We start from the raw sequence: 55,408 nt of genomic DNA on the forward strand, positions 1-55,408 counted from the left end.
GGGGACCGGCGACCTCGAGCTCGCGCACCTGCGAGCCCGACACGAGGGCGTTGCCGTCGAGCCGCAGCGTCAGCGTGCCGTCGGGCTCGGTCGTGCCGACCGCCCCGGAGAGCCTTGACACCGTCTGCGCGAGGAGGTTGCGCCGGTCGACCAGCTCGTTGGCCGACGCCCCGGTCGCCGTCACCTCGCGGATGCTGGCGTTGAGGTCGGCGATCTGCGCCGCGGCGGCGTTGATCTGCTCGACCGTGCGGTCGGCGGTGTCACGTGCGGCGGACCACTGCTCGACCACCGAGCGGTACCCGTCGGAGATCCGCGCGGCGAGCGTCTCGCCCCGCGTGATGACAGCGGCCGCGGCGGCCGTCGAATCGGGAGCGTTGGAGAGGTCCTGCCACGCCGTCCACAGCTGCGAGAGCTGATCGGACAACCCGTTCTTCGTCGGTTCGGCGAGCGCGGCCTCGGCGGCCGTCGCCGCCGAGGCGCGTGTCGACCAGTATCCGGATGCCGCGAGCGTGTCGCGCACCCGCGCGTCGAGCACGGCGTCGCCGAGCCGACCGATCGCGTCGACCGACACCCCCTGTCCGGCGACCGGACCGAAACGCGTGGCGCCCGCGGGCGCCGCGAGGGCGGTCGTCTCGAGCCGCTGGCGGGTGTAGCCGGGTGTCAGCTGGTTGGCGATGTTCTGGCCCGCGAGGTCCATGCCCCGGCGCGCGGCGGCGAGAGCGCTCGCCGCCGTGCCCAACCCGCTGAATGTCGACATGTGCTTCCTCACATCTCCCGGTCGACGATGCGTGCGGTGTCCTCGCGGACCCGCTCACCGCCGGTGGTGTACTCGCCCGTGCCGGCTTCGAGGCCCGCGAGCGTCTCGTCGACCGCGCGGCTCGCGGCACGCAGGTGCGTCTCGTTGGCGTCTTTGAGCTGCGCGACCTCGGCCATGCGCTCGGTGAGCGCCGCGCGATGCTCGGCGAAGACGTCGCGCCAGGTGCCGGTGGGTGCCGAATCGAGCAGCTCAGCGAGGGTGGCGGCATCGGGCACGCCCCACTCCCGCGCGACGGCGGCGACCTCGACGTCGCGTCCGAGACCCGACTCGCGCAGCTGCTCGAGCACACGCTCGATCTCGCGCGACGCGAGGTGGATCCACCTCGTGTTGCCGGCCTCGAGCAGCAGGCGCTGCTCCTCGAGCTTGAAGATCAGCATCTCCAGCAGCTCGCGTTCTCGCCACAGCTGCATCGACAGCTCGTTTGCTCCCACGGTGTCCCCCTAACCTGAGCGACCCCCCATGGACCGCACCGAACGACTCGCTCTTCTGACGAACCGTTCTGAAGCGATCATCCTCGTCTATCGGCCGCAGCGTCGACCGCGTTACGTTTGCTCAGGATTTCGTATGAGATCTTTCTCATTTTGCTTATGATGGGCCACAGCCGGCATGACGGCTCCCGCGAATTCGGGCCGCGGGAGTGGGTGCATGCCACGAAAGAGGTCCCCTTGCACATCCTCGGTCACGCGGAACGCAATCGACTCATCGAAGAGAACCTGCCCCTCGTGGGGTACCTGGCGCGCGACCTGCACTCGCGCGCCACCCACGTGCCGCTGGAGGAGCTCGCATCGGTGGGTGCTCTCGCGCTCGTCACCGCGGCCGACGCGTTCGACCCCGACCTCGGCGTGCCGTTCGGCGCGTATGCACGTCGGCGCATCCTCGGCGCGTTCGCCGACGAGATGCGCTCGATGGACTGGGCCTCGCGCGGCATCCGCAAGCGCATCAAGGAGACCACCGCAGTCCGAGACACCTTGACGGCCCGACTCGGCCGCGTCGCCGGGGTCGAGGAGATCGCCGTCACCATGGGCCTGCCCCGCGCCGCGGTCGTCGAAGCCCTCGACGATGCGGCACGCACGGTGACGAGCATCGACGACGCCTCGGCCCTCGAGGTGCCGAGCGCCATGACCCTGCCCGACGAGGCGGCGGTGCTGCGCGAGCGCCGCGACGTTCTCGAACGCGCCGTCGCGGCCCTTCCGGAACGGATGCGCGCGATCGTGCAGGCCGTCTACGTCGACGAGCGACCGGTGAAGGAGATCGCCGCCGAGCTGGGGGTGTCCCACTCCGCCGTGTCGCAGCAGCGCGCCGAGGCCATCCGCCTGCTGCGCGATGCGCTCGAGCGCTTCGCCGCCGAGGAGCAGGCAGCCGAGCCGGTCTCGCGCGTGTCGGTCGAGACCCGCGAGGCGTACTTCGCCCGCATCACCGCGCTGCTGCCGCGCGGCGGCCGCGGGATAGCGCCGGCGGCATCCGTCTCACTGTGACTTCGGTCCGGCGCTAACGATCCCGGTCGACCGGTCGATAGGACGTACGGACGGCACACGCGCCGTCGCCGCGACGACGACAGGACGGGCACATGGCGATCTCGATCGACGGCCTCGCCTCGAACCTCGACACCAAGGCGATCATCGACGCCCTGATGAACGTCGAACGCCTGCCGCGCACGATCCTCAGCGCCAAGTCCGACGACCGCAAGACCGTCATCGCGCAGCTGCAGGCGCTCAACTCGTCGCTGCAGTCGCTCGCGACCAAGGCGAAGGACGCGACCGGACCGACGGCGCTGCTGCAGCGCACCGCGACCAGCACGGACGACGGGGTGTCGGTGACGGCGTCCGACGGCGCCCCGGTTCTGCGCGCCGACATCGTCGTCGACCGCATCGCGACGGCCCACAGCGTCGTCACGGGCGCGTTCACGACGGCCACGGACGATCCGCTCGTCTTCACCGTGCTCGGCGCGGACGGCAAGCCGATCGAGGTGCGCCCGTCGTCCGGCTCGCCCGCCGACATCGCCAACGCGCTCGGCGCAGCCGGCACGGGCATCACGGCCGCGGCCGTCGCGGCCGGAACGGATGCGGACGGGCGCGCGCTGTGGAGACTGCAGATCACCGCGAGCGAGACGGGCGCCGAGAACGCCTTCCAGGTGTTCCGCGGCGACGCCGCTTCGGTCGCGGCCGGAACGGCGAGCGACCTCGCGACCGAGCCCGGCGCCGCCGTCGTCACCGTCGGCGCGGACGCGCAGGTGCGCCTCTGGGCGGGGACCGCCGCCGAACAGGCCGTCACGTCGGCGAGCAACACCTTCACCTCGCTCTTCGCCGGCGTCGACGTCGCGGTGACGCGGGCCTCGACCGCACCGGTCTCGGTCACCGTCGCGGCCGACACCGCCGGCAGCACGGCCGCGGCGAAGACGTTCGTCACGCAGATCGCGGCGCTCCTCGCGGGCATCGCGCGCGGCTCCACCGCGACGACGGCGACGGCACCGGGCGAGCAGACCACGCTCGGAGTCTTCACGGGAGACAGCACCGTGCGCGCCCTGCACCAGGCGCTCACCGGCGCCGTGCAGCTGCCGCTGAACGGCGTCGCCCCGTCGACGACGGGCCTGAGCGTCGACCGGCTCGGGGTGCTCACCTTCGACGAGGAGGCGTTCACGAAGGCCCTCGCCGACGATCCCGCCGGCGTTCAGCAGGTGTTCGCGGGCGTCGCGGCCCGCGTGCAGGACGTCGCCGAGCGCTACTCCGACAAGTACGACGGCCTGCTGACCACCCGCATCACCGGCCAGGAGTCCGAGGTGAAGATGCTCGGCGAGCAGCTCAGCCGCTGGGACGTGCGGCTCGAGCAGCGTCGTGCGACGCTCGAGCGCACCTACGCCTCGATGGAGACGATGCTCTCGCGCCTGCAGTCGCAGTCGTCGTACCTCGAGTCGCAGCTGTCGGCCCTGTCCGGATCGGCCGCGAAGTGAACGCCGCCCTGCGGGCGCAGCAGCGCTACCGCGAGGAGACGATCCTCTCGGCGAGCCCCGCGCGCCTGGTCACCCTCCTGTTCGACCGGCTGCTGCTCGACGTCGAACGCGGCGAGGCGGCGCAGCGGTCGGGCGACTGGCAGGCGGCCAACGAGCACCTGCAGCACGCCCAGCGGATCCTCGTCGAGCTGACGGGATCGCTGACCGACGACTGGAGCGGATCGGCGTCGCTGCGAGCGGTCTACGACTACATCACCCGCACCCTCGTGGGGGCGAACATCGGACGCGACCCCGAGCGCACCCACGAGTGCCGCGACCTCATCGCGCCGCTGCGCGACGCCTGGCATGCAGCGGCCGAGACGGCGCCCGCATGACGCACGCACGCTGGTCGGCCCTGCTCGACGGGCTCGAGGCCGACGTCGCGCGCGACCCCGCGTCGACCGACGTCGACGCGGGGGCCGGCGCATGGCATCCGCCCGTCGACCTCGGCCCGCTACCGGCCGATCTCGCCGACCGGGCCCGCGCCCTCGTCGGCGCCCAAGCCGCGCGGGCACGGAGACTGAGCGCCGAGCTCGACGCCCACCGGGCGCACCTCGCCGCGCTCGCGCGCATCCCGCAGACACGTCCGGATGCGGCGGTCTACCTCGACCTCGACGGCTGACCTCGCGCCCCCCGGCTAACGCGGCCGCGCGACCGGCCGATAGGGGATGCTGAGCACGGATCGCTCATCCACCCGGCCAGGGATCGGCCACATCGTTCGACGGAAGACGCCTTCGTGCTCGAATCTGTGACCACCACCGCGCTCACGAGCGCCCTCGCCGGCCTCTCGGAGCGCCAGCGCGCCATCGCGGACAACATCGCGAACGTCAACACCTCGGGCTACCGCGCCAAGGTCGTCAGCTTCGAGAACGCCCTCGCTCGCTCGGTCGAGCGCGGCGACGGTGCCGTGGTCCCGACCGTGCGCGAGTCGACCGCACCCACCCGCCTGAACGGCAACAACGTGAATCTCGACACTGAGACGCTCGCGAACATCGAGGCCGTGCTGCGCTACCAGTTCGCGGCGCAGGCCGTCGGCGGCACCTTCAGCTCGCTCCAGACCGCGATGAGGACGTCATGACCTTCGACGCCATCGGCATCGCCGGCTCGGGCCTCACGGCGCACCGCACGTGGCTCGACGCGCTCAGCGACAACATCGCCAACATCAACACCGCCGTCGCGCCCGGTGACGACGCGTTCCGCCAGCGCTACATCTCCGTGCAGTCCGACACCGACGCCGGCGGCGTGCGGGTCGCGGGCGCGGTCTGGGGCGGTACGGAGGGACGACTCGTGCACGAGCCGAACAACCCGCTGGCCGACGCCGACGGCTACGTCCGCTACCCCGACATCGACCTGGGCGAGCAGATGAGCCACCTGATCCTCGCGCAGCGCGGATACCAGGCGAACGCGGCCGTCGTCGACCGGGCGAAGACGACCTACGAGGCCGCGCTGCAGATCGGACGCCGCTGATGCCGCCGATCTCGGGGATCGACGCCCTCGGCGCCGCCGCCTCCACCCTCACGTCGTCGGTCCGCGCTCCGCAGGAAGGCGACGGAGCCGGGTTCGGCGCGAGCCTGACCGGCGCGGTCGACGAGCTGCGCGCGATGCAGTCGACCTCCAACGAACTGGCCGTCTCGGCCGTCACCGGCGACCTCGACGACATCCACGCCGCCATGATCGCCTCCTCCCGCGCCTCGGTGACCCTCGAGCTCGTCGCCGCGGTGCGCAACAAGGGCATCGAGGCGTTCAACGACATCATGCGGATGCAGGCCTGATGCCCGCCGCCGTCACCTCGCTGTGGACGCGCCTGCGGGGCACGATCGCGGGCTTCTCCGTCGCGCAGCGGACCATCGCCATCATCGGCATCGCGGTGCTCGCGATGGGCGTCTTCGCGCTCACCAGCTGGATGTCGCGTCCGACGCTCACCCCGCTCTTCTCCGGACTGTCGGCCTCCGACGCGAGCGCCGTCGTCGAGCAGCTCCGATCGGGCGCCGTGCCGTACGAGCTGACCGACGGCGGCTCGACGGTGCTCGTGCCCGAGAGCGCGGTCTACGAGCAGCGCCTCGCCGCGGCCGCCGCAGGCCTGCCGACCGCGGACTCCGCGGGGTACTCGCTCTTCGACAAGATGGGCGTCACGAGCTCCGAGTTCCAGCAGTCGGTCACGTACAAGCGCGCGATCGAAGGCGAGCTCGCCCGCACGATCGGCGCGCTCGAGAACGTCACGACCGCCTCGGTGCAGCTGGCGATCCCCGAGGAGAGCGTCTTCGTCTCGCAGCAGATCGAGCCGACCGCATCCGTCTTCATCGAGACCGCGCGCGGCGTCGCACTGCCCGCCGAGCAGGTCGAGGCCATCGTGCACCTCACGTCGGCCGCCGTCAGCGGCATGAAGCCCGAGAACGTCGCCGTCGTGGATGCGGCGGGCCGGACCCTCTCGGCCATCGGGGGCGAGGCCACCCGCAACGCCGACCAGCAGGCCGGCGCCTACGAGACCCGCATGACCGCCAGCGTGCAGCAGATGCTCGACACGGTGCTCGGCGCCGGCAACGCCACCGTCTCGGTCGCCGCCGAGATGCAGCAGGCGGCGACCGAACGCGTCGACGAGACGTACACGCCCGTCGACGGAGCGCTGCCCGCGTCGGAGGAGACGAGCTCCGAGCGCTACACCGGCACAGGCGGACAGACCGGTGTGCTGGGAACCGAGCTGCCGGCCGGCGTCGGCGGCGCGGGCACCTACGAGTCGACGCAGACGAATCGCTCGAACGTCGTCAACAAGACCGTCGAGAGCACGTCGACCCCCGCCGGGGCCGTCGCCCGGCAGACGGTGGCCGTCGCCGTCAACGCCGACGGGACGGATGCCGTCGACGTGGCCCAGCTCGAGGCCCTCGTGACCTCGGCGGCGGGCATCGACCGGGCCCGCGGCGACCAGGTGACCGTCGAGCTCGTGGCCTTCAGCGACCAGGGCGCCCTCGCCGCGCAGGCCGCGCTCGACGCCGCACGCGAGGCGGAGGAGGCCGAGCGCGCCGCTGAGACGCTGCGCACCTCGATCGTCGCCGCCGTCGTCGTGCTGGGGCTCATCGCCGCGACGATCGCCGGCGTCGTGATCGTGCGCCGCCGTCGCGCGGCCGCGGAGGACGACGCGGTGCTCACGCTGACGCCCGTCGACGAGCCGCTCGACCGGTTCGACGCCCTCACCCGCGGGCTCGCCACCCCGCTGCTCGACCAGGCGCCGACCGTGCCGCTGCCGGCGATGACGGTCGAGCCCGAACCCGATCCCGAGCCGGTGCAGGTCGCGCTCGACCGGCGCCGGGCCGAGATCGGCGACTTCGCCCGCCGCGACCCCGCCCGTACCGCCGACCTGCTGCGCCGCCTCGTGCGCGACTCGAGCGACGCATGAGCGAGCTGACCGGCACGCAGACGGCCGCGGTCGTCATCATGAACCTCGATCACGCGCAGGCCGTCGAGGTGCTCAAGCACCTCTCGGACGACGAGGCCGAGGCGATCGCGGCCGAGATCATCCGGCTGCGCGACCTCGATCTCGAGACCACGCGCGACGCCCTGACCGACTTCCAGCGGGTCGTGCGCGGTCATCTCCCGCCGGTGCGCGGCGGGCGCGACCTGGCCACGGGGCTCCTCGAGGCCTCCCTCGGGCCGGAGCGCGCCGCGGGCGTGCTGACGAAGGTCTCGTCGTCGATGACCAGCTCGTCGTTCGAGTTCCTCACCGCCGTCGAGCCCGCGCAGGTCGCGAGCATCCTCGACGGCGAGCTGCCGCAGACCGTCGCGCTCGTCATCGCGCACCTCCCGGTCGAGCGGGCGGCAGCCGTCCTGGCCGAGATCACCGACCCGGCGCGCACCGACGTCGCTCAGGCCATCGCCACGATGGGCACCGCATCGCAGGATGCCGTCGCCGTCGTCGCTTCCGCGCTGCGGGCTCGTTCGGGCGCGCTCACCACGCGCGACGCCCGCGAGACCCTCGGCGGAGTGCAGCCCCTCGTCGACATCATCAACCGGTCGGACGCGACCGTCGAGAAGGCGCTGCTGGCGAGCATCGAGGCCCGCGACAGCGCCCTGGCCGAAGACATCCGCTCGCGGATGTTCACCTTCGCCGACATCGTCGTGCTCGACGACCGCGACGCGCAGCGCGTGCTGCGCGGCATCGACGTGCGCGCGCTCGCCCTTGCACTCAAGGGCTCGTCCGGCCCCGTCGCCGACGTCATCCTCCGGAACATGACCGAGCGCAACCGCGACGCCCTGCAGGAGGAGTCGCGCCTGCTCGGCACCGTGCGCGTGTCGCAGGTCGAGGAGGCGCGCGCCGCGATCGTCCGCACGATCCGCGAGCTCGAGGCAGCGGGCGACATCCGGGTGCAGCGGGTCGAGGAGGAGTATGTCGTCTGACGCCTTCACCCGCCTCGAGATCCCGCGCCTGTCGGGTCCGGCGCTCGACCACGAGCGCGATCGCGCCCGCGCCCGCGGTCACGCCGCGGGCTACGCCGAGGGGATGCGACTGGCCGCCGCCCGCGCCGAGCGCGACGCGGCCGAGCGCGCCGAGCAGCGACGGCGTGCCGACGATCACGACCGCGCACGCGTGGCCGGGACCGTGGCGGCGCTCGAGGCCGCCGTGGCGCGGTTCGACGCCCACGCGGCCGCGCTGACCGCGCCGTCCGTCGCCGAGATGCACACGCGCGCCGTCGAGCTCGCCGAGACGATCGTCGAGCACGAGCTGTCCGACCCCGTCCGTTCGGCGATCACGGTCGCGACCCGGGTCGAGAACGCGCTCGCGGGGGCCTCCGACGAGGTCGCCGATCTCGTCGCGGCGGGAGCGTCGCCCGTCGTCCGCCTCTCGCCGCGGGACGCCGAGGCGGTCGCCGACTCCGCCGCATCCGGCGTCGCAACCATCGCCGGCGTCGTCGTGATCGAGAGCGACCCGTCGCTCGCGCCGGGCGAGGCGATCGTCCGCCTCGCCGACGGCGCCGTCGACCTGCGCGTCGCCGCCGCCTTCGCACGGGCGCGTCGCGCACTCGAGGAGGGCGCGTGAGCGGGGCGTGGCCGGCCGTGCTCGCGGCGGCACGACCGCTGCGGACCGGAACGGTATCGCGGATCGTCGGGCTCGGAGTCGACGTCCGCGGAGTCTCCGGCGCCGTCGGCGACCTCGTCGAGCTGGGCACCGGGGGATCCGCGCCCGGCCCGCGGATCGCCGCGGAGGTCGTGGCCGCGGAGCGCGGCGTCCTCCGCTGCATGCCGCTCGCCGTCGCCGACGGACTGCGGGTCGGCGATCCCGTCCGCACCCTGTCGGGACCGGCGCGGGTGCCTGTCGGCGTCGGCGTGCTCGGCCGGGTGCTCGACGGGCTCGGCCGCCCCATCGACGGCCGGGGTCCCGTCGTCGCACCGCGCGTCGACCTCGATCATGCGCCGCCGTCGGCGATGGGCCGCGAGCGCATCATCGACCCGCTCGTGACGGGGGTGCGCGCGATCGACACGCTGACCCCGCTCGGCCGCGGCCAGCGGGTGGGCCTGTTCGCCGGATCGGGCGTCGGCAAGTCGTCGCTGCTGTCGATGATCGCGCGGGGTTCGTCCGCGACGGCGAACGTCATCGCCCTCGTCGGCGAGCGCGGGCGCGAGGTGCGCGAGTTCCTCGAGGACGACCTGGGTCCGGAAGGCCTCGCGCGTTCTGTGGTCGTGGTCTCCACGTCGGATCAGCCCGCCATGGCGCGCCTGCGAGCCGCGTCGACGGCGACCCGCATCGCCGAGGCGTTCCGCGACGACGGGCAGCACGTCGTGCTGATGATGGACTCGCTGACCCGCGTCGCGATGGCGCAGCGCGAGATCGGCCTCGCGGCCGGCGAGCCGCCGGCGACGCGCGGATACCCGCCCTCGACGTTCCCCGTGCTGGCACGCCTGCTCGAGCGAGCGGGCACCGACCGGCGCGGCTCCATCACCGGCATCTACACGGTGCTCGTCGAGGGCGACGACCACAACGAGCCCGTCGCCGACACCGTGCGCTCCATCCTCGACGGCCACCTCGTGCTCGATCGCACCCTCGCCGTCACCGGACACCACCCCGCCATCGACGTGCTCGGCTCGGTCTCACGCCTCGCCGGCAAGGTCGCGACCCCCGACCAGCGCCGGCTCGCCACCACCCTGCGCGCCGTGCTGGCGGCGCGCCAGGAGGCGCACGATCTCATCGGCGTGGGCGCCTACCAGTCGGGCGCGAACGCGCGGGTCGACGCGGCGGTCGCGTCCGAGCGCGCAATCGACGCCTTCCTGCGCCAGGACCTCGACGACCGCTCCCCCGCCGCGGAGTCGTGGCGGCGCCTGGGCGAACTCGTCGCATCGTTCGGAGACGTCTCGTGAAGCGCGGGTTCCCCCTTGCCGGGCTCCTGCGCATCCGCGGCATCCAGCACCGCGCGGCGGCGGCCCATCTCTCGCGCGCCGCGATGGAGGAGCAGCGTACCGAGGCGCGCGACCGGCAGCTGCGCGCCGCGCTGACCGCGTCGGCCGACACCCCCGGCGACATCCGCACGCTCGCCGCGCTCGCGGCCAGTCGCGTCGCCGCGCGGAGCCTGCTCACCGACCTCGACACCCTCCGACGCGCACAGCGCCACGAGGTCGACGCCGCGCGCTCGCGACTCACCGAAGCGCGGCGGGCGGAGCAGGGCGTCGACCGTCTCGCCGAGGCGTACGACGAGCGCGAGCGCGCGCGGCGGGATGCCGCGGAGCAGGCCGCCCTCGACGAGATCGCGCTGCGTGGCCTGTCGACGCCGCCGTCGAGGTCGCCGGAGTCGCCGGCCGCGGGCCGGGGAGGACTCTCGTGAGCCTCGGAAGCGCTCTCGTCGGGGCGCGTGGCGCGCTGCCGGGCGCACGGCTCGAGGCCGCGAGCGACACCCGCGACGGTGCGGCGGACCCCGCCGAGGCGTTCGCCCGGGTGCTCGCGGGTCTCACGGGAACGGCGCTCGGCGCGCAGCGGGGAGTCGTCGCCGGGGGGCCCGGGGTCGCCGCCGTGGGCGGAGAGCTCGCCGGCGAGCCGGCGGTCGCGGCCGAGCAGGCGACCGTGGCCGAGCGGGCGCCTTCGGAGACGGAGCCGGACCCCGCGGGCCTCTCGGACCGCGGGCGCGTGGTGAGGGCGGATGCGGTGTCGCCGGATGCGGTGTCGCCGGATGCGGTGTCGCCGGATGCGGTGCCGCCGGATGCGGTGCCGGGATCCGGGGCCGTGCCCGCGCCCGCCGGAGCAGTGCTCGTCGCTTCGTCGCCGGCGGAGGCGGTCCCGACGCCTGTGCCCACGGCGCCAGCGCCCGTCGAGCCGGAGCCGGCGGGTGCGGCGCCCGTAGCGGTGCCGGTGAGCGCGCCGCGGACCGCGCCCGGGACGGCGACGACCGCGGCGGAGACGGATGCGGCACTGGGGGCAGCCTCCCCGACGACCGCGCCGCGAGGGCCCCGTCCGGAGGGGATGGCCTCGGAGCGCGTCGGTCCGAGGCCCGGGCCCCCGGACGTCGTCAGGGGTGCCGCCGCGGCGGGCCCCGCGTCGACGGCGGCGTCGTCATCGAGCGCGGCACCGGTCACGCGCGAGGACGAGGACCCGGCACGCATCGCCCCGGCGGCTCCCTCCCCCGCACCCGAGTCGATGATCGACGGCGGTTCGGCGACCGTCACAGTGCCGACTGCGGCAGCCGTCATGGGATCGACCGCGACGCCCGGCGCGGCGACGATCGCGGCCCCCGTCACGACATCGACCGCGGTGCCCGCCTCGACTCCCGACAGCGCATCCGACACCGCTCCCGCGGCCGCCGCATCCGATACCGCTCCCGCACCCGCTGCGGCTGCGGCTGCGGCTGCCACGACACTCACCGCGGCCGCGGCCGCCGCGTCCGACACCGCGTCGGCACCCGAGGCGCTCGCGGTCCCCGCGACGCCCGACACGACCTCCGACAGCGCTCCCCCGCCCGCGGCGCCGACGGCCGCATCCGATCGGGCGGTACCCGGCCCGACGCCGCCCGCCGCGCCGATGCCGACACCTGCGACGACCGCGCCCGCAGCTCCGCCAACGGCGGCGCCCGCATCCGGTCACCCGCCCGCGGTTCCGCCGCTTGCGCCGCAGCTGCGCGCCCCGATCCTCGAGCTCTCGCGCGCCCAGGCCGGGCGTCAGACGATGGTGCTGCGGGTCTCCCCCGAGAGCCTCGGCCCGATCACGGTCACGGCGCACATCTCCGGCTCCGCGATCACCGTCGAACTGGCCTCTGGCACTGCCGCCGGACACGACGCCGTACGAGCCGTGCTGGCCGACCTGCGACGCGACCTCGCCGTGCTGGCCCCGTTCTCGTCGGTCACGCTCGCCCCGGCGGGCGGCGAGGCGGCTGCCGGGCCCGCAGCGGCGCAGCACCCGATGGCCCCGACGAGCACGTCGCACACCGCTGCAGGGGCGAGCGGCCCGGCCGCGAGCGGCATGTCGCAGACCCCCGACGATCCGCGCGGCGACGGTCATCCTCGCGCGCTCGATCCGCCCGCCGAGGCCTCCGCACGCACCTCCGACGCGCCGGATGCCGCCGGCCACGCCCTTCCCGTCCCCCCGCCCCCGCTCGGCGCGGGACGCATCGACCTCTACGCCTGAACCGGAGCACCCCATGACCAGCATCGAACCCGTCGGCCTCGTCACCGCGACCGCGACCGCCGCGACCCCGCCCGCCGCGCCGAAGCAGACGCTCGACTCGGAGGTATTCCTGCAGCTGCTCGTCGCTCAGATGAAGAACCAGGACCCGAGCTCGCCGCTCGACACGAACGAGATGATGGCGCAGACCACGCAGCTGGCCATGATGGAGCAGCTCGTCGCTCTCACCACCACCTCGTCCGAGAACTTCGCCCTCACCATGCGCCAGACGGCCGCGGCCCTCGTCGGTCAGCAGGCCTCGTACCTCGACGCCGACGGCACGACCCGCACGGGCCGCGTGACGCAGGTGTCGTTCGAGAAGGGCGTGCCGCTGGTCACCATCGGCGGAACGGCCGTCCCGCTCGACGTCGTCTCGGGCATCTCCGCCGCCGACGTCCCGCCGCCCGCGGCATCCGCCACCTGATCCGGGCCACCCCGACCCTCCCCCGCATCGCCCATCTCCTCACCCACCGAAGGACACCCCATGCTCCGTTCGCTCTACGCCGGGATCTCCGGCCTCCGCTCGCACCAGACCATGCTCGATGTCACGGGCAACAACATCGCCAACGTCAACACCGTCGGCTTCAAGGCCGGGTCGGTGCAGTTCCAGGACACGCTGTCGCAGATCGTCCAGAACTCCCGCGCCGCGCAGGCCGACGCCGGCGGCACGAACGCCGCCCAGGTCGGTCTCGGCACCCAGGTCGCCGCGGTGCGCACGAACTTCACCCAGGGCTCGCAGCAGGCCACGGGCGTGCCGACCGACCTCATGATCTCCGGCGACGGCTTCTTCGTCGTGCGCAACGGCGCCGAGACGCTCTACACGCGCAACGGCTCCTTCGGCTTCGACGCGGCCGGCCGGCTCACCACGAAGGATGGCTCGCTCGTGCAGGGGTGGACCGCCGCCGACGGCGTCGTCCCCACCGGCGGACCGGTCGGGAACATCTCGCTGCCGGTCGGCGCGACCTCGCCCGGCCGCGCGACGGCGACCGCGAGCGCGAGCGGCAACCTCCCCTCCGGCACAGCCGTGGGCGGCGAGCTCGTCCGCGACATCACCGTCTACGACGCCCAGGGCGAGGCGCGCCAGCTCGCGCTGACCTTCACCCGCACCGCGGGCGGCTGGAACGTCACCGACGGCACCGCGACCACCGCGCTGACGTTCACCGACGGCCGCCTGACCGGGCCGGCGTCCCTCACCTCCGGCGGCGTCGACGTCGACCTCTCGGCGATCACCGGCTACGCCGATCTCAACACCGTCAAGATCGGGGGTCAGGACGGCCGCGCTCCGGGCAGCCTCGTCTCCTACACGCTGTCGGCCGACGGCAGCCTCGTCGGCGCGTTCAGCAACGGCGCGACCTCGGTGCTCGCGCAGATCGCCCTCGCCTCGTTCGACAACCCCGAGGGGCTCGAGAAGACCGGCTCGTCGCAGTACCGCGCCGGCGCGAACTCCGGGGCCGCGGCCGTCGGCGTCGCCGGGACCGACGCGCGCGGCGGGCTCGTCAGCGGCGCGCTCGAGATGTCGAACGTCGACCTGTCGCAGGAGTTCACGAACCTCATCGTCGCTCAGCGCGGCTTCCAGGCGAACGCCCGCATCATCACCACGAGCGACGAGGTGCTGCAGGAGCTGACGAACCTCAAGCGCTGATCGCGCAGCGCCACAACTCCTCAGATCTGCCGCACATTTGGCCGTATGACCCGCGCACGGCGCCGGTCGCGACGGGATCTGAGGAGTTGTGCGCGCGGCGGGTCAGGGCCACACCGGCTGCGCCCGCCCGGATGCCGCGTCGAGCGCAGCCGCATCGACCGCGGTCACCGTCTCGGTGATGCCGCGCGCCGGCCACTCGACCCCGACCTCGAACGTCGGCGCCGGGGGCGTCGGCCACACCCAGAACTCGCGCGCCCAGCCGTCGGCGTAGACCTGCGGCCGGCCGAGCCCCTCGAGGACGGGGCCGGCGACCTGCGCGTCGGTCACGTCTCCCCGCGCCCACGGCGACTCGTCCTGCGTCGTGACCGTCCGCCCGTCGGCGAAGCGGACACCCCAGCGCAGGCCGGTCGGGTCGAACCGCTCGTCGAGCTGCCCGCGGCCGTGCGCGCGATCGAGGTACCCCCAGAGCCGCTGCCGCGCGAGTCGCCCCGTCTCAGCGACCCGCACCGACAGCCGCAGGGCGAGACCGGCCGTGTACACCCGCGCGAGCTCGAGAACGACGACCGTGTCGGGCGAGCGGCCCACCTCCTGATCGAGCGCCACGATCGCCGGCGCGACGTGCCACGGCGGCCCCATCCACGCGGGCATGTCGAGCGGCGCGTGGTCGTCGTCGGGGATCTCCCGGGGCTCGACGGGTCGGAAGAACGCGGGCTGCGGTGACGACGCTGACACGAGCGCAACGCTAACCGACCGCTCCCGGTTGCCGACAGTCCCCTCGGAGCCGTCGCACTCGCGACGACCCGTCCCGCGACGATAAGACCGACGAGAAGGGCGACATGATCGTTCTGACACGACTGAACCGTCACCGGTTCGCCGTGAACCCCGACCTCGTCGAGCGCATCCAGGCGAGCCCCGACACGACCCTGACGCTCGTCGACGGGGCGACCTTCGTCGTCGCCGAGACCATGGACACCGTCATCCAGAGCATCGTCGACTTTCGTGCGCGCGTCCTCGCGACAGCGCTCGGACACGGCGCGGCCGCACCGTCCGTCGCCGCCACCGCACCGGAGGGCGACGCCTGATGGACCCGTCGCTCCTCATCGGCATCCTGCTCGCCTTCGGCGGCCTCTGGGCGATGATCCAGCTCGAGGGCGCGAGCCTGAATGCCCTGCTGCTGCCCGCCCCGATGGTGCTGGTCTTCGGCGCGACGATCGCGATCGGCATCGCCGGCGGCACCCTGCGCGACGCCGCGGGCGCCGTCCGCAGCCTGCCGCGCGCCTTCATCGGCATCAAGGGATCCACCGAGGCTCTCATCGACACGGTCGTCGGCTACGCCGAGAAGGCCCGCGCCGAGGGGCTGCTCGCCCTCGAGAGCGCGGTCGCCGACGAGAGGGACCCCCTGCTGCGTCACGCCCTGCAGAGCATCGCCGACGGCACGGATGCCGAGGACCTGCGGGTCGTGCTCGAGGATCGCGTCGCCACCGTCGCGGCCGAGCGTCGCACGGCATCGCGCTTCTACTCCGCCCTCGGCGGGTACGCGCCGACCGTCGGCATCGTCGGGACGGTCGTCTCGCTCACGCACGTGCTCGAGTATCTCGACAAGCCCGACCAGCTCGGACCCCTCATCGCCGCCGCGTTCGTCGCGACGCTGTGGGGCCTGCTGTCGGCGAACTTCATCTGGCTGCCGATCGGCACGCGCCTGCAGCGCCTCGCCGAGATCGAGGTCGACCGCATGACGCTCGTGACCGAGGGCATGCTCGCCGTGCAGGCGGGCAACCCGCCGATGCTGGTCGCCGAGCGCCTGCGCGCCCTCGCGCCCGAGGCCAAGCCCGGACGAGGTCGCGCGAAGGCGGCGGCCGACGAGCCCGCGGACGCCGGGGTATGAGCGCGCCGCGCCGCCGCCGCGTCATGGAGTCCTCGCACGAGGGCCCCGACGAACGCTGGATGGCGTCGTACCTCGACATGATCACCGTGATGATGTGCATGTTCATCGTCATGTTCGCGATGTCCAACGTCGATCAGGAGAAGTTCGAGCAGCTGCGCGCGTCGCTCGCGACCGGATTCGGGTCGGAGATCTCCGAGACCCGTGACGTGTCGGAGGGGGTCGTCGTGCCGCCGGAGCTCGTCGAGGAGGAGGGCGAGGGGTTCGTCGCGACCCCCACCGGCCCGACTCCGGCCGAGCAGGAGTACAGCTCGCTCGACGACCTGCGCTCGCGCCTCGAGGGCGCCCTCGCCGAGCGGGGGCTGGGCGAGGCCGCGACCTTCACGATCGACGACCGCGGCCTCACGATCGGCTTGGTCAGCGCCGAGACCTTCTTCGACACCAACAGCACCGACCTGAGCGCGCGTGCCCGCGCCGTGCTCGACGCCGCCGGATCGGTGCTCGCCGCCGACGCGCACCTGATCTCGATCGAGGGTCACGCCGACGCCCGCCCGGCGGTCGCCCCCTTCGCCGACAACTGGGAGCTCTCGACCGCACGGGCGAACGGCGTGCTCGGCTACCTCGTCGACGCGCGCGGCGTCGCCCGTGAGCGCATCAGCTCGGTCGGATACGGCTCGTCGCGGCCCCTCGCGGAGGGATCGAGCGCCGAGGCCCTCGCCCAGAACCGCCGCGTCGACATCGTCGTGCTCTCGGATGCCGACGCCCAGGTGCGCGGCGAGCTGGCCGGCCTCGCCGCCGCCGACGGCTGACCCCGCGCCCGCGACCTCTTCGTGGCACGCCCATCCCGGAGGGGGCAGGAACCGTCCAGTCGACACCCGCGACGGGCTGGGCTAACCGTGGGCGGCTCGCGGCCGATAGTCCCCGCCGTGCAGACCGTGCCGATCGCCCCGAGCGCGCGAACCGAGGATGCCGCCGCGGCGGCCCCGGAACGCTACGACTTCGGTCGACCCGCTGCACTGTCGCGCGAGCACACCCGCGCTCTCGCGGGGGCCTTCGACGCCTTCGCCCGGCAATGGGCGATGCAGCTCGCGGCCAAGGCGCGCACCCGGGCGCACATCGCGCTCGAGCGCGTCAGCCTCGAGACGTACGACGAGTACGTCGCCACGGTTCCCCCCACCACGACGCTCGTCCTGTGCTCGGATGCCACCTCCGACGAGCGGGCGGTCATCGAGTTCCCCCTGCCGTCGGCACTGTCGTGGATCGTGAAGATGCTCGGCGGCGACGGGTCGCAGCGTCCCGAGCCCCGCGCACTCACCGCGATCGAGCAGGCGCTGATCCGCTCGCTCATGGACGAGACGCTCGGGCACCTGCGCACGGCGCTCGGCGCCCTCCTTCCCCGTGAGCTCTCGGTCGGGGCGGTCCAGTACAACGCCGCGTTCGCGCAGGTCGTCGGCGGTCAGGACCTCGTGGTCGTCGCGCGCTTCTCGCTGCGCCTGGCCGACCGCACCGAGACGGCGACGATCGCCCTCCCCGCGACGGCCCTGCTCGAGCGCCTGTCCGACACCGCGTCGGCACCGCGCGCGACCAGCGACCCCCGGCTCGTCCGGCATCACGTCGAGCAGACCCCCGTCGAGGTCACGCTGCGCCTCGCACCCCGCGCCGTTCGTCCCGCCGAGGTGCTCGACCTCGCCGTCGGCGACGTCATCACGCTCGCGCACGGCGCCGACCGCCCGCTCGACCTCACCGTCGACGAGCACGTCGTCGCCTCCGCCGCCGTCGGCTCGCACGGGGCCCGGCTCGCGTGCGTCGTGACGGCATCCGATCTCTCCCCCGCACTGTCCGAGGAGTCGCCATGACCAGCACCACCACGCACGAGGCGGCCGCTGCGGCGGCCTTCGCCGATCGCCTGCCGACCGCGTCGCGCATCACCGCGCGTCCCGCGGCGAGCGCGGGAGAGACCGGGGACGCCGTCGTCGTGTCGTCGGTCGGCGACACGAGCGCCGCCCTCGCGGTCGTGGTCTTCGACGAGTCGTCGCTCGTGGGAGCCGACGCGGGCCTGCCCCTCACCGAGCGCCTGCGCGACGCGCTCGACGCCGCCGCGACGGCGTTCGGACCGAGCGTGCTGGGCGAGGCGTCGATCGGCGACGCCTCCGCGCTCTTCGCCCACCCGGCCGCGCAGGTGTTCGACCTCGTCGACGAGGGCTCCCGCGTGATCGGCCGTCTGGCCGTGCGCGTGTCGCACCCCGCGGCCGCCTCGCCGCGTCGCCTGCAACGCATCGCCGGCGTCGAGATGGAGCTCACGGTCGAGGTCGGACGCACCCGGATGACGGTCCGCGACGTCCTCGACCTCGAGCCCGGCCGCATCATCGAGCTCGACCGCTCGGCGGGCGCCCCGGCCGACGTCAAGCTCAACGGCCGCCTCATCGCGCACGGCGAGATCGTCGTCGTCGACCAGGACTACGCGGTGCGCATCACGCGGATCATCGAGAACGCGGAGGCCTGACATCGACGATCTGCTGCTCGCGCTGCGCGTCGTCGTCTCGCTCGGCGTCGTGCTCGCCATCGTCTGGCTGCTGCAGCGCCGGCTCGCCCGCGGCAACGGCGCGGCGGGCCGTCCCGGCCGCTTCGGTCGTCCGCGATCGCGGGGCACCCGGACGGTCGCCACGGCTGACATCACCCTCGTCGCCAAACGCGGCATCGGGCCGAAGGCGCAGGTCGCCGTGGTCGAGATCGACGGCGCGCGCTACGTCCTCGGCATCACCGAGGGCGGCGTGTCGATGCTCGACCGCATCGACCCCGTGACCGGCACGAACGAGAGCACCGGCACGAGCACCCCCGCCCCCGTGCCCGCCCCGGCGATGCACCCTGCTCTGCGGGATGCCGCGGGCGACGCCCCGCTCGCGCCCCCGCTGCCGCTGCGCCGGTCGCAGGCCCGCGCCGAGCGCTCCGGACGGTCCGGCGCCCCCGCGGCGATGACCGCGCGCGATGCGGCGCAGGTGCTGCGCCGGGCCCTGGGCGCGTGATCGCCGGCGGCGCACTCGGCGCGCTCGCGCTCGTCGCCGCGTCGACGACACCGCCCGACGGGGGCATTTCGGTCGACATCAACGGCATCGACGGAACGCCCTCGTCGTCGGTCCTGACGCTGATCGGCATCACGCTGCTGTCGGTCGCACCGGCCCTGCTGCTCATGATGTCGTCGTTCACCAAGATCTTCGTCGTGCTGGCGATGACGCGGAACGCGCTGTCGCTGCCCACGATCCCGCCCAACCAGGTGCTCGCGGGCCTCGCGCTGTTCCTCACCCTGTTCGTGATGTGGCCGGTGCTGACCGAGATCAACACGGTCGCCGTGCAGCCATACGTCGACGGGTCGATGACGTTCACCGATGCGGTCGGCGTCGGCGCCGATCCCCTGCGCACCTGGATGCTGTCGTTCACCCGCGAGGAGGACCTCGCGCTGATGACCCGCTTCGCGGGAGCCGAGAACCCCGACGACCCGGCGAGCGTCCCGATGATCACCCTCATCCCGGCGTTCATGATCTCGGAGCTCCGCGCCGCGTTCATCATCGGGTTCGTCATCTTCGTGCCTTTCCTCGTCATCGACCTCGTCGTGGCCGCGGCGCTGATGTCGATGGGCATGATGATGCTCCCGCCGGTGATGATCTCGCTGCCCTTCAAGATCCTGCTGTTCGTGCTCGTCGACGGGTGGGGCCTCATCCTGCGCACCCTCATGGAGAGTTACGGGGCGGGCGGATGACCGGGGGCAGGCGTGAACCCTGAGGCAGTCCTCGACATCGGACTCGAGGGCGTCGTGCTGGCCGCGAAGCTCGCCGCGCCCCTGCTCATCACGGCGCTCGTGGTGGGCTTCGCAATCTCGCTCCTGCAGTCGATCACGCAGATCCAGGAGGTCACCCTCTCGTTCGTGCCGAAGGCCGTCGCCGTCGCGATCGCACTCGTGGTGTGCGGTCATTGGATGATCGCCGAGGCGATCTCGTTCACGCAGACCATGTTCGACCGCATCCCGCACCTGCTGTCGGGCGGCTGAGATGCAGGTGCTGCTCGATTTCGCCTGGCTCGAGGCCACGGGCCTCGCCGCCGTCCGCACGACCGCGTTCGTGTTCACGGCCCCGCCCTTCTCGTACGGCGCCTTCCCGGCGCGGATCAAGGCCATGGTCGCGATCGGCGTCGCCCTCGCGCTGAGCGGCACCGTGGCTCCGGGCCACGAGAGCCTGGACACCGGCGGGTTCCTCCTCGCCCTCACCGCGCAGGTCGTCACCGGCGCGCTGCTCGGATTCCTCGTGATGGCGTGCTTCGCGGCCGTGCAGTCGGCGGGCGGGCTCATCGACGTGTTCGGCGGGTTCCAGCTGGCCCAGGCCTTCGACCCCCAGATGAACGTCAACGGCGCTCAGTTCACGCGGCTGTTCCAGATGATCGCCCTCGCGCTGCTCTTCGCGAGCAACGGCTACCAGCTCATCCTGGCCGGCCTCGCTCGCAGCTTCACGGCGATCCCGGTCGACGGCGTGCTCGACCCGGCCCGTCCGGTCGAGCTGATCGTCGACACGGCGTCACAGCTGCTGGTGGCGGCGCTGCAGATCGCGGGACCACTCCTGCTCGTGCTCTTCCTCGCCGACATCGCCCTGGGGCTCGTGAGTCGCGTCGCCCCGGCGCTGAACGCATTCGCGCTCGGCTTCCCGCTGAAGATCATCCTGACGTTCCTGCTCGCGGGAAGCGTCATCCTCGCCCTGCCCGCGGTCGTCGGCGCTCTCACCGACGACGCGACCGGGCTGCTGATCGGAGGCACGCGATGAGCGGGGGCATCCGGTGAGCAGCGACAGCGGAGAACGCACCGAGCAGGCCAGCCGACGGCAGCTGCGCGAGGCGTATCGCAAGGGCAAGCTCTCGCGCAGCCAGGACCTGTCGGCGTGGCTCGCGATCGGCACGGTCGCCGCCGTCCTGCCCGCCATGATCGGCGCGGGGGCGGATGCCGGTGCCGCGCAGTTCGTCGAGGTCGCCGCGGTCATCCGCCATCCCGATCCCGAGCACGCCGTCGCGGTGCTGGGGTCGGCGCTCGGCAGCGTCCCGGCGATCCTCGGTACGGCCCTCGCGGCGGTCGCGGCGGTCGCGCTCATCGGGTCGGTGGCTCAGGGCGGCGTGCACCTGCGCGGCGTGCCCGCGCGTTACGAGCAGTTCAACGTCCTCGCGGGGGTCAAGCGCCTGTTCGGCATGCAGGCGCTCTGGGAGGGCGCGAAGGCGCTGCTGAAGACCGCCGCGATCGGCCTGGCCCTCTGGTTCGTCATCGCCGGGCTCATGCCGGTGCTCACGATGAGCGGCGCGCATCCCATCACCCGCCTGCTCGAGATCGCGTCGACGGTCGTCACGTCGCTGCTGATCACGGCGGTCGCCGTCGGCGTGCTGCTCGCGATCATCGACGTGCTGGTCGTGATGCGCCGCAACCGCAAGCACACGCGCGTGACGAAGAAGGAGGCGCGCGACGAGCACAAGAGCTCGGAGGGCGATCCCCTCATCCGCAGCCAGCGCCGCGCCCGGCAGATGGCGATGAGCCGCAACCGCATGATCTCGGCCGTCGGCGACGCGGACGTCGTGGTCGTCAACCCGACGCACATCGCCGTCGCGCTGCGCTACGAGCCCGGCAAGTCCGCGCCGCGGGTCGTCGCGAAGGGCCAGGGCCTCATCGCCGAGCGCATCCGCGACCGGGCGCACGAGGCGGGCGTGCCGCTCGTCCGCGACATCCCGCTCGCCCGCGCGCTGCACGGTGCGTGCGAGCTGGGCCATGAGATCCCCGGCGACCTGTACACCGCCGTCGCCCGCGTGCTCGTCTTCGTCGACGGGCTCAAGCGCCGCGGCGCGGCACGCGGCGTCCACACCGTCCCGCAGAGGAAGGCACCCTGATGAACATCCTGCGAAGGTCCCTGGTACCGGTGGGGGTGGTCGGCATCATCATGCTGCTGATCGTCCCGGTGCCGCCGCCGATCCTCGACGTCCTCATCATCACCAACATCCTGTTCGCGCTGCTCATCCTGCTGACGGCGATGTTCGTGAAGAAGCCGCTCGACTTCGCCGTCTTCCCCTCGCTGCTGCTGGTGGCCACCCTGTTCCGGCTCGGCCTGAACGTGGCCTCGACCAAGCTCGTGCTCGGCGAGGCGCACGCGGGGCAGGTCATCGACGCCTTCGCGGCGATCGCCGTCGGCGGCTCGCTCGTCATCGGCATCGTCGTCTTCCTGATCCTCATCGTCATCCAGTTCGTCGTGGTGACGAAGGGCGCCGAGCGCGTCGCCGAGGTGGGTGCGCGGTTCACGCTCGACGCGATGCCCGGCAAGCAGATGGCGATCGACGCCGACCTGAACGCCGGCCTGATCAGCGACGCCGAGGCCCGCCGCCGGCGCGCGGAGATCGCCGCGGAGGCCGACTTCTACGGCGCGATGGACGGCGCCTCGAAGTTCGTCAAGGGCGACGCGATCGCCGGCCTCGTCATCATCGTCATCAACATGGTCGGCGGTGTCGCCATCGGCATGCTCTCGCGCGGGATGGAGGCGGGCGAAGCCCTCAACACGTACGCGCTGCTGACGATCGGCGACGGCCTGGTCACTCAGATCCCCGCCCTGCTCATGGCGGTCGCGACCGGCATGATCGTCACGCGGTCGGGCGCGGAGTCCGACATGGGCTCGGCCGCGGCGGCGCAGCTGACGCAGTCGCGCAACGCGCTCTCGATCGCGGGTGGCGCCGCGATCGTCATGTCGTTCATCCCTGGGATGCCGATGCTGCCGTTCCTCGTCATCGGCGCGGTCCTGCTGCTCATCGCGCAGCGGGTGGGCCGTCGCGACCAGGCCGAGGCCGCCGACGACGCGCCGGCGGTCGATCCGCGCGGAGCCGTCGACACGCCGGAGGAGCTCGCCGACCGGATGCGGGTGCACGCGCTCGAGATCCTCCTGGCGCCCGACATCGTCGACCTCGTCACCGGGGGTCCCGACGACCTGCTCGGTCGCGTGCGGTCGCTCCGACGCAAGACGGCGCTCGAGCTCGGTCTCATCGTGCCCCCGGTGCGCACGCGCGACAGCATCGAGCTGCCGCCGTCGACCTACGTCATCCGGGTTGCGGGAATCGAGGCGGGGCGGGGCGTCGCGCCGCGCGGGTCGCTGCTCGCGCTCGGCTCGGGCCTCGAGACCCTGCCGGGCCAGGCGTCGCCCGATCCCGTCTTCGGCATCGACGGCAAGTGGGTGCCGCTCGAGATGCGCCACAGCGCCGAGATGGCAGGAGCGACCGTGGTCGACCGCGCGAGCGTCATCATCACGCACCTCTCCAGCGTCATCCAGATCCACGCCGCACGGTTGCTCAGCCGCGAGGACGTCCGCCAGCTGACGGAGGCCCTGCGGCAGGCGAGCCCCGCCGCGGTCGAGGAGCTGACGCCGGCTCTGCTGTCGCTCGCCGAGGTGCAGCGCGTCCTGCAGGGCCTGCTGTCCGAGCGCATCCCCATCAACGACCTCGCCCGCATCTACGAGGCGCTGGCGCTGCGCGCGAAGACGACCACCGACCCCGACGCGCTCGTCGAGGCCGCCCGCCTCGCGCTCGGGCCGGCGGTCGCGACGCGCTTCGCAGAGCAGGGGCGACTGCGCATCGTCATGATCGACCCGCTCCTCGAGCAGTCGATGCTCGAGGCGATGCGGCCGAGCGAGGACGGGCCGCACATCGCCCTCGACCCGCACCGCCTCGAAGCCATCGTGGCCTCGACCCGGTCGGCGCTCGCGGCGGCGGGGGCCGGACCGGAGCCCGTGCTCGTGTGCGCGCCGTCACTGCGCTCGGCCGTGCGCCGTCTCATCTCGTCGCAGACCGACGGCCTGCCGGTGCTCTCGTACACCGAGGCCACGGCCGGCGGCCTCGCGATCGACACCGTCGGCGTCGTGCGCGACGGCGTCACGGGCGCACCGGCCATCGCGCCGGGTGCGTCTGGGGGCGCGCCGGCGGCGTACGGAAAGTAGGGTGATCGAGTGCTGGTGTTGACGAGACGGGTCGGTGAGAAGGTGCTCATCGGCGACGACATCGAGCTCACGGTGCTCGAGGTCAAGGGGGACAGCATCCGCCTCGGCATCGAGGCGCCCCGCTCCACCCGCATCCAGCGCGCCGAGATCGTGGCGGCTGTCGAGACCGAGAACGTCTCGGCCGCTCGTTCGTCCGCCGACGAGCAGCAGGCACTCCTGAACGCACTCGTCCGCCGCCAGGGCGAGGCCCCGACGGCGGACTGAGAGGGTTCGGCGGAGGTCAGCCGGCGAGCGCGCCGGCGATCTCGTCGATGTTCTGCTGCATCCACTCGACGTAGTCGACGCCGTCCGGCATCAGCTCGGTGAACTCGAGAACGGGGATGTCGAGCTCGGCGGCCAGGTTCGTGACCTCGGTCGTCTCGGCGCCACCGGTCTGGGCGTTGACGATGACGATGCGCACGTCGCCCGAGCGCAGGATCTGCTGCGCCTCGAGCAGCGTCGCGGGCGGGACGTCCTGGCCCTCCTCGACGGCCTCGCTGAAGGCCGACGGCGTCGCGTCCTCGAGGCCGGCGGCGGCCGCGAGGTAGACAGGCACCGGCTCGGTCACGAAGATCTTCTCGCCCGCGTGGTCGGCCGAGATCGCGTCGAGCGAGGTCTCGAGGCCGTCGATGCGCTCGATGAGGGCTGCGGCGTTCGCCTCGAACGTGTCCGCCTGGGCCGCGTCGAGCTCGCCGAGCTCGTGCGCGATCTCTTCCACGAGGTGGGCGATCGTGTGCGGGTCGTACCAGACGTGCTCGTTGAAGCCCTCGATGTGGTCGTGGCCCTCGTGGGAGTGCTCGTCGTCGGCGTGCTCGTCGTCGGCGTGCTCATCGCCGGGGTGCTCGTCGTGGCCCTCGGCGCCCGGGTAGTCGTGCGAGAACTCGACGGCGGTCAGGACCGGGGCCTCGGTGCCGCTGGCCTCGACCAGCCCGTCGAGGAACGAGTCGTACCCGCCGCCGTTCTCGATGATGAGGTCGGCCTGCGAGACGGTCAGCTGATCGCGCGCGGATGCCTCGTACGAGTGCGGGTCCTGTGCGAGCGACGTGATGATCGAGGTCACCTCGACCGCGTCGCCGCCGACCTCGGCCGCGAGCGAGCCGTAGACGTTCATCGAGGCGACGACGGTGAGCTTGCCGTCATCGCCCGCGCCGCCGGCGGCGGGCGATGCGTTACCGGCGCAGCCGGCGAGAGTGAGGGATGCCGCTGCCAGGAGTACGGCCGCGGGGAGGAGTCGACGGGTCATGCCCTCGATCATACGTTACTGATAATCGTTCTCTTAACCGTGTGACCGCTCACCGGATCCCGACGTAGAAGCGGGACTCGTCGCTGCGATGGAGGGCGAGATAGCGCTCGAAAGGCTGCCCATCGGCATCCCAGGCGATCGATTCGATCGAGAGGACGGGCTGCCCCGGCGCGAGCTCGAGGAGCTCGGCATCCGACGGCTCGGGGACGACCGCACTGAGCCAGCGGTCCGCGCCGCTCGGCTGCACGCCGAAGTTGCGGCGCAGGTGCTCGTAGAGCGAACGGTTCTCGAGGTTCGCCCGCGCGAGGGTGGGGAACCGGTCATGCGGCAGCACCGTGTCGACCAGGAGCCAGGGCGTGTCATCGACGCGCCGCAAGCGGCGCAGCCGCACCACGGGTGCGCCCGTGACGATGCGCAGCGCCTCCGCGTCGGCGGCATCCGCGGTTCCCACGGCGAAGTCGATGACGCGTGTCGTGACCACGCGGCCGGTGCCGGCGAGGTCGTCTGACGAACCCGCCATCGATCCGACGAACCGGAGGTCAGGACGCTTCGGCGAGACGAAGGATCCGCGTGCCCGCACCTTGTAGATGAGCCCGGCGCGCACCATGTCCGCCAGCGCCTCACGGACGACCGTTCGCGAGACCGCGAATCGATCGATCAGCTCGGACTCGGAGGGGAGCGCCTGGTCGGGGCGGAGGCGCCCCGATTCGATCTCGCCGCGCAGAGCGAGCGACAGCTGCTGCCACAGCGGGAGATCGGACGAGCGGTCGAGCGTCGTCGCTGCGGTCATGGGAGCCTCCTCGATCGGGCCGTCACGGCGAGCGTATCGGCGCCGTGTTGACACCCGGCGGCCCGCTCCCTATCTTAGTCATCATCAACTTGTCATGACAGGTTGGTTGTTACGAGTTTGGCTCCCCGCATGCCCTCGTGACATCGGCACCTCGCAACGATGCGACACCAGGAGGCACAACGATGACGTTCCCGACCACCCGCCGCATGCTCGCCGCAGCGGCCGCGACAGCGATCTCCGCTCTCGTGCTCGCCGGCTGCGCCGGCAGCCCGACCGACACCACCGCCGGCGGCGAACCCCAGGGCCTGAAGGTCGCCCTGTCGAACGGGTTCGTCAACGGCTGGCGCCTGACCCTCATCGACAAATTCGAGACCGAGGCCGCAAAGCTCAAGGAGAGCGGCATCGTCTCGGACTACAGCGTCGTCAACGCCCCGGGCGAGAACAGTGCGACCGAGCAGGCGTCCCAGATCCGCAGCCTCATGCTGCAGAATCCCGACGTCCTCATGGTGATCCCGGCCTCGTCGACCGCTCTCGTGCCCGTCGTCGAAGAGGCGTGCGCGGCCGGCATCACCGTCGTGATCGTCGACGCCGACATGGACACCAGCTGCGGCGTCGTCGTGCGCAACGACTACGGGCAGTGGGGCGCCGACTCGCTTCAGCCCGCCCTCGACGCGATCGACGGCACGGGCGACATCATCCTGAACCGCGGTGTCATCGGCTCGCAGCCCGACGAGGCGTTCTACGCCCGTCAGCAGGAGATCCTCGCCGACTACCCCGATGTGACGGTCGCGGCCGAGGTGAACGGGTTCTGCGACGCTGCGACGGCGCAGAAGGAGATCGTCGCGATCCTCGGCTCGATGCCTCCGATCGCCGCCGTTCCCGGATGCATCGGCGGCATGGGCGTCGTGCAGGCGTTCCAGTCGGCCGGGCGCGACATCCCGGTGGTCGTCTTCGACACCGACGGCAAGTCGCTGTCGTTCTGGAAGGAGAGCGGCATCGACAACGGGTCGTTCGCGGCGCTGACCGATCCCGGACAGATCGTCGCCGCCCTCTACGCCGCCATCGCGAAGCTGCGCGGCGACGAGGTGCCCGACGAAGTCGTCCTGCCGCTCGTGCAGGTCACGCAGGAGAACCTCGACTACTGGGTCGACACCCTCGGCACCGACGAGTACGCCGCGAACGCGTGGGACGAGGAGACCACCGACGCCGCCATCGCGGCTCTGCTCGCCGGCGACGACGTCGCCGTGCCCGCGCTGCCCTGACACCCGGTGACGCCGTGGCCGACCAGCTCGAACCAGGAGACCCGATGACAACCCTGTCGCACACCCCCGCGACCGCCCCCTCGGACGTGGCGCTCGTCACGGCCGAGGCCGTCGCCAAACGGTACGGAAACACGACGGCTCTGGCCGGGATCGACATCTCGGTCGGCCCCGGCGAGATCCTCGGCCTGGTCGGCCACAACGGCGCCGGCAAGAGCACCCTCATGCGAGTGCTCGCCGGTCGCGAGCAGCCCGACGCCGGCAGCGTCCGCTGGCAGACGGGCGCGGCGATGTCGAGAACGGGCACCACGCGGCCGGGTGTGCGGATGATCTACCAGGAGCTCGCCCTGTGCCCCGACCTCACGGTGTCGGAGAACATCGCGCTCTCCGACACCGGCTCCCACGGCGCAGGATGGAACCGCCGCGCCGAGCGGCGCGTGTCTCGCAAACTCGACGAGGTCTTCCCCGGTCACGGGGTCTCGGCGCTGCGTCGGGCCGGCGACCTCACGATGGCCCAGCGGCAGATGGTCGAGATCGTGCGCGCCCTCTGCACGCCGTCGCTCTCGCTGCTCATCCTCGACGAGCCGACCGAATCGCTCAGCATCGATGCGACCCGCCAGCTCTACGAGGCCCTGCGCGGTCTCGCCGCCGACGGCGTCGGGATGGTGCTCATCTCGCACCGGATGCAGGAGGTGCTGGCCCACGCCGACCGCATCGCCGTCATGAAGGACGGACGCGTGGTCGAGGTGGTCTCGGCGAAGGAGACCGACGAGGACGCGCTGCTGGCGGCCATGGGCGGCGAGGTCCACGCCGACACCGCCACGGTGCGCCGGGTCAGCGCCGCAGGCGCCCCGCCCGAGATCGACGCGCCGGGCACCGTCGCCCGCATCGACGGCGGCGACGTGCCGTTCTCGGTCTCGCCGGGCGAGATCGTGGGCCTCGCCGGTCTCGCCGGACACGGTCAGGACGAGCTGCTGCGCCGGCTCTGGTCGAATGCGCGCGGCGTCCGCGTCGCCCGTGGACGCGCCTACGTTCCCGGCGACCGGCAGACCAGCGGCATCTTCTCGCTCTGGAACGTCGCCGACAACCTCACCGTCTCCGCCACGCGTCATCTCGCGACGGCGGGCGTTGTTCCCCCCGGGCGACGGCGGCGCCTCGCCGAGGAGTGGGTGCAACGCCTGAACGTGAAGGGCGGCGCCCGGGCCCCGATCACGTCGCTGTCGGGCGGGAACCAGCAGAAGGTCATCGTGGCGCGGGCGTTCGCGACCGATGCGCCCCTCATCCTGCTCGACGACCCTTTCCGCGGCGTCGACGTCACCACGAAGAACGAGCTGTACGCCCTCATGCGCGTCGAGGCGGCACGTGGCCGCTCGATCGTCTGGTACTCCACCGAGAACGGCGAGATGGCGCACTGCGACCGCGTTTACGTCTTCCGTGCCGGGCGCGTCGTCAGCGAGCTCTCGGGTGATGACATCACCGACGAGCGCATCATCGCCGACTCCTTCGGAATCGACGCCGAGACAGTCCAGGAGGACCGATGACCACCGACGTGCTCTCCCCGCCCACCGCGTCGCAGCGTCTGCGCGCCTCCGCCGTCAACGGATCGCCCGCTCTCCTCGCGCTCGTCGCGCTCATCGCCATCTTCGCGCTGACCGCGGCCCTGCAGCCCGGCATCCTCAGCGTGCCCGGCCTCACCCTCATGCTGATGTCGTCGGTCCCGCTCGTGCTCGCCGCGCAGGCGCAGATGATCATGATGGCCGTCGGCGACATCGACCTGAGCGTCGGGTACCTCGTCGGCCTCATCACGGTCATCGCGGCGACGCTCCTGCGGGAGACCCCCGCGCTCGCGATCGCGATGATCGCCGGCATCCTCGCCGTGTACGCGCTGCTCGCGTGGGTGGTGCAGCGCCGCGGTGTGCCCTCGATCATCCTGACGCTGGGCATGTCGTTCGTGTGGCTGGGGATCGGCCTGCAGATCCGGCCGACGCCGGGTGGACAGACCCCCGACTGGCTCTCGGCACTGTCGACCTGGCGACCGACCTGGTTCCCGGCACCACTCATCTTCATCGCGGCGGCGACGGCGCTGGGCTGGTGGATCACGCGACGCTCGCTCGCGGGGGCACGCATGCGTGCGCTCGGCTCGCAGGCCGCGACGCTCGAGAAGACCGGCGCCTCGCTCGTCGCTATCCGCGCGACCGCGTACGTCGCCGCGGCCGCTCTCCTCGTCGTCTCGGGTCTCCTCCTCGCCTCGCAGACCTGGTCGGGCGACATCAACGCCGCCGGGGAGTACACGCTCATGACGATCGCCGCGGTGATCCTCGGCGGCGGCACCTTCTCGGGCGGCCGCGCCCTGCCGATCGGAACGACGCTCGGCGCCATCACCCTCGGTCTCATCACCGTGCTGCTGAGCCTCATCAACCTCCCGTCCGCCCTGCAATCGGCCGCACAAGGCGTCATCGTCATCGCCGTGCTCGCCGGCCGCATGATCACCGAGAGGATCGCGCGATGACCTCCGCCTCCATCCCGCTCCCGGCGCTCCGCCGCGGGCCCGCCTGGCCCGCCTGGGGGTGGTCGCTCCTCGGCGTGCTCGCCGTATGGGCGGTCATCATCGCCGTGCGGCCCGGTTCTCCCCTCGACCCGATGACCCAGGCCCTCTCGCTTGCGCCGTTCCTCGTGCTCGTCGCCCTCGGGCAGATGCTCGTGATCACCCTCGGCCCGGGCAACATCGACGTCTCCGTCGGCACCGTCATCTCGATGGCCTCGTACGTCTCCGTCGGCGTGGGCGCCACAGCGGGGCCAGTGATCGGACTCGCCGCCGGCGCCGGCTCCGGGCTCGCCGCCGGTGCGGTCAGCGTCGCCGCGATCCTGCTCCTCCGGGTTCCGCCGATCATCGCGACGCTGGCGACGAGCCTCATCGTCACGTCCGTGACGCTGCTGCTGGCGGATGCCGCGCGCGGCGGCGCCGACGCGGGACTGCGGGCCTTCGTCACGGCCAAGGCGTTCGGCATCCCCGTCATCGCGCTCGTCGTCGCGGCGATGACCGTGATCGTCTGGCTCGCCCTCACGCGGACCCGTGTCGGCGTGGCCGTCATCGCGGTCGGCCAGAGCGTTCGCGCAGCCGAGCGCGCGGGCCTGCCGGTGGCGGGCGTGACCGTCACCGCCTACCTCGTGTCGGCGGGTCTGGCGGGACTCGTCGGCGGACTGCTCGCCGCCTTCATCTCCCCCAGCACGGTGCTCGGCAGCTCGTACATGCTCGACTCGATCGCCGTCGTCGTGATCGGCGGCACCTTGATCTCCGGCGGTCGCCCCGTACCGGCCGGCGCCTGGACCGGCGCCCTCTTCTTCGTGCTGCTGTCGGGACTGCTCAACCTCGTGGGGTGGTCGGTCGGCGCGCAGAACGTCCTCAAGGGCGTGCTCGTCGTCCTCGTGGTCGTGATCGCCTCGGCCGCCACCGGAACCGGCCGCAGCTCCCTCCACCGGCTGCGGGCGAGCCTGCAGCGACCCGCACCCGCCGACTCGGCCCGACGCGCCGACACCGACCCCACCCCGAAGAACAAGGAGAACATCCATGGCTGACCTCGACGACCTGCGTGAGGGAACCGACTACTCCGGCCCCGCAGCGGCCGGCACCGGCTACCCCATCAAGGGCCAAGCAGGCCAGGACTGGGGGATGCGTGCGCGGATGTCGCGCGTGTTCGACCCCCGCGACGGCAAGACCGTGATGCTCGCGTTCGATCACGGCTACTTCCAGGGGCCGACATCGGGCCTCGAGCGGCTCGACCGCTCGATCCTGCCGCTGGTCCCCCAGGCGGATGCCCTGATGTGCACGCGGGGCGCGCTGCGCACGACCATCCCGCCCCACTCGTCGAAGGGCATCGTGCTCCGCGCCTCCGGCGGTCCCAGCGTGCTGAAGGAGCTCTCCGACGAAGAGGTCGCCGTCTCGATCGACGACGCCGTGCGACTGGATGCCGCGGCCCTCGCCGTGCAGGTCTTCATCGGCGGCGACAACGAGACGAAGTCGGTGCGCAACATGACGACGCTCGTCGACGCGGGCCAGGCGACCGGCATCCCGGTGCTCGCCGTCACCGCCGTCGGCCGCGACATGGTGCGCGACGCCCGCTACTTCCGGCTCGCCACCCGCATCAGCGCCGAGCTCGGTGCCGCGTTCGTGAAGACCTACTACGTCGAGGAGGGCTTCGAGACGATCACGAGCGCGTGCCCCGTCCCGATCGTCATCGCGGGCGGCAAGAAGGTCGAGGAGCGCGAGGCGCTGCGTGTCGCGTCGCGCGCCATGGCGGAAGGCGCGGCGGGCGTCGACATGGGACGCAACGTCTTCCAGTCGGAGCACCCGGCCGCGATGCTCGCGGCCGTCCGCGGGGTCGTGCACGACGACCTCAGCGCCGACGACGCCTTCGACCTCTTCCAGACCCTCTCCCACTGAACCGTCTCGGGGCGCCCGCGGGCGCCCCGAGACCAGAAGGATGCAGCATGCCCTCGCTTCGTACCCATGCCGAGCCCACCTCGGCCGACGTCGTCGTCATCGGCGCCGGGATCAACGGCCTCGCCATCGCCCGTGAGGCCGCCGGCCGCGGCCTCCACGTCGTCGTCATCGACCGTGACGACATCGCCGCCCGCACGTCGGCGATCTCGACGCGTCTCATCCACGGTGGCCTGAAGTACCTCGAGCGGGTGGAGATCCCGCTCGTGCTCGAGTCGATCCGCGAGCGCAACATCCTGCTGCGCACGGCGCCGCATCTCGTGCGCCCGTACCCCATGCTCATCCCCTTCTCGCGGGGCGCCTCGCGGCCGGGTTGGCTGCTCTCGTGCGGCCTGCTGCTGCACGACATCCTGTCATTCGGCAAGAAGCTGCCCCGCAACCGCATCGTCTTCTCGGGCCGCCTGTCCCGCGAGTGGCCGTCGGTCGCCGCGGGCGGCGTGAAGTGGGGCGGGCTCTTCCAGGACGCGCACGTCCCGGTGACCGAGCGCTTCGGCATCGAGCTCGCCATCGACGCGGCCAACCACGGCGCGACGGTGCTCACCCACACCCCCGTCACCGACGTGATCCGCGAGAACGGACGCATCGCCGGCGTCCGGTACCTCGACCGTGAAGACGGTCGCGAGCGGACACTGCGCGCCCCCATCGTCGTCAACTGCGCCGGCCCCTGGGTCGACGCGGTGCTCGACCTGCAGGGCGATCACCCCCGCCGCATCGGGCCGACGAAGGGAAGCCACCTCGTCGTCGACGCGTTCCCTGGCGCGCCCGACACGTGCATCTTCTTCGAGTCGCCCGACGACGGCCGGCCCATGTTCGTGCTGCCGTGGTGGGACGGCAAATACATGATCGGCACGACCGACCTGCCCTACGACGGGTCGATCGACGATGTCGTCGTCGACGACGACGAAGTGGAGTACCTGCTCCGAGCCGTCAACGGACTCATCCCCGCGGCCGGCCTCCGACCCGACGCCGTGCTCTGGTCGTTCTCGGGCGTCCGGCCGCTCCCCTATGTCGCCGACCTCAGCGATCCGGCGTCGGTCAGCCGCGACAGCGAGATCGTCGTGCACACGGGCGACGCCGCAGGACTGCTGACCGTCATCGGCGGGAAGTACACAACCCATCGGGCTCTGGGCGAGCAGGCGCTGCGGCGCATCGAGGCGGCGCTCGGGCTCGGCCGCCGTCGCTCCGCGACCCGGACGGCCCGGTTCCCCGGAGCACCCGCCGGCGATCACCGACGCTTCGTCGCCGACAGCGTGGCCCGCAGCCCTCTCCCCGAGCGCAGCGCCCGTCGACTCGCCGACCTGTACGGCACCCTCAGCCGTCCGATCGAGATGCTCGCGACATCCGACCCGTCGCTCGCCGAGGTCATCGACGACGAGAGCGGTGCGATCGCCGCGGAGGTCGTTCACGCCGTCCGCGAGGAAGGCGCCCACACGCTCGAGGACGTCCTCATCCGTCGCACCGCGATCGCCCTGAACAGCGATGTGGGCCTCGGCTGCGCGGCGCGCGCGGCCGAGGTGCTCGTCGCACAGGGCGCCTGGAGCGCCGAGCACGCGGAGGCCGAGCTGTCGCGGTACCGTGAAGCCGTCCGACGCTTCGCGCCCCGAACGCTGCGCCCGACATCCGCTCAGCCGACGGCCGCCTGAGCGAGGAAACGAGGATCGATGAAGATCTGCGTCATCGGCATCGACGTGGGACTCACGTCTGCCAAAGCTGCGGCGTTCGACGACACCGGACGGGAGATCCGCACCGTCTCGGCACCGAATCCCCGCGTCGCCGTCTCCCGCGAACGGCAGGAGATCGCGATGGACACGCTCTGGGACGTCGTGGCCGACGTCCTGCGCGACCTGACGTCGTGGCTCGCCTCCGACGGGTGGACCGTCTCCGCTGTCGGCGCGACCGGTCACGGCAACGGCCTGTACCTCGTCGACGAGCACCTGCGTCCGGTTCGGCCCGCCATCGCCTCGACCGACAGCCGGGCCGAGCACGTCGTCGCCGCCCTCGATCCGGCGGCCGTCGAGCGGATGCGGCTGCTCACCGGATCGCTGCCGTGGGCGGCGCAGCCGGGCGTGCTGCTGCGATGGCTGTTCGACAACGAGCCGGAGTCGCTCGACCGGGCGCGGTGGGCGCTCACCTGCAAGGACTGGATCACCGCGTGCCTCACGGGCATCGCGACCGCCGACACGTCGGACTCGTCGGGGTGCGGCCTGGTCAACCTCCGCGAGCGGGAGTACGAACCCGAAGTCTTCGACATGCTCGGTCTGCCTCGTGACCTCCAGCGCCTCCTGCCGCCCCTGCACACGAGTGACGAGGTCGTCGGGACGATCAGCGCCGACGCGGCCGCACGCTCCGGGATCGCCGAGGGCACGCCGGTCGTCGCCGGCTGCATGGACTGCGTCGCGAGCCCGCTCGGCGCCGGGGCGACCGACCTCGGCGACGTGACGGTGATCGTGGGCACGTGGGCGATCAACGCGGTCGTGGTGCCGACGGACGCCGTTCCCCCACGCGTCACCATCAACGCGCTGCTCCCCGACCCCAGCCTCATGCTGGCTATGGAGGTCGCCCCCACGTCCGCGGCGAGCATCGAATGGGCGTCCGGGCTGCTCGGCGCGCGCGCCACGCTCCCGCTCACCCCGCGCGACCTGCTCGAGGCCGCGCACGGCGCACCGCCGCTGGCGGACGGACTGCTCTTCCTGCCCTTCATCCACGGCGCGCCCGAGCACCTCGGCGCCTCCGGCACCTTCGTGGGGATCAAGGGCAGCCACGGCTATCCGCACGTCGCCCGCGCCGTCGCCGAAGGCATCACGCAGTACCACCGCGTGCAGATCGAGAAGGTCGTCGCGACGGGCGCCGTCGTCACCGACGCTCCGTGGACCCTCGCCGGCGGCGGGGCGAAGAACCCCCAGTGGGCGCAGATGTTCGCCGATGTCATCGGTCACGCGATGCGCCGGCAGCTCGGCACCGAGCTCGGCGCGCGCGGCGTCGCCTCGCTCGCGGCACGGGGCGTCGGCGTCGACATGACCCCGTGGGGCGTCGAGCCCGACCCCGCGCTCGTCGTGCAACCGGGCATCTGCCGCACCGCGTATCAGCAGCAGGCGGCCCGCTTCGACCGCGTCGTGTCGTCGATGACGAGCGTCTGGGAGGCCTACGCATGACGCCCTCGCGAGACGTGTCCGACGCCCTCGACGAGATCGTGCGCGTCAGTCGGGCCCTCGGCGACGATCCCTCGTTCGTCCTCCATGGGGGCGGGAACACGTCGATCACCGCGCGAGGCGAGGACGTCACGGGCGAGCCCGTCGACCTCGTCCTGGTCAAGGGAAGCGGGTGGGATCTCGCCACGATCGAGCCGGCAGGATTCGCGCCACTGCGTCGCGACCGCCTCGAGCGCCTGCTGCGCCTGCCGCACCTCGACGACCCGACGATGGTGAACGAGCTGCGCCAGGCCTCGCTCGACGCAACGGCGCCGACGGCCTCGATCGAGGCGCTGCTGCACGCGCATCTCCCCGGCCGGGTCGCGCTCCACTCGCATGCCGACGCGATCGTCGCCGTGACCGATCGCGACGTGCCCGACGACGAGATCGCCGCGGCACTGGGCCCGCGGGTCGCCGTGCTGCCGTACGTGATGCCCGGCTTCCCGCTGGCGCGCCTCGTGGCCGACACCGACCTCAGCGGCGTGGATGCGCTCGTCCTCCGCAATCACGGCCTGTTCACCTTCGGCGACGACCCCGACGCGGTACTCGCCCGGCATCGCGAGATCGTCGCCCGTGCTGCCGAGGTCTCGAGGATCGTCGCGCCCGAGACGAATGCCGGTGAAACGGATGCCGGTGATCACGACCTCCCCCCGCGCGGCACGCTCGAGACCATCGCGGGCCTGCGCGCCGACATCGCGCGCGCCGCCGGACGGCCGATGCTGCTCCGGCAGAGCCGGTCGCGCCGTGCCGCCGCGTTCGCTGGCCGCACCGATCTCGACGCGGCCACGACCCGCGGAACCGCGACCCCCGAGCACGTCATCTACACCAAGCGGCATCCGCTCATCGGGCGCGATGTCGCGGCCTACGCGAGTGCCTACCGGGCATACGTCGAGCGCCACCGGCACCGTCAGACGGGACCGGTGACTCCCCTCGACCCCGCTCCTCGCGTCGTGTTCGACGGGGAGCTCGGGATGCTGACCGCCGGTGACACCGTGCGGGATGTCGGGGTCGCGGCGGACATCGCCGAGCACACCATCGCGGTCATCGAGGCGGCGGACGCGCTGGGCGGCTACCGGTCGCTCGACGAAGCGCAGAGCTTCGACATCGAGTACTGGTCGCTCGAGCAGGCCAAGCTCGCGGGCCGTCGACGCGCGCCGCTCGCGGGCGAGGTCGCCATCGTGACGGGCGCCGCCTCCGGCATCGGGCGGGCCGCGGCGGAGCGTCTGCTCACCGATGGCGCCGCCGTGGTCGGGGTCGACCTCGATCCGGGCGTGCAGCTGACCTTCTCCGGCGACGCCTGGCGCGGCGTCGTCGGAGACGTCGCCGACCCGGCGGTCATCGAGCGCACCCTCGACGAGGCTGTCCGCGCGTACGGCGGCGTCGACATGCTCGTCGTCGCCGCAGGGATCTTCCCGCGCAGTCAGGACATCGCCGAGCTCGATGAGGCGACGTGGGAGCGCGCCCTGCGCGTCAACGCGACAGCCCCGCTGCGGCTGATGCGGGCGGCGCACGGCCTTCTCGCGCGGTCGCCGCGGGGTGGCCGGGTCGTGCTCGTGTCGACGAAGAACGTCGCGGCCCCGGGACCGGGCGTCGCCGCCTATTCGGCGAGCAAGACGGCGGCGGCACAGCTCGCACGGGTCGCCGCCCTCGAGTGGGCCGCCGACGGCATTCGCGTGAACCAGGTCGAACCCGATGCCGTCTTCGACACGGCCATCTGGACGCCCGAGCTGCTCGCGGAGCGCGCGGCCAGCTACGGGCTGAGCGTCGAGGCGTACCGCACCCGGAACCTGCTGCGCATCGAGGTGTCGAGCGCCATGGTGGCGGAAGCCGTGGCGGTCTTCTGCGAGCAGCTGCCGGCGACGACCGGAGCGCACCTGAGCGTCGACGGGGGCAACGACCGGGTGATCTGAGAAGGGGACGCGATTTCGGCGGACCGAAGGATTCGCTCGCCCGAAATGCTGTCAATCAGGGCTTTTCGTCATTTTCGAGGGCCCGTGACTGGCAAGCTCGAGAGCGGCCGATCTCCGTTCGACGGCGCCCGCGACGATCGCCGCCATCCCGTCATCCCGCTTCGAGGAGGAGCCATGTCGCCCTGGGCGCTCTTCATCCTGGCTGTCGGCGTGTCCGCCGACGCGTTCGCCGTGGCCCTCGGAAAGGGCCTGCAGCTGCGCACCCACGTCGTGCGCGGCGCCCTGCTCATCGCCGGCGCCTTCGGCGTCGCCCAGGCGGTGATGCCGCTGATCGGCTGGCTGCTGGGCAGCACGTTCGCCGAGGCGATCGCGCCCTTCGACCACTGGATCGCCTTCGCGCTGCTCGCCGCGATCGGCGCGAAGATGCTCTGGGAGGCCTTCCGGCCCGACGATGCGGATGCGGATGCGGCATCCAGCCTGTCCGCGCGCGAGATCCTGCTGCTCGCCCTGGCGACGAGCATCGACGCCCTCGCGGTCGGCCTCTCGTTCGCCTTCCTCGACGTGCCGCTGTGGATCGCGGTCGTCTCGATCGGCCTGGTGACGTTCGTGCTGTCGTTCGTCGCCGTGCTCATCGGACATCGCATCGGCACGCGCTGGCGCAAGCCCGCCGAGATCATCGGCGGCATCGTGCTGATCGGCATCGGCACGCAGATCCTCATCGAGCACCTCGTCGCCGGCTGAGGCTCGGCGGTCGCGCTCGCGCTCGCGAGCCTCGAGGAGTCAGGCGGCGAGCTTCGCCTTGACGTACGCGACGACCGCGTTGGCGTGGCCGTGACCGAGCCCGTGAACCGTCTTGAGCGACTCGACGACCTGCATGTGGGTCGATCCTGCCGCGAGCTGGTCGGCGGCGATGTCGAGCCAGTGCTGCATCGGCAGCCCGTAGGTCTTCTCGATGCTGGGGAAGTACGACGCCGGGCCCTTCGGCTTGTTCGCGGGGTCGATGTCCGGAGCGGGGACGCGCGGCGCACTCATGCGCCGAGGGTACTCCCCCGCTCGCCGCCGAGGGCATACCGTCGCCGCGAGAACGTGCCGCCCACGGTACGGCCTCGCGGCGACGGTGCGTTCTCGCGACCGGTGCGCTCAGTCCAGCAGCAGGGCGGGCTCCTCGAGCACGGATGCCACGTCGGCGATGAACCGGCTCATGCCGTCGCCATCGACGACGCGGTGGTCGAACGAGCCCGAGACCGTCGTGACGTAACGGGGGCGCACCTCGCCGTCGACGACCCACGGCTTCTGCCGGATCGTGCCCATCGCGACGATGCCCGACTCTCCGGGGTTGATGATCGGGGTGCCGGCATCCATCCCGAACACGCCGATGTTCGTGATCGTGATGGTGCCGCCCTGCTGGTCGGCGGGCGAGGTCTTGCCCTCGCGCGCCGTCAGCGTGAGCTTCTCGAGCGCGCGGGCGAGGCCGCGCATGTTGAGGTCCTGCGCGTCCTTGATGTTCGGCACGAGCAGGCCGCGCGGGGTGGCCGCCGCGATGCCGAGGTTGACGTAGTGGCGCACCCGGATCTCGGCGCCCGCCTCGGTCTCCACCCAGGCCGCGTTGACCATGGGGGTGCGACGGACGGCCCAGACGACCGCGCGGGCGACGATCAGCAGCGGCGACACCTTGATGTCGGCGAAGTCGGGCGATGCCTTCATCCGCTTGACGAGCTCCATCGTGCGCGTAGCGTCGACGTCGGTCCAGACCGAGACGTGCGGGGCCGTGTACGCAGAGTCGACCATGTGCTTGGCCGTCACCTTGCGCACGCCCTTGACCGGGATCGTCTCCTCGCGGTCGTCGGCGGGTCCGGCCGAGACGACCGCCGGCGGCACCGGGATCGTCTGCTCGCGCACCTCGGGACGCGCCGGCGTCTGCAGATTGCGGAAGACGGATGCCTGAGACGCGTGATTCACGACATCCTGGCGCGTCACCTCGCCCGCGGCGCCCGACGGGGTGACCGACGCGAGATCGACACCGAGGTCGCGGGCGAGCTTGCGGATCGGCGGCTTCGCGACGACACCCACGGCCGCGCGCACCGGTGGCTCGGCCGGCTTGCGACGACGCGACTGCACCTGTCCCGCTCCGCCGTAGCCGACGAGGACGGAGCCGTTCTCGTCGGACGCGTCACCGGCGGCGGCCGGCTTCTCGGCGGGTGTCTCCCCGTGCTCGGAGTTGCCGGAGGCGGCATCCGCCCCGCCTGCCGCTCCGGCGATCGTGATGATCGCGGCCCCGACCTCGACGGTCGCGCCCTCGTCGACGAGCAGTTCGCCGACGGTGCCCGAGAACGGCGACGGCAGCTCGACGAGCGACTTCGCGGTCTCGATCTCGACGAGCACGTCGTTGACCGACACCTCGTCGCCGGCGGCGACGCGCCACTGCACGATCTCGGCCTCGGTGAGTCCTTCGCCGACGTCCGGCAGGTGGAAGGTCTGGGTGCTCATGTCAACTCACGGTAGTCGTGAGACCCCACTTCTGCGCCGAGACCGTGGGGCGAACCCAGGGTCTCGGTGCGGAGGTGACGTCTCGCGGGTAGCGGGGGGCGGGTGGTCAGTAGGCGAGGGCGCGGTCGACGGCCTCGAGGATGCGGTCGGCGTCGGGCAGGTACGAGCCCTCGAGCTTCGCCGCCGGGAAGGGCACATCGAAGCCCGACACCCGCAGCACGGGAGCCTCGAGCGAGAAGAACGCCTGCTCGGTCACGGTCGCCGCGATCTCGGACCCGAGCGACGTGAAGCCGGGCGCCTCCTGGCCGTAGACCATGCGTCCGGTGCGACGCACCGAGTCGAGGATCGGCCCGTAGTCCACCGGCGAGAGCGACCGCAGGTCGACCACCTCGCACGAGACACCCTCGCTCTCGGCGAGCGCGGCGGCCTGCAGCAGCACCGTGACCATGGCTCCGTGACCGACGAGCGTCACGTCGGTGCCGCGGCGGACCACGCGCGAGGCGTGCAGCGGCAGAGCCCGCGCGGCGAGATCGACCTCGCCCTTCGTCCAGTACCGCGACTTCGGCTCGAGGAACACGATGGGGTCGTTCGAGGCGATGGCGTCCTGGATCATCCAGTAAGCGTCGTTCGGCGTCGACGGCGACACCACCCGCAGGCCCGCGGTGTGCGTGAAGTACGCCTCCGGGCTCTCCTGGTGGTGCTCCACGGCGCCGATGTGCCCGCCGTACGGGATGCGGATGACGACAGGGAACGACATCCGCCCCTCGTGCCGGTTGGTGAGCTTCGCGAGCTGCGTCGTGATCTGGTCGAAGGCGGGGAAGACGAACCCGTCGAACTGGATCTCGCACACCGGACGGAAGCCCGCCATCGCGAGCCCGATCGCGGTTCCGACGATTCCCGACTCGGCGAGGGGCGTGTCGAGCACGCGGCGGTCGCCGAACTCGGCCTGCAGACCCTCGGTGACGCGGAACACCCCGCCGAGACGGCCGATGTCCTCGCCCATCATGAGCACGTGGTCGTCGCTCTGCATCGCGGCGCGCATGCCCGCGTTGAGCGCCTTGCTGAACGGCAGCGTCTCGACGCTCATGCGCGTCCCTCCTCGAAGGATGCCTCGTAGTCGGCGAGCCACTTCCGCTGCCGATCCACGAGCGGATGCTGCTCGCTGTAGACGTGCGCGAACATGCTGTCGGGCTCGGGCGCCGTGAGCTGGTTCGTACGGACCCGCACGTCGTCGGCGTAGGCCGCGGCCGCGGCATCCACGTCGTCGAAGAAGGATGCGGCGGCACCGCGACCCTCGAGATACGCGCGCATGCGGGCGATCGGGTCGCGCTGCGCCCAGAAGGCTTCCTCGTCGCTCGTGCGGTACTTCGTCGGGTCGTCGCTCGTCGTGTGCGCGCCCATCCGGTAGGTCAGCGCCTCGATCGCGCGCGGTCCCTCGCCGGAGCGGGCTTCGTCGAGCGCGAGCTTGGTGACGGCGTAGCTCGCGAGCACGTCGTTGCCGTCGACGCGGATCGACGGCATCCCGTACCCGGCGCCGCGGCGCACGAGGGGAACGCGCGACTGGGTCGACACGGGAACCGAGATCGCCCAGTGGTTGTTCTGCAGGAAGAAGACCTGCGGGGTGTTGTAGCTCGTGGCGAAGACCATCGCCTCGTGCACGTCGCCCTGGCTCGACGCGCCGTCGCCGTAGTAGACGATGACCGCCTCGTCGCGCTCGGGGTCGCCCGTGCCGGTGCGGCCGTCGAAGACCATACCCATGCCCATGCCCGAGGCGTGCAGCGTCTGCGAGCCGAGCACGAGCGTGTAGATATGGGTGTTGCCGTTGCGGGGATCGGTCGGATCCCACCCGCCGTGGGTGAGGCCGCGCATGAGACGGATGATGTCGATCGGGTCGACGCCGCGGATCGTGCAGACGACGTGCTCGCGGTACGAGGGGAACAGGTGGTCCTGCGGGCGGGCCGCGCGCGCGGAGCCGACCTGGGCGGCCTCCTGCCCGAAGGACGGCGGCCAGAGCGCGAGCTGCCCCTGCCGCTGCAGGTTCGTCGCCTGCCGGTCGAAGGCCCGCACCGTGACCATGTCGCGGTAGAACGTCTCGAGCTCGGAGTCGGCGAGCGCGTCGATCACCGGGAGGTACCGTTCGGCTTCGGGCGACGGGTCGAGTGAGCCGTCGGCCGCGAGGACGCGGACGAGAGCGGGATCGAGTTCGGCTTCGTCGGTCACCCTCCCACGCTAACGCCCCCGATATGGCCCCATCTGCATGCGGTCCACAACGGATGCCGCGATTCGCGGTGTCCGCGCCACAAGGAGGGCGGCACGAGGCGTCGGGGGCTGCGCCGCGATGCAAGGGATCCGAGCCGACACCCCGGGGCCGCCGCATCCGCCCCGGGGTGTCGCCGAGGTTCCCTTGCATCCGCGCACGCCGTCGCGGTCGTGGGGCGCGGGAACCCGGGGTGGGATGCTGGTCGCATGAGCCTGCCCCATCGCGATGAGTGGAACGCCGCGCCGGGCGGGTTCCGCCGATTCGAGCAGACCGTGCGGGTGGGCTCGGGGGATGCCGTATGGCAATGGGCGCGAACCGACCTCCTCGCCTGGCGGGTCAAGACGCGCAGCGGGTTCCGGGTCGTGCCCGAGACGCCGCCCACCGTCGGCGGACGGCACTGGCTCGAGGCCCGCGTCGGTCCGTTCGTGCTCCGCGAGCCGGTCGAGGTCGTCGCATACGTCGACGAGCCGGACCGCGTGGGCTACGTGTACCTCGCGCTCCCGGGCCATCCCCTCGAGGGCGAGGAGACCTTCCTGATCACGCATCGCGGTGACGAGGTGCTGTTCACGCTGCGGTCGCGCTCACGTCCGGCTCCGTCGGCGTTCTGGCGGCTGGCCTACCCGGCGGTCCGGGTGGTGCAGGTGATCGTGCGCACGCGCTACCTCAGCGCCCTCCGGCGCACCGACCCCCGCCACGGCCACCCCGCCTCCTAGCGCGCGAAAGGGGGACGCAAGGGATCGCGGCCGACACCCCGCAGCAGCAGCATCCCGCGCGGGGTGTCGGCCGGCATCCCTTGCATCGCGGCGCACCCGAGCGCGAGCGCGAGCCCTTTGGCCGCGTCAGCCGAGGGCGGATGCGGCGGCGGCGACGATCCGCTCGACCGATTCCTCTTCGCCGATCGAGATGCGCACGCCGTCGCCCGCGAATGCGCGGACGATCAGCCCCGCCGCGTCGAACGCCTCGGCGACCTCGAGCGCGCGCTCGCCGGCGGGCAGCCACACGAAGTTGCCCTGCGCCACCGGCACGTCCCAGCCGGCCTCGCGCAGCCGATCGGCGAGCGCATCCCGTCGCGTCGCGATGTGCCGCACGCGTTCGAGCAGCTCGTCCTCCGCGTCGAGGCTCGCGAGCGCGGCCTCCTCGGCCTGTGCGGTCACCGACAGGGGGATGCCGGTGCTGCGGGCGGCGTCGAGGATGCGGTGGTCGCCGATCGCGTAGCCCACGCGCAACCCGGCGAGGCCATAGGCCTTCGAGAAGGTGCGGAGGACCACCACGTTCCCGTGACCCGCGGCGAGGACCGCCGCGCCGGTGACGGCCTCCGGATCGGTCACGAATTCGGCGTAGGCCTCATCGAGCACGATGAGCACGTCGGAACGCACCCGGGCGACGAAGGCGTCGAAGGCCGCCTGGGTCACGACGGGTCCCGTGGGGTTGTTCGGGCTGCAGACGATGATCATGCGCGTGCGGTCGGTGACGGCGTCGGCCATCGCGTCCAGGTCGTGACCGGACTCGGCGGTGAGCGGAACCGCGACGGCGGTCGCCCCGGCGACGGTCGCGAGGCCGGGGTACGCCTCGAACGAGCGCCACGCGAACATGATCTCGTCGCCCGGTCCGCTCGTGGCCGAGGCGAGCTGGTAGAGGATCGAGACCGATCCCGCGGCGACGTGCACCCCGTCGGGCGCGACGGCGTAGCGATCGGCCAGCCGTGCCCGCAGGCGCCCGGCCGAGGCGTCGGGGTACCGATTGAAGGTCGTCGCCGCGCGCACGGCCTCGACGACGCCGGGAAGCGGGTCGAACGGGTTCTCGTTGCTCGACAGCTTGAACGCGTCGGTCGAGGCCTGACGGCCCTGGCGGTAGGCGGGCAGCGCCGCGATCTCGGGTCGGATGCGCACGGGCAGATCGGTCACGATGCGAGTCTACGGATGCGGGCGACGCGCCCGGATGACGGATCACGGCGTCCGTGCGAGACTGACGGCACCATGAGCCTCGTCATCCGTCTGATCGTCAATGCGTTCGCGATCTGGATCGTGACGTTGATTCCCTCGCTGCAGGTGTCGGTCGTCGCGTTCCCGCCGGGAGACGATCTGCAGCTCGTGCTCACCCTGCTGCTGATCGCCCTCATCTTCGGCGTCGTCAACGCGATCGTCGGCACCGTGCTGAAGGTCCTGGCGTTCCCCCTCTACATCCTCACGCTCGGGTTGATCTCGTTCGTCATCAACGGCTTCCTGCTGTGGCTCACCGGCTGGGTCACCTCGGGCTGGGATTGGGGACTGCGGATCGGCGACTTCTGGCTCGCGGTGCTCGCGGCCATCGTGATCGCGCTCATCAACTGGGTCGCGGGCATCCTCTTCCGGCCCCGCCGCGAGCGCGACCGCGACCGCCACTGACCTCACCTCGGCCGTCGGCCTCACCCCGGCCGTCGCACGCGGTAGGTCGTGACCTCGGCGGGCTCCGCCCCGAGGAACTCCTCGAGCCGCTCGTGGATGTCGTCGACGCGGGGATCGCCCGAGGCGTCGGCGAGCGCGGCGGTCTCGCCGTAAGCGTCGATCGCGTGGGCGCCGAGTGCGAGGTCGGTCACGCTCGGGGCGGGGTCGGCCACCCGCTCGACGACGATGCTGCCGGGCGCGCCCGCGCGGTCGGGATGCCCGCCGGACTGCAGTGCGGGCACGGGATCGTCGGTGTGACGCACGGTGACCTCGAGCACCCGCTCACCGGGATCGGCCTGCACGGGCGAGCCGAACGTGACATTGCCGACGACGCGGAAGGGGCCGTCGAGCGCGAGGCGCGAGGTGACGGCCCCGCCCTGCGAGTACCCGACGGCGAGGACGGTGTCGCCCGGTCGAGCGCCGGCCGCCCGCAGCGCCGCGACGACCGCCTCGTACGACGCCGATGCACGGCCGGTGTAGAGACGGACGTTCGAGGCCATGTCGAACGGCTCGACGCCGCCGAAGCCGAGCGGGGAGCGGGTGCCCGCGACATAGACCGCGAAGCGGCTGCCACCCCCGGCACGCTCGTACCGCTCGACGCGCAGCTGATCCTCGGCGCGCGGCACACGCTCGGCCAGCGCGGCGATCGTGGTGGGCGACGGGGTGGTCGGGGATGCCGACCGGACGATCTCGAGCGGCGCCGAGACCCCCGGTCCCCCGCCGGCGAGCCCCGCGAACCCCGACGCCCCCGCAGCCTGCGCCCGCCCCAGCCCGAGCGCCCCGACCGCGGCGAGCGTGAGACCCGTCGCCGCGACGGCGGCACCCCCGAGCAGGCCGAACGGCGCCCCGGCCCCGCCGATCTGTCGCTGGAGCTCGGCGGGACCCAGCAGTGTCCACGTGGCGAGCAGCAGATCGGCGCGGGCGGCCGCATCGGGCGAGCGTTCGCGCGCGTCGACGAGCCTGCCCCGGAGGAACCGGCCGACCCGGGGATCGCCTCCGGCCGCGGCACGGCGCGCCGCCTCGAGCTCGACGATCTCGTAGACGTCGGCGATGCCGGTCAGGGTGTCGGCGAGCGCCGAGGCCTCGTCACGGGCCTCCCGGAGCAGCCGAGCGAGCCCGCCGGCGACCGGCACCACGGGCCATGCGGTGGCCGGATGGTCCGCGAGCTCGTGGGTCATCTGCTCGAGGCCGAGCAGGAGCGCATCGCACGGCACGCTGAGTGCGCGCAGCTCGGCGGCCGCCGACCGCAGCCGGTCGGTGTCGACGGCGATCACCCCACCGTCGCGGATGTCGAGCGAGCCGTCCGCGCTCACCGCGCGCCCTGCCCCGCGACGCCGGCCTGGGCGACGGCCTCGGCGAGACGCCGCTCGAGGCCGCGCAGCTCGTCGTCGAGCAGCTCCATGCGCGCGGCCGCCTCGGCGAGCCGCTCGCGCCATGCGCCGAGGCTCCGGCGGTACTCGAGCGCCGCGCGAGCGCGCCAGGCGGTCTCGTGATCGAGCTCGGCGGCGCGGCGACGGACGGCGGAGAGCTCATCGCGCGCGACGACGAGACGACCGCGGAGGGAACCGATGAGCTCGAGCGTGCGCACGTCGGAGGCGTCGGGAGCGGTCGACCCGGCGAGGAGGGAGGCGACGATCACCTTGGCCACTCTGACGCCGGCGACGCGGATCGCACCCGGGACGGCGCACATCCGTGGAGCCCGCCTGCACCGAGCCATCTGTGCAGGATTCGCCGCATCCTCCACAATGGGACGGTGACCCGACGCGCCGAGCCCTTCCGCGTCATGTTCGTCTGCACGGGGAACATCTGCCGCTCGCCGATGGCCGATGTGGTCTTCCGATGGTTCGTCGACCAGGCGGGCCTGAGCGACCGCGTCGTCTCGGCGAGCTCGGGGACGGGCGACTGGCACGTCGGCGAGCCCGCCGACGGACGCACGCTCGAGGCGCTGGAGCGCCGCGGATACGACGGTGGCGGGCACCGCGCCCGCCGGTTCACGCTCGCGGACTTCGACCGCTCCGACCTGGTCGTGGCGCTGGACCGATCGCACGAGCGCGTGCTGTCGAACTGGGCGCGGACGACGGGCGACACCGACAAGCTCGGGCTGCTGCTCTCGTACGACCCGCTGGCGGGGGGCGACCTCGACGTGCCCGACCCGTACTACGGCGACGCCGGGATGTTCGACGAGGTGCTCGCTATGATCGAGAGCGCGAGCCGGGCGCTCTTCCGGCAGCTCGAACCCGCGATCCGCACCACGTCCTGAGCGCCCGTTTCACCGAATGGAGCCTCGTGACCTCTCTGCCCCCGCAGCCCCTGAGCCCGCTCGACGGACGCTATGCCGCCGCCGTCGGATCGCTCGCCGACTACCTCTCCGAAGCCGGCCTGAACCGCGCCCGCGTCGAGGTGGAGGTCGAGTGGATCATCGCTCTCACCGACCGTTCCCTCTTCGGCAGCGCACCCCTGTCGGATGAGCAGAAGACGCAGCTGCGAAGCCTGTACCGCGACTTCGGTCAGGCCGAGATCGACTGGCTCGCCGCGAAAGAGGCGGTGACCCGGCACGACGTCAAGGCCGTCGAGTACCTGGTACGCGACCGCCTGTCGGCCCTGGGCCTCGACGCGATCGCCGAGCTGACCCACTTCGCATGCACGAGCGAGGACATCAACTCCGCCTCCTACGCCCTGACCGTCAAGCGCGCCGTCGAGCAGGTCTGGCTGCCGAAGCTCCGCACCGTCATCGGGGCGTTGGGCGACCTCGCCCGCGAGCACCGCGACGCGCCGATGCTGTCGCGCACGCATGGGCAGCCCGCGACGCCGTCGACGATGGGCAAGGAGATCGCCGTGTTCGCATGGCGCCTCGAGCGGGTCGCGACGCAGATCGAGGGCGGCGAGTACCTCGCGAAGTTCTCGGGGGCCACCGGTACGTGGTCGGCGCACCTCGCAGCCGAGCCCGACGTCGACTGGCCCGAGCTGTCGCGCTCGTTCATCGAGGGCCTGGGGGTCGACTTCAACGTGCTGACGACGCAGATCGAGTCGCACGACTGGCAGGTCGAGCTCTACGACCGCGTACGTCACGCCGGCGGCATCCTGCACAACCTGGCGACCGACGTCTGGACGTACATCTCACTCGGCTTCTTCGCGCAGATCCCCGTGGCCGGCGCGACCGGGTCGTCGACGATGCCGCACAAGATCAACCCCATCCGCTTCGAGAACGCCGAGGCGAACCTCGAGATCTCCGGCGGCCTGTTCTCGACGCTCGCGCAGACGCTCGTGACGAGCCGGATGCAGCGCGACCTGACCGACTCGACGACGCAGCGCAACATCGGCGTCGCCTTCGGGCACTCGCTGCTCGCGCTCGACAACCTGCAGCGCGGCCTCACCGAGATCTCGCTGTCGCGCGACGTGCTCCTGAAGGACCTCGACGCGAACTGGGAGGTGCTCGCCGAGGCGATCCAGACGGTCGTCCGCGCCGAGATCGCCGCCGGTCGCTCGCAGATCACCGACCCCTACGCGCTGCTCAAGGACCTCACCCGCGGCCGCCGGGTCGGCGGACCCGAGCTCGCGGAGTTCGTGCGCGGCCTCGACATCGGCGACGCCGCCAAGGAGCGCCTGCTCGCGCTGACGCCCGCGACCTACGCGGGGCTCGCCGACGACCTGGTGTCGCGCCTGGCCTGACACCGCTGCATCGAAGACGCACCGCCCCGCCGAGAACGCTCGGGGGGCGGTGCGTCTTCGCGTGGACGGTGCGCGCTCGACGGCGCCCTCAGCGCTGCGGCGATGAGGGCGACGAGCCGGATGCCGGGTCGTCGGGCGTCTCGGACTCGTCGGGGTACAGCACGGGCCGGTCGACGGGCTTGCTCACCTGGGCGGGGTCGACCGCGAGCATGAGCAGCGCGATGATGACGAGCGTCGCGATGAACGCGATGCCCGCCACGATGAGGGCGACGACGACGGCGCGCTCGACGGACTCGCGGGGGATCGACTGGAACGCGCCCATCGAGACGAGCGTGATGACGCCCGAGAAGACGGCCGCGACGAAGGCGAGGCCCAGCAGCTGGACCGGACGCATGATCTCGCGGCGGGTGGGGTGTTCGCCGCTCACGATGCGACCTCCGGATCGGACGAGGGGACGGACGGGACGGATGCCGCGGGCACGGACTCCTCGCGGCGCGGCGAGAACCCGGCGATGCCGAGGAACACGGCGACGATCGCCGTGTACCCGCCGAAGAGCCCCACGCCGATCGTGATGCCGGTGAGGGTGAACGCCCCGGCCTCGGCGATGACGTAGTCGAGCCGGTAGGTCGGGTTGACCAGCAGCAGGCCGACGACGAGCAGCAGGCCCACCGCCCCGATGAGCATCTCGTCTCGGGCGGCGGGGGCTCCGGATCGACGACCGCGGATGCCGGCGATCAGCTCGATCGCCCCGGTGACGGCGGCCCACGAGATGACGACGGCGAAGAAACCGACCGTCGTGCGCAGGGGCGGGATACCGCCGAGGATCGCGGCGACCAGCGTCACCACACCGAGCAGGATCGGGACGCCCCGCCGGCCGGCGGGGCTGGTGAGCCAGGCGCTCACGAAGAAGACGATCGCCGTCGCGGTCGCGAAACCGCTGAACACCGACATCCCCACCGCAGCGGAGTGATCGGGCGAGAACGTGATCATGATCGCGGCGACCGCGGCGAAGAGGGCGCGCGCGAGCTGGACATGCCGCACCTCGAAGGTGCGGGCGGCGGATGCTGCAGACACGGCGGTACTCTCGCGGATCAGAACGGGATTCCCCCGATTCTACGCGCCCGGCTCGAGCGACCGCCCGCTCGACGGGTTCCCGGGGGAATCCCGACCCCGGCGACGACGTTGCGGGGTGTCATGAAGGCACTGAGCTACAACGCATTCGGCGGCAACGACCGCTTCGAGATCACCGAGCGGGAGATGCCGCACATCGGACCCGACACCCTCGTGGTGCGCGTCGTGGCCGCGGGTCTGAATCCCGTCGACTACAAGGTGCGCGAGGGCTACCTGCAGGGCCTGCTCGACGTGCACCTGCCGGCCGTCCCGGGGTGGGACGTCGCGGGCGTGGTCGAGAAGGTCGGCCTCGACACCCCCGAGTTCCAGGTCGGCGACCCCGTGCTCGCCTACGCCCGCGCCGACGTCGTCAGCGGCGGATCGGTCGCCGAGTACATGGCCGTGCCGGTCCGAACCGCGACGCGCAAGCCCGACGGCCTCGACTTCGTCGCCGCTGCCGCGATTCCGCTCACCGGGCTGACCGCGCTGCAGGCGATCGAGCGGTCGGACGTCGCGGACGGCGCGACCGTGCTGATCCACGGCGCTGCGGGCGGTGTCGGCTCGTTCGGGGTGCAGCTCGCGCGGCTGCGCGGTGCGCGGGTGATCGGCACCGCGTCGGAGTCCAACCACGACTACCTCCGGGAGCTCGGCGCCGAACCGGTCGTCTACGGCGATGGCCTCGCCGAGCGCGTGCGCGAGCTCGCCCCGGACGGGGTCGACGTCGTCCTCGACTTCGCCGGCGGCACCTCGCTCGACCCCACCGGCGACGTGCTCCGCGAGGGTGGGGTGGTCACCTCGATCGCCGATCCGCGGGCGGCATCGGAGTTCGGCGGCAACTACATCTGGGTGCGCCCGGACGCCGCGCAGCTCGGTGAGCTGGCTCGGCTCGCGGCCGACGGCTCGCTGCGGGTGGAGGTCGCCGAGACGTTTTCCCTCGACGACGCGGCCGCGGCGTACGCGCGCCTCGAGGAGGGCCACACCCGCGGCAAGATCGTCGTCACGGTCTGAAGGCGCATGACCCGTGAGGCCGCATAGCACGACTGTCATGTCCTCCGAAAGGGGGACATGACAGTCGTCGCCGGGCGTAATCTCGACCATGCTGCAGGACCACGACCTGCGGGGCTGGTTAGCCCGAACCCCGCCACTTGGTCTTTTGGGGATACCAAGCGCGCCCGCGTGCGGGCTCTCGCTACAGCATCGCGGCCCGGCCGGTGTTCACCCGGATCCGGTCGGGCCCGCATCCCCTTCCGATGTCGGAGGTCCGGGGCATGCTCGGGGTGTGACATCCGCGCCCGACGCCGCGAACGCGATGCCGTTCGCGTGCCGCGTGTGCGGCGGACGCAGCGGGACGGCGGACGCCGCCGGCCCGGGGCACTGGATCTGCACACGCTGCGGGTGGCGTCTGGGCGACGCGTTCGACTCCGACCTGCCCCGCCCGGTCGTCGCGGTCGTCTACTACCTGCGGTTCGGCGGCCGCGTGAAGATCGGCACGAGCGAACAGCCGCGCCGACGCCTCGCCGCGATCCGTCACGACGAAGTGCTCGCGTTCGAGCGCGGCGGGCGTGCGCTCGAACAGCAACGGCATCGGGAGTTCGCCGCGATCCGCGAGGGCGGCGAGTGGTTCACCCTCGACGAGGCGCTGCGGGCGCACATCGATGCGCTGCGCGCAGCCGCGTCCGATCCGTGGCTCGCCTACGACCGCTGGCTCGGCGAGGCGTTCCGCAACGCATCGTCCTGAAGCCCGCGGCGCGGAGCATCGTCTGGGAAACCGCAGCGCGGCGGGAGGTCAGGCGGTGAGGAACTCGATCGCGGTCTGACGGAAGACGCGCGAGCCCGGGGCGTTGAAGTGGTGCCGGTCGGGGATCTCGACGAAGCGACCCTGCGGCGTCGCGGCGGCGAGAGCCTTCGAGCCCTCGATGATCGCGTCGCGCGATCCCGTCGCGAACAGGACGGGCTGGCCCGGCGCATGCTGCGGGTCGGGGTCGACCGTCCCGGATGCGCGCATGCCGCCGGCGATCGCGAGGAGCGCCCGCAGATCGTTGCCCGGCACGCGCTCGGTGAGCCGCACGTAGTTCTGCGTGACCGGATCGGTCACCTCGGTGCCGTGCTCGACGAGCGCGCGCACCTGATCGATGTCGAGCCGGGCGAGCGGGATGCCGTCCGGCACTCCGCCGAGCACGCCGCGCGTGATGCGCGACGAGAAGTCCTGCAGCACCTCCCAGCCCACGCGCGCGCCGAGCGAGTACCCGACATACATCGCCGTGTCGACGAGGTAGGTGTCGAGCACCGCCTCGACGTCGGAGGCGAGCTGGTGCAGGTCGTAGTCGGAGGGACGGTGCGGCTTGTCGCTCGCGCCGTGTCCGCGCTGGTCGAGCCCGAGCACGCGGAATCCGGCACGCTGCAGGTCGCGGACCCACCCGGTGGAGACCCAGTTGTCGCGCGTGTTCGAGGCGAAGCCGTGCACCACGATGACCGTGGGCAGGTCTTCCTCGCCCCACGAATACGTCGCGATGCGGTGGCCGTCCTCGCCGACCAGGACGAAGACGGGATCGGGCAGCTCGGTCAGGCCGGAGGCGGCGGGGATGCTCACGCCTCCATTCTCGCGTGCCACGGCGGCCGTCACTTCTTCGCGGGGTCGTGTCCCCAGTTCATGAGCGAGTACCGCCATGCCGTCTCGGTGATGTCACCCGACGGACGCTGGGCGAGATGCCGGTCGACGTAGCCGACCACTTTGCGCATGTGCTCGAGGTCGGCGTCGCTCAGATCATCCTTCTTCGTGCGCAACAGATCGACGATGCGGCGACCGGAGCGGTGACCGGTCGACTCTCCCCCGCCGTCCTTCTGCCCGACCTTCTTCGATTCGTCGGTCTCGAGCCACTTCTCGAGCTCGGCGGGGGTCATGTTCACGGCCTCGCGGAAGTCGTGTCGCGTCGTGTCGTCGTCATCGCTCATGCTGCGATCGTGCCCGCGTGCGGGCGCCGCCGGCATCCCCTTGACAGCGCGGCGCCCCGGACGGGCTCAGGCGTTCTCGCGCGCGCGAAGGTCTTTGCGCAGGATCTTGCCCGCCGTCGATTTCGGCACCGCGTCGATGAACTCGACCCGGCGCACCTTCTTGTGCGGAGCGACGTGCTCCGCGACGAACGAGATGACCTCGTCTGCGGTCAGCTCCGAGTCCGGCCGGGCGACCACGAACGCCTTGGGGATCTCCTGACGGTCGTCGTCGAGAACGCCGATGACCGCGGCATCCATGATCTTCGGATGGGACAGCAGCAGGGCCTCCAGCTCGGCCGGGGCGATCTGATACCCCTTGTACTTGATCAGCTCCTTCAACCGGTCGACGATCGCGAACCAGCCGTCCGCATGGTGCACCGCGATGTCGCCGGTGTGGAGGAATCCGTCGTCGTCGAGCGTCTCGGCCGTGGCATCGGCTCGTCCGAGATAGCCGAGCATGACGTTCGGGCCCCGTACCCACAGCTCGCCCGGGACGGTGAGCCCGTCGTCGCCGTGCGTCTCGAGCTCGGCTCCCGTCTCGGGGTCGACGAGCTTGGCATCGACGTTCGGCAGCAGGACGCCGACCGAGCTGACGGGCATGTCGCCCCGCTCGGGCGGGATCGCATGCGAGACGGGGCTCAGCTCGCTCATCCCGTAGCCCTGGAAGATGCGCGCGTTGATGCGACGACCGGCGGCCTCCGCCGTCTCGCCGTCGAGCGGAGCGGCGCCCGAGAAGACGCTGTGCACGCTCGAGATGTCGAAGTCGTCCACGACGGGATGCTTCGCGAGGGCGACCGCGATCGGCGGTGCGATGAAGAGGAACGTGCAGTGATAGGTCTGGATGAGTCGGAGGAACTCGACGAGGTCGAACCGCGGCATCGTCACGAGGCTCGCACGCTGTCGGAGCGCCAGGTTCAGCAGGACGGTCATGCCGTAGATGTGGAAGAAGGGCAGCACCGCGAGGACGCGGTCATCGCGGTCGAGGCGGATGCTGACGCGGCACTGGTGCACGTTCGCGACCAGGTTGCGATGCGAGAGCATCACGCCCTTCGGGATGCCCGTCGTACCCGACGAGTACGGGAGGACGGCCACGTGGGTCGCGGGATCGAACGAGACCGGCGGCGGGGTGCGCCCCTCGGCGAGCAGCGTGCGCAGATCGGGATGCCCCTCGGCACCGTCGAGTACGACGATCCGGTCGTCCGGGATTCCGACGGCGGCAGCCGCCGCGACCGCCGGAGCGAGGAGGGGTGAGACGGTGACGAGCCAGCGGGCGCCCGAATCCTCGAGCTGCTTCTGGATCTCCTCCGCCGTGTAAAGCGAATTGACCGTCGTCGCGATCGCGCCCAGCCGGAGGATGCCGTGGAACACGGTCGCGAACGCCGGGACGTTCGGGCAGAGCACGGCGATGACGGTGCCGACCTCGGCACCGCGAGCCGACAGCGCCCCTGCGAAGGCATCGACCTGATCGCGGAGTCGACGGTAGGTCGTCTCCGCTCCCGACCCGGGGTCGATCAGCGCGACCCGGTCGAGGTCGTCGTCCTCGAGGGAACCGAACAGGTAGTCGTAGACGCTGAGCTCGGGGATCTCGATGCTCGGGTACGGGCTCTGGAACACGGGACGCCTCCTTCGGGACCGGCGACAGCGCTGTCGCGTGCGCTCATCCTCGCACCGGGGCGCGGTGGTGTCACGGGCAGATCGGATTCGGGTGGTCGGGGTCGACCGGAGGTTCCTGCACAGCGACGAGCACCGAAAACCTATCCACACCTGGATATTTCTTCGGGTGTTATATCGCACCCCGGTGGCACGATGGGAACATGCGAACGGGTGATGAGACGGGCGGATCGGGCGGGTCGGGCGGTCCGCCGCACGCCGCCGCGTTCTCCGAGCTCGAGGAGGCGTTGACGCTCAAGCACGCCGGCGAGGTCGCGCACGTGCGTGCCCTTGCTGTGCTGGGCCGGTCGGCGTTGCGCGAGGCGCGGCAGGGCGGGGTTCGCGGGATGGCGTCCGACATGGAGCTGCGGTCGGTCGCAGCCGAAGCCGCGGGGATGGCCCGGTCCACGGACCGGCGGGTGCAGCGCGAGATCGACCACGCCATGACCGTCGTTGACGACTACCCGGCGGTGTTCGCCGCGTGGGTGGAGCGGCGCATCGAGCGCGGGCACGTGGATGCGGTCGTCCGGGCCGGGGCGGGTGTGCCGGCGGAGGTGCGGGTCGAGTTCGAGCGGGCCGCGATCGAGGCGTGCGAGGGGGACGTGCCCTCCCGGGTGCAGGGCGCACTCGAGGTGCTGGCGGCGCGGGTTCACCCGCGGTCGTTCATCGAACGGCACCGGGCCGCTGCGGCCGAGCGGTGCGTGCGGGTCTTCCCCGGACCGGACGGGATGTCGAACCTCGTGGCGACGCTGCCGACGGTGATCGCTGCGGGGATCTTTGACCGGCTCACGCAGATGGGCCACGCCGTCAAGGACGCCGGGGCGGATGCGGATGCGGGCGCTGCGGCGGCAGATGCCGCAGCGGATGCCGCGGCGGAGCCCGATCCGCGGACGATGGATCAGCTCCGCGCCGACATCCTCGGCGACCTCGTCCTCGCCGGCGCGCCCGTCGTCGACCCCACCACCGGCACCGACCGGTCCGGCGGGCTCGGCGCGATCCGCGCGCGTCCAGGTCGCCATCACCGCGGAAACGCTCACCGGTGGCGATGAAAACCCGGCCGAGGTCGTCGGGGCAGGGCTGATCGACGCCGAGTCCGCCCGCCGCCTCGCCGGACAGACCCGCGAATGGGACCGGCTGTTCATCGACCCGATCACCCGCACCCCTGTCGAGGTCGACACGTACCGGCCGACCGCGGCGATGGCGAAGCTCCTGAAAGCCCGGGACCAGCACTGCCGGTTCCCCGGATGCCGCCTCGCCGCCATCCGCTGCGAGATCGACCACACCCGCGACTACGCCCTCGGCGGGCACACCCACCTCGCCAACCTCGCGCATCTCTGTCAGCGGCACCACTCCATGAAGCAGTTCACCAGCTGGCAGGTTCGGCAGCTCGGCGGGGGCGTTCTGGAGTGGACCTCACCGGGTGGCCGGATGTACCGCGAAGACGTGCCCATACCGGCCGCCTGCTTCACCGTCGACACAGCCGATCCCCCACCGAGGCCTCTCGGGGGCGAGCGCCATGCACCGCCCCACCGTCGCGCCCGAGTGCCCGAGGGAATGGCTCCGTTCTGAGCACGGCCCAGGCTTGGTCGCGCGCTCCGACGTTCGCCCCGCACTGTGACATACGGAGCACCACTGTCGACCCGCTCATATCGCGCGCATAGCCGGGTCCGATCAGCGTGCCGGAAAGGAGCGGCATCCTCGAGTACGACCGAACCGAGGAGTCCGCGATGACCCGCATCCCCGAGCCCGACCAGACGCCCGATGGACCCGCCTACGAGGGGCGGCTGCTCGACCGCGCCGACGACGAGATCGTCGATCAGGGCGCATCCTTCGACATCCGCACCCTGCTGACCCGGCGCTCCGTCCTGAGTCTCGCCGGCATCGGGTTGGGTGCCGCAGCCCTGGCCGCCTGCACGCCCCGCTCGACCGCATCCCCGTCCA

62 protein-coding genes (2 of these 62 running past the window's edge) are annotated in these 55,408 nt (G+C 72.1%); 45 read left to right on the forward strand and 17 right to left on the reverse strand.

The genetic code is table 11. The features are described from left to right. A protein-coding gene (gene flgK / locus BLT21_RS08115) for a flagellar hook-associated protein FlgK (RefSeq protein ID WP_091500930.1) crosses the window boundary here: on the reverse strand, nt 1–757 show its 5' portion. It extends 647 nt beyond the left edge of the window; 757 of the gene's 1,404 nt are visible here — the first part of the coding sequence; the start codon lies at nt 755–757; its stop codon lies off the left edge, out of view. Between the two features lie 8 nt (nt 758–765). Further along, nucleotides 766–1,248: a flagellar export chaperone FlgN gene (flgN, locus tag BLT21_RS08120; RefSeq protein ID WP_091500931.1), complete on the reverse strand. Its 483-nt coding sequence runs from the start codon at nt 1,246–1,248 to the stop codon at nt 766–768. A gap of 234 nt (nt 1,249–1,482) precedes the next feature. Here flgN and BLT21_RS08125 point away from each other — a divergent pair, with 234 nt between their 5' ends. From BLT21_RS08125 to BLT21_RS08195, 15 genes are all read left to right on the forward strand, one after another. Then, entirely contained in the window at nt 1,483–2,292 is an 810-nt protein-coding gene (locus BLT21_RS08125) for a sigma-70 family RNA polymerase sigma factor (RefSeq protein WP_256335994.1), read from the forward strand. A gap of 92 nt (nt 2,293–2,384) precedes the next feature. Next, on the forward strand, nt 2,385–3,764 hold the full coding sequence (fliD, locus tag BLT21_RS08130; protein WP_091500932.1) for a flagellar filament capping protein FliD: 1,380 nt from the start codon (nt 2,385–2,387) through the stop codon (nt 3,762–3,764). After that, on the forward strand, nt 3,761–4,138 hold the full coding sequence (gene fliS, locus BLT21_RS08135) for a flagellar export chaperone FliS (RefSeq protein ID WP_091500933.1): 378 nt from the start codon (nt 3,761–3,763) through the stop codon (nt 4,136–4,138). Before fliD ends, fliS begins: the two co-directional genes overlap by 4 nt. Then, complete coding sequence (locus tag BLT21_RS08140) at nt 4,135–4,425, forward strand: hypothetical protein (RefSeq protein WP_091500934.1); 291 nt, start codon at nt 4,135–4,137, stop codon at nt 4,423–4,425. The genes fliS and BLT21_RS08140 overlap by 4 nt, the downstream gene beginning before the upstream one ends. A 114-nt stretch (nt 4,426–4,539) precedes the next feature. After that, nucleotides 4,540–4,881, forward strand: a complete 342-nt coding sequence (locus tag BLT21_RS08145) for a flagellar basal body rod protein FlgB (protein WP_091500935.1) — start codon at nt 4,540–4,542, stop codon at nt 4,879–4,881. Beyond that, complete coding sequence (locus BLT21_RS08150) at nt 4,878–5,270, forward strand: flagellar basal body rod protein FlgC (protein ID WP_091500936.1); 393 nt, start codon at nt 4,878–4,880, stop codon at nt 5,268–5,270. Before BLT21_RS08145 ends, BLT21_RS08150 begins: the two co-directional genes overlap by 4 nt. Beyond that, nucleotides 5,270–5,575: a flagellar hook-basal body complex protein FliE gene (gene fliE, locus BLT21_RS08155; RefSeq protein WP_091500937.1), complete on the forward strand. Its 306-nt coding sequence runs from the start codon at nt 5,270–5,272 to the stop codon at nt 5,573–5,575. Before BLT21_RS08150 ends, fliE begins: the two co-directional genes overlap by 1 nt. Beyond that, nucleotides 5,575–7,194: a flagellar basal-body MS-ring/collar protein FliF gene (gene fliF / locus BLT21_RS08160; RefSeq protein WP_091500938.1), complete on the forward strand. Its 1,620-nt coding sequence runs from the start codon at nt 5,575–5,577 to the stop codon at nt 7,192–7,194. Before fliE ends, fliF begins: the two co-directional genes overlap by 1 nt. After that, complete coding sequence (fliG, locus tag BLT21_RS08165; RefSeq protein WP_091500939.1) at nt 7,191–8,192, forward strand: flagellar motor switch protein FliG; 1,002 nt, start codon at nt 7,191–7,193, stop codon at nt 8,190–8,192. The genes fliF and fliG overlap by 4 nt, the downstream gene beginning before the upstream one ends. After that, nucleotides 8,182–8,832, forward strand: coding sequence for a FliH/SctL family protein (locus BLT21_RS08170; protein ID WP_091500940.1), 651 nt, complete (start codon nt 8,182–8,184; stop codon nt 8,830–8,832). The genes fliG and BLT21_RS08170 overlap by 11 nt, the downstream gene beginning before the upstream one ends. Continuing rightward, on the forward strand, nt 8,829–10,148 hold the full coding sequence (locus BLT21_RS08175; RefSeq protein WP_091500941.1) for a FliI/YscN family ATPase: 1,320 nt from the start codon (nt 8,829–8,831) through the stop codon (nt 10,146–10,148). The genes BLT21_RS08170 and BLT21_RS08175 overlap by 4 nt, the downstream gene beginning before the upstream one ends. Continuing rightward, nucleotides 10,145–10,609 carry a flagellar export protein FliJ gene (locus tag BLT21_RS08180; RefSeq protein WP_176786843.1) on the forward strand — a complete coding sequence of 155 codons (465 nt, stop codon included), beginning with the start codon at nt 10,145–10,147 and terminating at the stop codon, nt 10,607–10,609. The genes BLT21_RS08175 and BLT21_RS08180 overlap by 4 nt, the downstream gene beginning before the upstream one ends. Further along, the gene (locus BLT21_RS08185; protein WP_091500942.1) at nt 10,606–12,399 is read left to right on the forward strand and encodes a flagellar hook-length control protein FliK; all 1,794 of its coding nucleotides are present in this window, start codon (nt 10,606–10,608) and stop codon (nt 12,397–12,399) included. Before BLT21_RS08180 ends, BLT21_RS08185 begins: the two co-directional genes overlap by 4 nt. Nucleotides 12,400–12,412: 13 nt before the next feature. Beyond that, nucleotides 12,413–12,859, forward strand: coding sequence for a flagellar hook assembly protein FlgD (locus BLT21_RS08190; protein WP_091500943.1), 447 nt, complete (start codon nt 12,413–12,415; stop codon nt 12,857–12,859). A 60-nt stretch (nt 12,860–12,919) separates the two neighbouring features. Then, on the forward strand, nt 12,920–14,077 hold the full coding sequence (locus BLT21_RS08195; RefSeq protein WP_091500944.1) for a flagellar hook protein FlgE: 1,158 nt from the start codon (nt 12,920–12,922) through the stop codon (nt 14,075–14,077). 102 nt (nt 14,078–14,179) lie between these two features. Here the strand turns inward: BLT21_RS08195 and BLT21_RS08200 are convergent, their stop codons facing one another. Further along, nucleotides 14,180–14,809, reverse strand: coding sequence for a hypothetical protein (locus BLT21_RS08200; protein WP_091500945.1), 630 nt, complete (start codon nt 14,807–14,809; stop codon nt 14,180–14,182). Between the two features lie 104 nt (nt 14,810–14,913). Between BLT21_RS08200 and BLT21_RS08205 the strand changes: the two genes are divergently transcribed. The 12 genes from BLT21_RS08205 to csrA all read left to right on the forward strand — a co-directional run bounded on the left by BLT21_RS08205 (nt 14,914) and on the right by csrA (nt 24,214). Beyond that, on the forward strand, nt 14,914–15,159 hold the full coding sequence (locus BLT21_RS08205) for a flagellar FlbD family protein (protein WP_091500946.1): 246 nt from the start codon (nt 14,914–14,916) through the stop codon (nt 15,157–15,159). Continuing rightward, a complete protein-coding gene (locus BLT21_RS08210) occupies nt 15,159–15,962 on the forward strand; it encodes a motility protein A (protein ID WP_091500947.1) in 804 nt (267 codons plus the stop codon). The genes BLT21_RS08205 and BLT21_RS08210 overlap by 1 nt, the downstream gene beginning before the upstream one ends. Then, nucleotides 15,959–16,768, forward strand: a complete 810-nt coding sequence (locus tag BLT21_RS08215) for an OmpA/MotB family protein (protein WP_091500948.1) — start codon at nt 15,959–15,961, stop codon at nt 16,766–16,768. The genes BLT21_RS08210 and BLT21_RS08215 overlap by 4 nt, the downstream gene beginning before the upstream one ends. 117 nt (nt 16,769–16,885) lie before the next feature. Then, nucleotides 16,886–17,815, forward strand: a complete 930-nt coding sequence (locus BLT21_RS08220) for a flagellar motor switch protein FliM (protein ID WP_176786844.1) — start codon at nt 16,886–16,888, stop codon at nt 17,813–17,815. Continuing rightward, on the forward strand, nt 17,812–18,462 hold the full coding sequence (gene fliN / locus BLT21_RS08225) for a flagellar motor switch protein FliN (protein ID WP_091500950.1): 651 nt from the start codon (nt 17,812–17,814) through the stop codon (nt 18,460–18,462). Before BLT21_RS08220 ends, fliN begins: the two co-directional genes overlap by 4 nt. A gap of 49 nt (nt 18,463–18,511) precedes the next feature. Beyond that, complete coding sequence (locus tag BLT21_RS08230) at nt 18,512–18,982, forward strand: flagellar biosynthetic protein FliO (RefSeq protein WP_176786845.1); 471 nt, start codon at nt 18,512–18,514, stop codon at nt 18,980–18,982. Beyond that, nucleotides 18,979–19,713: a flagellar type III secretion system pore protein FliP gene (fliP, locus tag BLT21_RS08235; protein ID WP_091500952.1), complete on the forward strand. Its 735-nt coding sequence runs from the start codon at nt 18,979–18,981 to the stop codon at nt 19,711–19,713. The genes BLT21_RS08230 and fliP overlap by 4 nt, the downstream gene beginning before the upstream one ends. A 12-nt stretch (nt 19,714–19,725) precedes the next feature. Next, entirely contained in the window at nt 19,726–20,001 is a 276-nt protein-coding gene (fliQ, locus tag BLT21_RS08240) for a flagellar biosynthesis protein FliQ (protein ID WP_091500953.1), read from the forward strand. A 1-nt stretch (nt 20,002) separates the two neighbouring features. Continuing rightward, nucleotides 20,003–20,764, forward strand: coding sequence for a flagellar biosynthetic protein FliR (locus BLT21_RS08245; RefSeq protein WP_091500954.1), 762 nt, complete (start codon nt 20,003–20,005; stop codon nt 20,762–20,764). A 13-nt stretch (nt 20,765–20,777) separates the two neighbouring features. Then, nucleotides 20,778–21,866, forward strand: a complete 1,089-nt coding sequence (locus BLT21_RS08250; RefSeq protein ID WP_091500955.1) for an EscU/YscU/HrcU family type III secretion system export apparatus switch protein — start codon at nt 20,778–20,780, stop codon at nt 21,864–21,866. Continuing rightward, a complete protein-coding gene (locus BLT21_RS08255; RefSeq protein WP_091500956.1) occupies nt 21,866–23,950 on the forward strand; it encodes a flagellar biosynthesis protein FlhA in 2,085 nt (694 codons plus the stop codon). The genes BLT21_RS08250 and BLT21_RS08255 overlap by 1 nt, the downstream gene beginning before the upstream one ends. A gap of 15 nt (nt 23,951–23,965) precedes the next feature. Then, nucleotides 23,966–24,214, forward strand: a complete 249-nt coding sequence (gene csrA / locus BLT21_RS08260) for a carbon storage regulator CsrA (protein WP_371113432.1) — start codon at nt 23,966–23,968, stop codon at nt 24,212–24,214. Nucleotides 24,215–24,230: 16 nt separating this feature from the next. Here the strand turns inward: csrA and BLT21_RS08265 are convergent, their stop codons facing one another. Together BLT21_RS08265 and BLT21_RS08270 are read right to left on the reverse strand one after the other, a co-directional pair. Further along, entirely contained in the window at nt 24,231–25,232 is a 1,002-nt protein-coding gene (locus BLT21_RS08265) for a metal ABC transporter solute-binding protein, Zn/Mn family (protein ID WP_091502168.1), read from the reverse strand. A 49-nt stretch (nt 25,233–25,281) separates the two neighbouring features. Beyond that, entirely contained in the window at nt 25,282–26,022 is a 741-nt protein-coding gene (locus BLT21_RS08270; RefSeq protein WP_091500958.1) for a GntR family transcriptional regulator, read from the reverse strand. Between the two features lie 182 nt (nt 26,023–26,204). Here BLT21_RS08270 and BLT21_RS08275 point away from each other — a divergent pair, with 182 nt between their 5' ends. The 9 genes from BLT21_RS08275 to BLT21_RS08315 all read left to right on the forward strand — a co-directional run bounded on the left by BLT21_RS08275 (nt 26,205) and on the right by BLT21_RS08315 (nt 37,618). Then, entirely contained in the window at nt 26,205–27,284 is a 1,080-nt protein-coding gene (locus BLT21_RS08275) for a substrate-binding domain-containing protein (protein WP_091500959.1), read from the forward strand. A 44-nt stretch (nt 27,285–27,328) separates the two neighbouring features. Continuing rightward, entirely contained in the window at nt 27,329–28,822 is a 1,494-nt protein-coding gene (locus BLT21_RS08280) for a sugar ABC transporter ATP-binding protein (RefSeq protein ID WP_091500960.1), read from the forward strand. Further along, on the forward strand, nt 28,819–29,790 hold the full coding sequence (locus BLT21_RS08285) for an ABC transporter permease (protein ID WP_091500961.1): 972 nt from the start codon (nt 28,819–28,821) through the stop codon (nt 29,788–29,790). Before BLT21_RS08280 ends, BLT21_RS08285 begins: the two co-directional genes overlap by 4 nt. Next, nucleotides 29,787–30,857: an ABC transporter permease gene (locus BLT21_RS08290; RefSeq protein ID WP_091500962.1), complete on the forward strand. Its 1,071-nt coding sequence runs from the start codon at nt 29,787–29,789 to the stop codon at nt 30,855–30,857. Before BLT21_RS08285 ends, BLT21_RS08290 begins: the two co-directional genes overlap by 4 nt. After that, entirely contained in the window at nt 30,850–31,722 is an 873-nt protein-coding gene (gene lsrF / locus BLT21_RS08295) for a 3-hydroxy-5-phosphonooxypentane-2,4-dione thiolase (RefSeq protein WP_091500963.1), read from the forward strand. Before BLT21_RS08290 ends, lsrF begins: the two co-directional genes overlap by 8 nt. Nucleotides 31,723–31,769: 47 nt before the next feature. Then, nucleotides 31,770–33,422 (forward strand): glycerol-3-phosphate dehydrogenase/oxidase, encoded by a 1,653-nt coding sequence (locus BLT21_RS08300; protein WP_091500964.1) that lies wholly within the window; start codon nt 31,770–31,772, stop codon nt 33,420–33,422. An 18-nt stretch (nt 33,423–33,440) separates the two neighbouring features. Continuing rightward, complete coding sequence (locus BLT21_RS08305) at nt 33,441–34,931, forward strand: FGGY-family carbohydrate kinase (protein ID WP_091500965.1); 1,491 nt, start codon at nt 33,441–33,443, stop codon at nt 34,929–34,931. Then, nucleotides 34,928–36,877, forward strand: coding sequence for an SDR family NAD(P)-dependent oxidoreductase (locus tag BLT21_RS08310; protein WP_091500966.1), 1,950 nt, complete (start codon nt 34,928–34,930; stop codon nt 36,875–36,877). Before BLT21_RS08305 ends, BLT21_RS08310 begins: the two co-directional genes overlap by 4 nt. 174 nt (nt 36,878–37,051) lie before the next feature. Then, on the forward strand, nt 37,052–37,618 hold the full coding sequence (locus BLT21_RS08315) for a manganese efflux pump MntP (protein ID WP_091500967.1): 567 nt from the start codon (nt 37,052–37,054) through the stop codon (nt 37,616–37,618). A gap of 39 nt (nt 37,619–37,657) precedes the next feature. Here BLT21_RS08315 and BLT21_RS08320 read toward each other — a convergent pair whose 3' ends face one another. The 4 genes from BLT21_RS08320 to BLT21_RS08335 all read right to left on the reverse strand — a co-directional run bounded on the left by BLT21_RS08320 (nt 37,658) and on the right by BLT21_RS08335 (nt 41,584). Next, entirely contained in the window at nt 37,658–37,909 is a 252-nt protein-coding gene (locus tag BLT21_RS08320; protein ID WP_091500968.1) for a DUF4287 domain-containing protein, read from the reverse strand. Between the two features lie 108 nt (nt 37,910–38,017). Beyond that, nucleotides 38,018–39,364 (reverse strand): dihydrolipoamide acetyltransferase family protein, encoded by a 1,347-nt coding sequence (locus tag BLT21_RS08325; RefSeq protein ID WP_091500969.1) that lies wholly within the window; start codon nt 39,362–39,364, stop codon nt 38,018–38,020. 106 nt (nt 39,365–39,470) lie between these two features. Beyond that, nucleotides 39,471–40,451 (reverse strand): alpha-ketoacid dehydrogenase subunit beta, encoded by a 981-nt coding sequence (locus BLT21_RS08330; RefSeq protein WP_091500970.1) that lies wholly within the window; start codon nt 40,449–40,451, stop codon nt 39,471–39,473. Next, on the reverse strand, nt 40,448–41,584 hold the full coding sequence (locus tag BLT21_RS08335) for a thiamine pyrophosphate-dependent dehydrogenase E1 component subunit alpha (RefSeq protein ID WP_091500972.1): 1,137 nt from the start codon (nt 41,582–41,584) through the stop codon (nt 40,448–40,450). Before BLT21_RS08335 ends, BLT21_RS08330 begins: the two co-directional genes overlap by 4 nt. Nucleotides 41,585–41,830: 246 nt before the next feature. Here BLT21_RS08335 and BLT21_RS08340 point away from each other — a divergent pair, with 246 nt between their 5' ends. Beyond that, entirely contained in the window at nt 41,831–42,337 is a 507-nt protein-coding gene (locus BLT21_RS08340; protein WP_091500974.1) for a DUF1990 family protein, read from the forward strand. Between the two features lie 126 nt (nt 42,338–42,463). Here BLT21_RS08340 and BLT21_RS08345 read toward each other — a convergent pair whose 3' ends face one another. After that, nucleotides 42,464–43,528, reverse strand: a complete 1,065-nt coding sequence (locus BLT21_RS08345; protein WP_091500977.1) for a histidinol-phosphate transaminase — start codon at nt 43,526–43,528, stop codon at nt 42,464–42,466. A gap of 72 nt (nt 43,529–43,600) precedes the next feature. Here BLT21_RS08345 and BLT21_RS08350 point away from each other — a divergent pair, with 72 nt between their 5' ends. Then, on the forward strand, nt 43,601–44,008 hold the full coding sequence (locus BLT21_RS08350; RefSeq protein WP_091502170.1) for a phage holin family protein: 408 nt from the start codon (nt 43,601–43,603) through the stop codon (nt 44,006–44,008). A gap of 20 nt (nt 44,009–44,028) precedes the next feature. Here BLT21_RS08350 and BLT21_RS08355 read toward each other — a convergent pair whose 3' ends face one another. Continuing rightward, complete coding sequence (locus BLT21_RS08355; RefSeq protein ID WP_091500979.1) at nt 44,029–45,360, reverse strand: alpha/beta hydrolase family protein; 1,332 nt, start codon at nt 45,358–45,360, stop codon at nt 44,029–44,031. Next, nucleotides 45,357–45,686, reverse strand: a complete 330-nt coding sequence (locus tag BLT21_RS08360) for a hypothetical protein (RefSeq protein WP_143024956.1) — start codon at nt 45,684–45,686, stop codon at nt 45,357–45,359. Before BLT21_RS08360 ends, BLT21_RS08355 begins: the two co-directional genes overlap by 4 nt. Nucleotides 45,687–45,866: 180 nt before the next feature. On the opposite strand from BLT21_RS08360, the gene BLT21_RS08365 reads away from it, so the two are divergent. Beyond that, complete coding sequence (locus tag BLT21_RS08365) at nt 45,867–46,307, forward strand: low molecular weight protein-tyrosine-phosphatase (RefSeq protein WP_371113440.1); 441 nt, start codon at nt 45,867–45,869, stop codon at nt 46,305–46,307. A 26-nt stretch (nt 46,308–46,333) separates the two neighbouring features. Next, nucleotides 46,334–47,716, forward strand: coding sequence for an adenylosuccinate lyase (gene purB, locus BLT21_RS08370; protein ID WP_091500983.1), 1,383 nt, complete (start codon nt 46,334–46,336; stop codon nt 47,714–47,716). An 88-nt stretch (nt 47,717–47,804) separates the two neighbouring features. Here the strand turns inward: purB and BLT21_RS08375 are convergent, their stop codons facing one another. Together BLT21_RS08375 and BLT21_RS08380 are read right to left on the reverse strand one after the other, a co-directional pair. Next, entirely contained in the window at nt 47,805–48,143 is a 339-nt protein-coding gene (locus BLT21_RS08375) for an amino acid transporter (RefSeq protein WP_091500985.1), read from the reverse strand. After that, nucleotides 48,140–48,790: an acyl-CoA synthetase gene (locus tag BLT21_RS08380; protein ID WP_176786846.1), complete on the reverse strand. Its 651-nt coding sequence runs from the start codon at nt 48,788–48,790 to the stop codon at nt 48,140–48,142. The genes BLT21_RS08375 and BLT21_RS08380 overlap by 4 nt, the downstream gene beginning before the upstream one ends. A gap of 120 nt (nt 48,791–48,910) precedes the next feature. Between BLT21_RS08380 and BLT21_RS08385 the strand changes: the two genes are divergently transcribed. Both BLT21_RS08385 and BLT21_RS08390 read left to right on the forward strand, forming a co-directional pair. Further along, nucleotides 48,911–49,834: an NADP-dependent oxidoreductase gene (locus tag BLT21_RS08385; protein ID WP_091500988.1), complete on the forward strand. Its 924-nt coding sequence runs from the start codon at nt 48,911–48,913 to the stop codon at nt 49,832–49,834. 271 nt (nt 49,835–50,105) lie between these two features. Further along, entirely contained in the window at nt 50,106–50,564 is a 459-nt protein-coding gene (locus tag BLT21_RS08390) for a GIY-YIG nuclease family protein (protein ID WP_256335995.1), read from the forward strand. 48 nt (nt 50,565–50,612) lie between these two features. Here BLT21_RS08390 and BLT21_RS08395 read toward each other — a convergent pair whose 3' ends face one another. The 3 genes from BLT21_RS08395 to BLT21_RS08405 all read right to left on the reverse strand — a co-directional run bounded on the left by BLT21_RS08395 (nt 50,613) and on the right by BLT21_RS08405 (nt 53,431). After that, nucleotides 50,613–51,416 (reverse strand): alpha/beta fold hydrolase, encoded by an 804-nt coding sequence (locus BLT21_RS08395; protein WP_256335996.1) that lies wholly within the window; start codon nt 51,414–51,416, stop codon nt 50,613–50,615. A gap of 29 nt (nt 51,417–51,445) precedes the next feature. Then, nucleotides 51,446–51,778, reverse strand: a complete 333-nt coding sequence (locus BLT21_RS08400; RefSeq protein WP_091500992.1) for a DUF3140 domain-containing protein — start codon at nt 51,776–51,778, stop codon at nt 51,446–51,448. 66 nt (nt 51,779–51,844) lie between these two features. Beyond that, a complete protein-coding gene (locus BLT21_RS08405) occupies nt 51,845–53,431 on the reverse strand; it encodes an AMP-binding protein (RefSeq protein ID WP_091500994.1) in 1,587 nt (528 codons plus the stop codon). Nucleotides 53,432–53,631: 200 nt separating this feature from the next. Between BLT21_RS08405 and BLT21_RS08410 the strand changes: the two genes are divergently transcribed. From BLT21_RS08410 to BLT21_RS08420, 3 genes are all read left to right on the forward strand, one after another. Continuing rightward, complete coding sequence (locus BLT21_RS08410) at nt 53,632–54,516, forward strand: DUF222 domain-containing protein (RefSeq protein WP_091500996.1); 885 nt, start codon at nt 53,632–53,634, stop codon at nt 54,514–54,516. 148 nt (nt 54,517–54,664) lie between these two features. Then, entirely contained in the window at nt 54,665–55,036 is a 372-nt protein-coding gene (locus BLT21_RS08415) for an HNH endonuclease signature motif containing protein (protein WP_091500998.1), read from the forward strand. Nucleotides 55,037–55,194: 158 nt separating this feature from the next. Beyond that, nucleotides 55,195–55,408: the start of an intradiol ring-cleavage dioxygenase gene (locus BLT21_RS08420; RefSeq protein WP_091501000.1), read on the forward strand. 770 nt of this gene lie beyond the right edge of the window; 214 of the gene's 984 nt are visible here — the first part of the coding sequence; its start codon is at nt 55,195–55,197; its stop codon lies beyond the right edge, outside the window.

Origin of the sequence: Microbacterium sp. cf332 (genome assembly GCF_900102175.1) — a bacterium.
GTDB lineage: Bacteria > Actinomycetota > Actinomycetes > Actinomycetales > Microbacteriaceae > Microbacterium.

Excerpts from the sequence above, each read along its gene's own strand:
- BLT21_RS08315 (WP_091500967.1), top strand. The coding sequence starts at position 37,052 with ATGTCGCCCTGGGCGCTCTTCATCCTGGCTGTCGGCGTGTCCGCCGAC.
- BLT21_RS08150 (WP_091500936.1), top strand. The coding sequence starts at position 4,878 with ATGACCTTCGACGCCATCGGCATCGCCGGCTCGGGCCTCACGGCGCAC.
- BLT21_RS08265 (WP_091502168.1), bottom strand. The coding sequence starts at position 25,232 with ATGACCCGTCGACTCCTCCCCGCGGCCGTACTCCTGGCAGCGGCATCC.
- BLT21_RS08255 (WP_091500956.1), top strand. The coding sequence starts at position 21,866 with ATGAACATCCTGCGAAGGTCCCTGGTACCGGTGGGGGTGGTCGGCATC.
- BLT21_RS08215 (WP_091500948.1), top strand. The coding sequence starts at position 15,959 with ATGAGCGCGCCGCGCCGCCGCCGCGTCATGGAGTCCTCGCACGAGGGC.
- BLT21_RS08140 (WP_091500934.1), top strand. The coding sequence starts at position 4,135 with ATGACGCACGCACGCTGGTCGGCCCTGCTCGACGGGCTCGAGGCCGAC.
- BLT21_RS08330 (WP_091500970.1), bottom strand. The coding sequence starts at position 40,451 with ATGAGCGTCGAGACGCTGCCGTTCAGCAAGGCGCTCAACGCGGGCATG.
- BLT21_RS08275 (WP_091500959.1), top strand. The coding sequence starts at position 26,205 with ATGACGTTCCCGACCACCCGCCGCATGCTCGCCGCAGCGGCCGCGACA.
- BLT21_RS08365 (WP_371113440.1), top strand. The coding sequence starts at position 45,867 with ATGGCCGATGTGGTCTTCCGATGGTTCGTCGACCAGGCGGGCCTGAGC.
- BLT21_RS08210 (WP_091500947.1), top strand. The coding sequence starts at position 15,159 with ATGGACCCGTCGCTCCTCATCGGCATCCTGCTCGCCTTCGGCGGCCTC.
- BLT21_RS08245 (WP_091500954.1), top strand. The coding sequence starts at position 20,003 with ATGCAGGTGCTGCTCGATTTCGCCTGGCTCGAGGCCACGGGCCTCGCC.
- BLT21_RS08325 (WP_091500969.1), bottom strand. The coding sequence starts at position 39,364 with ATGAGCACCCAGACCTTCCACCTGCCGGACGTCGGCGAAGGACTCACC.
- fliD (WP_091500932.1), top strand. The coding sequence starts at position 2,385 with ATGGCGATCTCGATCGACGGCCTCGCCTCGAACCTCGACACCAAGGCG.
- BLT21_RS08270 (WP_091500958.1), bottom strand. The coding sequence starts at position 26,022 with ATGACCGCAGCGACGACGCTCGACCGCTCGTCCGATCTCCCGCTGTGG.
- BLT21_RS08385 (WP_091500988.1), top strand. The coding sequence starts at position 48,911 with ATGAAGGCACTGAGCTACAACGCATTCGGCGGCAACGACCGCTTCGAG.
- BLT21_RS08340 (WP_091500974.1), top strand. The coding sequence starts at position 41,831 with ATGAGCCTGCCCCATCGCGATGAGTGGAACGCCGCGCCGGGCGGGTTC.
- fliN (WP_091500950.1), top strand. The coding sequence starts at position 17,812 with ATGACCAGCACCACCACGCACGAGGCGGCCGCTGCGGCGGCCTTCGCC.
- BLT21_RS08415 (WP_091500998.1), top strand. The coding sequence starts at position 54,665 with ATGGCGAAGCTCCTGAAAGCCCGGGACCAGCACTGCCGGTTCCCCGGA.
- BLT21_RS08195 (WP_091500944.1), top strand. The coding sequence starts at position 12,920 with ATGCTCCGTTCGCTCTACGCCGGGATCTCCGGCCTCCGCTCGCACCAG.
- BLT21_RS08205 (WP_091500946.1), top strand. The coding sequence starts at position 14,914 with ATGATCGTTCTGACACGACTGAACCGTCACCGGTTCGCCGTGAACCCC.
- BLT21_RS08300 (WP_091500964.1), top strand. The coding sequence starts at position 31,770 with ATGCCCTCGCTTCGTACCCATGCCGAGCCCACCTCGGCCGACGTCGTC.
- BLT21_RS08410 (WP_091500996.1), top strand. The coding sequence starts at position 53,632 with ATGCGAACGGGTGATGAGACGGGCGGATCGGGCGGGTCGGGCGGTCCG.
- BLT21_RS08170 (WP_091500940.1), top strand. The coding sequence starts at position 8,182 with ATGTCGTCTGACGCCTTCACCCGCCTCGAGATCCCGCGCCTGTCGGGT.
- BLT21_RS08350 (WP_091502170.1), top strand. The coding sequence starts at position 43,601 with ATGAGCCTCGTCATCCGTCTGATCGTCAATGCGTTCGCGATCTGGATC.
- BLT21_RS08285 (WP_091500961.1), top strand. The coding sequence starts at position 28,819 with ATGACCACCGACGTGCTCTCCCCGCCCACCGCGTCGCAGCGTCTGCGC.
- BLT21_RS08400 (WP_091500992.1), bottom strand. The coding sequence starts at position 51,778 with ATGAGCGATGACGACGACACGACGCGACACGACTTCCGCGAGGCCGTG.
- BLT21_RS08280 (WP_091500960.1), top strand. The coding sequence starts at position 27,329 with ATGACAACCCTGTCGCACACCCCCGCGACCGCCCCCTCGGACGTGGCG.
- BLT21_RS08320 (WP_091500968.1), bottom strand. The coding sequence starts at position 37,909 with ATGAGTGCGCCGCGCGTCCCCGCTCCGGACATCGACCCCGCGAACAAG.
- BLT21_RS08310 (WP_091500966.1), top strand. The coding sequence starts at position 34,928 with ATGACGCCCTCGCGAGACGTGTCCGACGCCCTCGACGAGATCGTGCGC.
- fliF (WP_091500938.1), top strand. The coding sequence starts at position 5,575 with ATGCCCGCCGCCGTCACCTCGCTGTGGACGCGCCTGCGGGGCACGATC.
- BLT21_RS08305 (WP_091500965.1), top strand. The coding sequence starts at position 33,441 with ATGAAGATCTGCGTCATCGGCATCGACGTGGGACTCACGTCTGCCAAA.
- BLT21_RS08290 (WP_091500962.1), top strand. The coding sequence starts at position 29,787 with ATGACCTCCGCCTCCATCCCGCTCCCGGCGCTCCGCCGCGGGCCCGCC.
- lsrF (WP_091500963.1), top strand. The coding sequence starts at position 30,850 with ATGGCTGACCTCGACGACCTGCGTGAGGGAACCGACTACTCCGGCCCC.
- BLT21_RS08190 (WP_091500943.1), top strand. The coding sequence starts at position 12,413 with ATGACCAGCATCGAACCCGTCGGCCTCGTCACCGCGACCGCGACCGCC.
- fliE (WP_091500937.1), top strand. The coding sequence starts at position 5,270 with ATGCCGCCGATCTCGGGGATCGACGCCCTCGGCGCCGCCGCCTCCACC.
- fliG (WP_091500939.1), top strand. The coding sequence starts at position 7,191 with ATGAGCGAGCTGACCGGCACGCAGACGGCCGCGGTCGTCATCATGAAC.